The following is a 57,671-nucleotide window of genomic DNA, read 5'->3' as shown; positions in this document are numbered from 1 at the left end:
ACCCAATCTAATTTTCCATTCATCACTCCTATTTTTAGCGATTATATTTACTAGCATTTATAAAAAAATTACAAAATAAAGAATATTAAAACGGAATATTTATCTTCTCATTCATTTGCTAAATACAATAAACCTGCACAATAAAAAGCTCTGGAGCATTTTTATAAAAAATTCATGCTTCAGAGCTTTTGTATATTTTTAATTATTTCTTCGTTATGCGCCTTCCGTACCATAGTCTTCAATGGTTAGCTTAACATTATATTTAATTGGCGCCTTACTAAACACTTTATCCCAATCCTTTTCAACTTTCTTCCATACTTTTGGATACTCGATTTTCAAACTAGTATTAAAGCCAGCAACATCAGTTTTATATTCCTTTTGAATTTTTTGTAATGTATGCTTCACTAATCGCTTCACTTCTTGCTCCGCAGATTGCTCCGTCCTTTTGAGAAATGTATTTTTAAAAGCTTCCTCTGATTCAGACCAGTTTTCGGATAGCCGTCCCACAGACTGCACATTGACATCGAAAGAGATTTTATCCCCTTTAACATGGGGCGTAATTTTACTTTCCATAGATTTCACTTCATACATAACTAATTTTTTCGTCTTTTTATCATAACTTTTCACTAAGCCACTTTTCCCTTTTGCAGTGATCCACATTAAGCCTTCTAATTCATTCTCGTTCAAAAAGCCACGGAGTTTTTTTGTACTTCCTTTCATAACAGCAGCACCTACATATTTCACTTCTCCATTTATAGAAATCACATTTGGTAAAAGAAAACTCGCCCCAGATTTCACCTTTCCTGGTAGTTTTGCAAGTGGCATCGGCGGTAAAATTCGTGAGGATCTATATTGGTTATCCTCGATATCAATCAAGCGAAATGCTGGAATTTCCCCAAGTTCTTTTGATTTTAACACATCACTAGCTAGCCCTTTACTAACCATAATAAAGCAACTAGGTCTCATCTCATTATCACGAACATAGATGTCTAATAACTGCGTTAACTTATAGGTTCGGGCAATACTTTCACTAACAACTATTACTTTCGTATGATGAAAAATGATAGGCCTTTGCCTTCTTAATGCAACTTCACGTATTGATTGATGAAGAGAATCTCCTGTTTCTGCAACATTCATATAAGCTTTTTGTTGCGATACTCCACCTTTTCCTCCGTCTGATGATGATTGTGCTTTAACAAATTGATAGGTGGTTGTTATCAAATTCTTCTTTTTATATCCGCCGCCCTTTTCTTCAATTTCTTTCTCAATCTTTGTTTCTTTTTCTTTATCTATTGCTATACCTACAGCGAAACCTAACTCCTCAATTTCATGACTACTCCAGCATCCTGTAAGTAATAAGAGAAAAACTATTGACGTTATTCTTATAATAATTTTTCTACCTTTAACATTTTGGTTCATGCTTTTTTTTCCTCCCCTTCGAAATCATTAGGAGAAGAATCGGAAGAATACCAAATAATATTATCGCAGCGTTGCTAATCAAATTTCCAAATTCAAATACCTCATTTATGTTTTTCGGAATTGCGGCAACGATATATATTACTGGGAGTAATCCATACAAAAAGGAATGAATATTTTTATTAAAGAGCTGTGATAACCCTAAAGCAGCTGCATAATAACAAATCGTATATGTTGCAAAGATTTGCATAACCCATATCACTAATAGCAAAGATTCGAACCGTTCAAAAATTAAACCTTGAATTTCAAAACTTCTCATAAGATCAATTGTAGGCCATGTTCTCATCAATACCCCATCGATAGAAAACGCACCAATAACCATTACAACTGTAATGACATAAAAAAATAAAGGAATCATAGTGCCAATTATTACAACCCTTACAGCTTGAGATGGCTTCTTCATAAATGCTAATAGTAACAACATAATTTCCGCTCCCGAATATGCCATAGTTGTTGTTTTTAGGCCTTTTAGTGCAGGAGTAATCCCTAGCCCTAATACAGGACGAAGATTATCGAGTTCAAATATTCCTACACTCATAAAAGATGTCACTAAAAAAATGAAAACTGTAATTGGAAAAATCATTTCAAATAAACGTGCTATCGCATTTATTCCGCCTAAATTTAAATATAGACTTATCCACATAAATGGCATAACAATAGCCCAGTCAGGCGTACCTTCTAGTAGAAAGAAACTTGTTATACATTCCAACGTTCTAAGTTCAAATGACGAAAGTGTAAAAAAGTAACTGATAATCATTAAACTAATTAACACCCCAAGCCATTTCCCTACAAGTTCTTGGCTATATTGATAAAATGTTTTTTCAGGAAATTGTTGACTTAACTTCACGATAATTATGCCTGCAACCATCGCAATTAATCCTCCTAAAATAACAGTTATCCAAACATCAGGTGTATTCACTTTCTCAGCTGCGGTTCTAGGTAAAGTGAGAATTCCGATAGCAAGTATATAATTGATAAGAATAACAGCTGCTTGTGAAGTAGGAATTTTATCCTTTGAGTTCGTAATCATTCCTCTTCACTTCCTTTCCGTACATAGTCTTTTAAATTCAACATTTTCGGACGTCGCTTCATCATCTGAATTGGCATACGAACCATAAAATCCTTCCAATCAGTAAATTGATACAAGACAGCCGGGCTAGCATACGGTACACCAAAACTTTTAAGCCTTGCAATATGACTGCATATAAATAGGAAAAATAGAATAACTCCATATAATCCGAATATGGCAGCGAAAAACATCGCTACAAAGCGAAGAATACGTAATGGAATTGCTGTACTATAATGCGAAAGTGCAAAAGAAGAAATAGCTGTGGCCGCCACAACTATTACCATGATCGGACTCACAATTCCAGCTTCTACAGAAGCCTGTCCAATAATTAATCCCCCTACAATTCCCATCGCTGAACCAATAGGCTTAGGTAGTCGTAGCCCTGCTTCCCGTAAAATTTCAATCGCAATTTCCATAAATAATCCTTCTATAATTGCAGGAAACGGGACGCCTTCTCGCCCTCCTATAATTGAAATGGCTAACTTAGTCGGAATCAATCCAGGATGAAACGATATAAATGAAATGTACAGAGCCGGGGCAAAAAGAGCAATAAAAGCTGTTCCAAAGCGCAATAAACGAATCAATGTCCCTGGTATCCAGCGCTCATAATAATCTTCAGGTGATTGCATCATCATACTAAATGTAACCGGAACAATTAACGCAAAAGGTGTTCCATCCAATAGAATTGCAACCCTTCCCTCCATTAGTGCAGCGATTACTTTATCAGGGCGTTCCGTACTCTGTACTTGCGGAAAAGGACTTAGATAATTATCTTCAATAAGTTGTTCTACATAACCTGACTCTGGCACATTATCAATATTAATTTTCTGAATTCTCTTCTTAACTTCTTCTACTAATTCCGAATCAGCAATCTCTTTCATAAAGGCAACGACCAATTCTTTTTTTGCTCGTTCTCCCACATGAAACTTTATTAAAGATAATCCTTCGTTTTCACCATGTAACCGTAACAAAGCAGTATTATCCGACAAAACTTCTGTGAAACCTACCCGTGGACCTCTGACCGTCCCCTCTGATATCGGCTCTTCAACATTGCGTGTTTTCCCTTTTTTTGTATTAAGTATTAATACATCTGATAGTCCATCAATAAATAACGCCGTTGAACCCATTAACACCTTTGACATCATTTTTTGCACAGATTGCACTTCTTCCACTCCACTAATAGGAAGAACTCGGTTTTTAATAAACTCTTTTTAAACACTATCTTTCATATTAGACGATTCATCTTTATACTCATCAGGAAACTTACACATTAATGATTTCATAATGTGCATATCAATAAGATCCTTATCTGATAATCCTTCTACAAAAACAAGAACTGCGCGGATGCTAGTCCCGCCGATATTAAACTCTCGACAATAAACGTCCGAATTATCAAGAGCCTCTTTTTTTATAACCTCTAAATCTAAATTGAAATTACCTGTAAAATAGGATTCAGGAACTTTAGTGGGCTCATCTTCATATGTATTACTTTGATCTTTTCTTTGATTAACCATTGAATCTTGAGCTTTCACCTTCATCACTCTTTCTCCAAAAAAGCTTCTTATACCATTCTTCTTTACATATCAATATTTGTTTTCACTTGAATGTAGTTCGTTATATTATTCTTTTTCTAATGTGCGAATCCAACTAAAAAATCTTGAAATTATATATGGAATGAATAGTACGATAAAGGCTTGTATAAAAACTTTCCACTCAGGTACATACAAAACAATCATGTCCCACATTTTAATCATCCTATAACGATAAATAATTTTAGAAATTCCTCACTCAATTGGAATTTCTTACGAATTATTATGTCTGATAAGAAAAATTTTAATGCACTTAAAACCTCATTTTACATTTCATCTATATTTTTCATTGTATATTCAAAATGATCATTCTATATCAGACTAATAAAAAAGAAGGTGGCCTAAAAATCAGTTTTACTGACTTTATCGGCAACCTTCTTTTATAAAGTATCTTCTTTTTGTAATTGCTTTTCTTCTTTCCAAAGCTTTCCTGGCCAAAAAGCGAAGCGTCCTAAAACGACTGTAATCGCAGGTACAAGCAGTGGTCTTACAATAAATGTATCTAGCAATACACCGATTGCTGTCACAATACCGAATTGAACTAAAACTTGAATTGGCAATGTACCTAATACTGCAAATGTTCCTGCTAAAATTAAACCTGCGGATGTAATTACACTACCTGTTTGTATAACACCATTTTTAACTGATTCTAAATGATTTTGTTTCTTTTTATTCTTCCATATTTCAGAAACCATAAAGATATTATAATCCTCTCCTAAAGCAACTAAAAATACGAATGCATATAACGGTATCGCACCTTGTATCGCGGGAGCTCCCATACCGAAATGCAGTAAAATCCAGCCTGCTCCTAATGCAGAGAAGAAAGATAAAACGACAGTTACAATTAAGTAAATCATCGCAACGATTGAACGTAAATACACGAGTAAAAGTAAAGCGATGATACTAATCATAACCGGAATAATAACCGCTTCATCCCGTTCAGTAATTTGCTTTGTATCATATAAGGAAGCTGTTTCTCCGCCAATCCATAAATGATTCTCAGCTTTACTAATTCCTTCATCTTTTAATACCTTTTCTACACTATTTTTCAATTTAGGGATTTGATCTAATGCTTCAATGGAGTAAGGGTTTTCCACTAAAGAAACTTCATACATTTGCAATTGATTATTTTCTTTTCCCTTCATTGGCTCTTTCACTTTATTAACAAAAGATAATTTCTCTATTTCTTGTTTAATAGGTAAATCTTTTCCCTTTGAATCTACTACAATCTTTACTGGCGCTAATTCTCCAGCTGAAAAATGATCCGTAATTAATGTAAATCCTTCGCGTGATGGCATATCTTTCGGGAATGATTCTAATAAGTCGTACGTGTATTGAATACGCGGTACAAATGAAGCCAAGCCTCCTAATAAAAATACGGTTAGCATAATAATTGTCCACGGTTTACGTACAACAATATCCCCAAGTTTTTTACTAAAGAACCCTTTAGTATTTTTTACTTTTACTACTTTCTTTTTCTTTCTTGCAAACTCTTCATTCATTTCAGCTGTTCTCGGTATGAACGGGAAAAATGCAACTCTACCGAAAATTAATAATAATGCTGGAAGAATCGTTAAAGCAGCGATTCCCATAATGAAAACAGCCACACTAAATGGAACTGCGAATCGATGAAAAGCTCCATAATGAGCAAGTAATAACGTTCCTAACCCTAGTACTACAGTAAGTGCACTCATTATAATTGCTCCACCTGATGCTTTTATCGCAAGTTGCAATGCTTTATACTTACTTTCTTCTTCTAGCAAGTACTCTTTATATCTTGAAATAAGAAATAAACAATAGTCCGTTCCTGCTCCAAACAGTAAGACAGTCATAATCGATATAGCCTGTGCATCTACTTTAATCCATCCATTGTCTGCTAAAAAGCCCAGTGTCGGACTGATAATTCCGTATGCAAAACCAACAACGAGTAAAGGTAAAATTGCTAAAATTGGTGAACGGTACAGTAAAATTAATAAAACCAATACTAGTAGTACAGTAGCAACTAATAATTTCACATCAGCTTGACTAAATAAACTTACCGCATCCGTTTGAATACCTACAGGTCCAGATAATCGAACATGTAAACCAGAGTCGGTAATTTTTTGTTTGAACGGATCTTCATCCACTTTACTATTCACTATTTTTCGTAACTCTTCTAAATTACCTTTTAATATATCCGTTCCAGCAGATTTATTAAAAAATATTGGTGTAACAAATGATGTGCCATCTGTTGATGCACTTTTTGATAATACTTGCTCTGGAATTGTATCAAATGGTGGTAATGTTGATTGTTCTTTTAAAGGACTGGCCTTTAATTCTTTATAAACATCTTGTATGAGTTTATAATCCTTTAACTGTAATCCACCATCTCGATGCCATACTACTAACAACGGATTTCCTGCATTATTAGGAAATTCTTTTTTCATAAGTGCTTCAGCTTGCTGTGACATAGCTGTTTCAGGTAAATTTTTCGGATTCGGTTCTTTCGTACTGTTTACTTGTGGTAACGTAAATGAAAGTACTAATGTAATAAGAATCCATACCGATAAAGTTATCCATTGCGTATTCTTCCCTGCTACAAGCCTCCCTAACATATGTAACGGGTGCTTTTTCATAAAACCCCACCTTCCTTTTTTCCTCCAATATTAATTATATATACTGGTCGGTTAATTAATCAAGAATGATTAAAAAATTATGTTATAATTATCTCAATAATAAATGTCAGGAGCGAATGTATTTGGATCAAAAACAACGTCCTCTCGGAAGACCTCGTCAAAATAAAAATACAAAGTCTACAAAAGAAATCATTTTAGAAGTTGCAACTAGGTTATTTCTCACTCAAAATTATCAAGTTGTTTCAATGGATGAGGTCGCGAAAGAATGTGGAGTTACAAAAGCAACTGTCTACTATTACTATTCAACAAAAGCTGATCTATTTACCGCTACTATGATTCAAATGATGGTGCGCATAAGAGAAAATATGGATCAAATACTCTCTACGAATAAAACTTTGGAAGAAAGATTATTGAACTTTGCTACAGTATACTTACACGCAACGATGGATATTGATATGAATAATTTTATGAAAGATGCAAAACTTTCTTTATCTGAAGAGCAATTAAAGGAATTAAAAAATGCCGAGGATAACATGTATGAAGTGTTGGAAAAAGCGCTAGATAACGCAATTCTCCTTGGAGAAATTCCTAAAGGAAATCCTAAATTTGCTGCCCATGCTTTCGTCGCTTTATTATCAATCGGGAATTTTAAAGATGAGAATCACAATCCTACTCTTGCAAATATAGATGAATTAGCAAAAGAAATCGTTTCGTTTTATTGGAATGGATTAAGTCATCAAAATTAAATTGATTATATTTAATAAAGAGCACATTTGAAATTCCTTCAAACATGCTCTTTATTAATTTAAGGGTTTTATTTATATACTAGCAATTAAATTATACTTTAGCACCGATTAACAAAAAATTCTTATCTATAGCTCTTGAATTTGTGCATTTATATTCCCCTTACTTAATCCACCATGGTAACAAACTACAGAATCAATTTCTAGATTTAAATACTTCTTCAAAGAATTTTGCGCTTCTTTTATATCCAAAGTAGTTGGGGCATGAATTCCCCCTAAAATTCCGTTTACACTATACATTGAATCCCCAGCGATAAGAGTTTTACTTTGTCTCAAATATAAACTAATATGACCAGGAGTGTGCCCTGGGGTATGAATAATAAGAATACCACCGCAATATGGAAGTTCTTGGCCTTCAACCAAAGTATCATCCACTTTTCCTTTTGGTGGATTCTCTATATTTCCATCTTTCAATAAAGGTAAATCCCCTTCAATATATGGCTTATCTAGCTCGTGAGCATAGACTTTTATATTACTTCCACAGTTTTGTAATAGTTCAGGAAGACTACCTATATGATCTATATCTTGATGCGTTAAAATCACGCCTTTTAGTTTATCAAACGATACTCCAACCTTACCCATTTCTACTCGTATATCTTCAATTTGTCCAGGAAATCCAGTATCTATTAAAATTGCCATTTCATCATCCCATAAAAGAATTGGATGAATTATATACCCGTGAAATTCAAGATGTAGCATCTCTACCCCTTTAGCAATCTCCATAACATTATTCTCCTTTATAATGAAATTTTTGAAATCTAAAAATTGGCCTGATAAACAAGTAATTCTAAATTACAAAGCCTCGCTATCGTTTAATATGTTTCGTCATACCAATCGAAAATTCCTCAAATCCAATTGATTCATAGTAATATTTTAAATCTTCAACACACATAAGTTGTGGAATAACTCGTTTTTGTTCACAGTGCCGGATTAATTGTTCCACTATTTCCTTTCCAATGCCTTTGGACTGATATTCCGGTAATACACACACTCCGCAAATAATGCCAGTAATTACACCATCTGATATAACGCGTCCCATCCCTACTAACTTTTGGTCATCAAAAACATATATTGCATACCAACTTTGTTTACACATTTGCTCTAACTCGTTAACCGATAATTCAAGAGAATTCCATCCTAAAGATTCATACATAGTTAATAATTCATTGAAATCTTTAGGGGGTTCAATCGTGTAATTTAAAATAGTTTTCATGTAAATACTCCCTATCATCCTTTTTGTTTTATTCCAAAAAATTTTGACCGTCGTTAAACTGACTAGAACAATACTTCAATAAGAAAAAATGAAACTCCTTCTCTTTAAAAACATAAGGAACTTAATAAGATTGGTACCATATATATTTCTCTATTTAATATTTGTTTAATATATCAACTAATGGTTAGTATAAAATATATACATTTCAACCATCACCAAATACTGAATCTAAATTACAATTATAAGAAAAAGAAGGTATCTCATCTTTATGAGATACCTTCTTTTATATCAATCCATCATTATATTATCAACCAAAAATCATACAGCTACATACGATAAGAACAAACAAAACTAATAAACTATTTGAGAAATAACCCATAGAATACTACCCCTTTATTTCATTATGTAAAAGATTTTACCATAAAATTATTAATAGTATAATGACTGAAAAAGACATTGGCTTCATTAGTTTTTTATGTATAAAGTAATATTTTATAATCTTTCTACTCACCGCTCATAAAAAACTTTAACTTTTCCTCTACTGCATCTCTCACGATTTAAATAACATTGATATTAGTAAATAAACAATTACTAATATCAATGTTATTATTTGATTTTAAGTGAAAATAGTAATAAAATAATTACTAAATTGATAAAGGACACGAAAAATAATGACTAATAAAGAATTAATAAACGAATACATGAATTTATTATTAAATATGTCAGGTACTTTTAAATTATTATCAGAGAAATCCACTGAATTTACACATTTAGAGCAACACATAGTTGAGTATATTGCCCAGCAAAAAGTCGCTGTAAATTTAAAAATGATTGCTAGTTATTTAAACATACCTAAACAACAATTAAGTGTAACCGTTCGTAATTTAGAGCAAAACGGATACATTGTAAAAAAACAAGATACAGTAGATAAACGAGCTGTTTTAATTTCCTTAACAGATAAAGCTGAAAAAGTACATTATGAAAGATGGAAACAAATTTATAATAATTTCACTAGTAATCTTGAAAAACTCAGTGAAGAAGATCAACGTGATTTAACTTACGGACTGTATAAAACAAATAAAATGCTATCAAAAATGCTAAATAACGACTAATCATATATATATGATATTTTTTTATTATTAAATGGAGGACGTTTCATGGTTAAAGAAATAGATTTACAATCAGTTCAAGGTACTATGCTTATTCCACTATGGGGACGAGCATATGGTAGTGAGAAAAACAAGGATATTTTAGATGATACGGAAGCTATTCGGATTATTAAAGAATGCGACTTTGATTTCTCTAAAATAGCAGATACATTTGGCGAATATGGATGTATCACTTATATTACCCGTGCAAGAAAAATAGACGATACTATTAAACAATTTATTAGAAAACATCCGAATGCTACTATAGTAAATATCGGTTCTGGACTAGACACTACTTTTTCAAGAATTGATAACGGTACTATACAGTGGTATAACCTTGATTTGCCTGATGCGATCGCTTTCCGCAAAACATTAATTGAAGATACACCACGAAATATAAGCATTGCCAAATCATATTTTGACACTTCTTGGTTCAACGATATAAAATATAATCCAAAAGACGGTATTCTTTTTATATCAGCAGGTGTGTTTTATTACTTTAAAGAAGAAGAACTGAAGGAGATATTTGTCGCTATGGCAAAACGTTTTCCTGGAGGAGAGTTATATTTTGATGCCGAATCAAAGTTCGCACTGACACTTTCGAATGCTACTGTAAAAAAATCTGGTAATAACGGCGCTATGATGTATTTTTACGTAAATAATCCAAAGACAATAGAAAAGTGGTCTTCTAACATAAAAATATTAAGCTGCTCCCCTTTCTTTAAACGTATACCTACAAATAAAGATTGGGATGGAAGTACACGAATTATGATGTGGATTGTAAATTTAATAAAGATGTTGAAGTTCGTTCATATACGGTTTGAAAAATGATAAATCTATAGCTTATATATTAATCATATACAAAAGAAGACCTCGATTTTATTAAATTCATATAATAATCTATAGGATAGTTAGTCCATTATGAGGGCTAATTATCCTTTTTATTTACATAATGAATGAAATAAGTAAACAATAAATATTTAGTTTAATCAGTATAATAAAGATATATAACTTGAAACGTTCGATTGGTTTTGGGAGGAGGACATAGCCTCGGTGCGAAGGCAACACTCCGCTTTCGAGGACATGCTTCAGTTATAGTTTGTCACTATTTGGATTATAAATCAGTTCTTTTATCTTTATCTGGATTCTCGCCCAAACTAATGACCTCTTCTCCTTTTCAATAGTTTCGAGTTAGGTCCGGGATTTCTAAAGGTCGCGTACGTTCCAAACAATCTCACCGCGCTCGTCCCACGTACTGTGATGCCTCTCAAATCCTATCTTTTCTAACACCCGGAAGGACGCAACATTCCACGCGCCGACAGTCGACCAAAGTCTGTGGCGCCCCGTAGCAATCGCAGCGTCCAGCACAACAGATGCTGCCTCAGTCGCATATCCTTTGCCATGAGCACTGCGGAACAACTCGTATGCGATCTCCGGCTCTTCCAGTGTGGAACGACCGATAATCAAGCCACAGTATCCGATGAAATCACCTTCGTCTCGTCGGCGAATAGTGAGAAGGGAAATGCCATTTTCGCCTGCTCTCTTACGCATCTCTATAAGCATGCTACGAACGGCGTCAAGGGTTGGCATATCCACATCACGTTCTCCAATTAATTTTCTCATCCAGACTGAATCGGATTCCTCCCACATACTCAGATCAAGTCGTTCAGTTTTCAGCTGGAACTCCATAGCTTTAAATAAAGCTGTCATAGTGGAAACCTCCTAGTTATGTCACTGCACTCATAATAGCTTCGCACCTCATCAGGTTGGAAACCCGGCTATTTTCCAACTCTCACGAGAATTTATAGCAACAGTGTACAAAAAATTAGTGTTATTTTATGCATAGGTAATTACCCTACAAAATAGACCTTTTTATCAAACTTTTTTCAAAACTAACTATAATATAAAGGAAAAAACATATTATACATATCAAATAGGTCCTTGCCTTTACTTTTATTGATTTCAACAACTATAAACTAAATTTAATTCGGACGAGGTCTTTTTTACTTATCTTTCAACTAAGCTAATTGCTAACTCACGTTTGTATCGAATAGATGTGAAACCTTCGCCTACAGGTAGCCCATAAGCTGGTCTTTCATCTTGGTATTTAAAACCAACTGCTTCATAAAATGGAATTCCCATATCATTATCTTTTGCAACTGAAACCCATTGTTCTTTTGCACCTCGTTCAATTTGATCATTTGCAATTATAGAAAGTAATTCTGTACCAATGCCTTCTCTTTTTCTATTTGGGTTTAAATATATTACAAATAACTCTGCTGTCTCTTTGCCAGTGAAACCACCTCCACCAGCACCGAGTATTTCTCCATTATCACTTGCAACAAACCAGCCATTCCACTCTTGGCTAATATTTAATATTTCATTTCTCACCCTGTCTTCATTGTAAAATTCCTTAATCGTACTTTCTATGTATTGCTGGGGCAACAAACCTGGATATGTATTTCTATAACCATCTGAACACACTTTAATAATCCCTTGTATATCTTCTACTCTTGCTTTTCTGTATTCAATCATATTGCTTCCTCCCGTTCTTAAATAAACAATTCACACCTTATATAATTCAATATTCAAGCAATTAATCCTATCCGTGTGTTTATACTATATTTCTAAAAACCCTATAATCGTTTCACATACATTATCTGTTTCTTCGACATCTGGAAAATGTGCACTATTTTCAAATATAACAATATCAGATATTTCTAAATATCGTTCACCATCTTTTAACATATAATTAATCACTTTGCGTCTCTCCCTTATGTATAATACCCTTACTATTAGACTTTCATTTTTAACTAACTACTAAATGTATTTTATTCCACCACAAATCGAGATCACATTCACTTATATTTTTTCTTTACATACTTAACTCTCTCCTTTAAATTGATATTAATTTTTTTACAGGTGAATAATCGCTACATTTCCCCATATAAATTCCAAACAAATATTACAACAAAAGCTGTACCCTTATACAAAAAAGGTACAGCTTTTTAACAACATACACTAAGAGGTTTATTATCCTAACTAAATCACTTTCACATAACTTCAATAATACATTTGTTAACATGCATTTCAAATTCTTTCGATACATTGAATTCATTTTATTGTTTAATTTTTATAATCAAATAAAACGTTTTTAACTACGCTACATTAACACCTTTATTCTTCAAAACAAACTTTCCAAATAAGAAACGTACAAGAGGTCCCATTATTATTAATTGAAGTGGGTACGCCATAATGAAATTTTTAATGAAAATCGAGAAATAAATTGAAGCGAATGAGTCACCATGTAACCCATTATGTAAATACATCATAGCCATTCCGTAAAATGACATAAAGAATACCATTCCGATTACCATTGTTGTTGCCATCGCAATAATCATGTTTACTTTTTTTGATTTATCAAATGGTAATGCAAATACAATCTTTTTCGCACACGGTCCTACGATACATATTTCAATTAATAGCGCAATAATAAATCCAATTATTAGTTCTAATGCGATCTCCTTAATATGAATTGGCCCTCCTGCTCCATTCATTAATAAATTGTAAAACGTCATAACGATAACCATCCCGAGGCACATCATCATACCAAATTGGAGGTTTTCCTTTCTTGTTGTTGGCAATTTTCATCATCCCTTCTCTTTGAGTCTTTGTCATTATATCGATATTGGAAACTCCTTCGTAAGTGAACATTTTGTGAACATTTTTAAAACGTTTACGTGCATTTCTTCCACTCTTCACTCCAATCCTCCCACTTTATAACTTTTTACTTACAAAGGTTTTATATATTTTGATGTTGAATTATTAAATTTAATATTGAATTATATGATAATTACTACTAGGAGGATAACCATGAATAAAGCAGAACTTTACGCATATCACATCGTTACAAGGAAAACAATGAGTATCGGACAAATCATTCACTTTGACAAAAATCAAACTAATACCCTCTATCACTTCTTTTTGAAAGAGAACAATTAAATTCTAATGATGAAGACTCCATTCAAATTTTAAAAAGGCATTATATCAATAAGGAATTACATATAAATAATGAAAATGCTAAAGTAGTTCTGAATTATATAGATCAAACAATTAGAGCGGTTAGAGAAACGATTGTAGAAATGGTTAGACTGCAAGAATTTCCTGAATATCCCTCAAGGTTGTCTTGCTTATATGCTTCCAAAAGCTATGAGGATGCTTTGAAATGGAAAGCACTATTTGATTCTTATAATCGAGAAGTTTTGCAGATTGTTAAACTACGAGTAATCGGAAGTTCTTTTGAAGGTGATGGAAACCTTTTGCCGAAAGAAGATGGTATTCCTTTCGCTCAAAAAATGGAACAAGCTAGAGAGTATTGGAAAGGAAACGTTAGAAATGAACTTCCTGAGTTACTGATTAATGGGAGAATTGAAGTGGTGGAAATTATTGATGATTTTTCATCAATTAAAATTTAATTCCTGGTTAAATTTTAAAGAATGGAGATTAAAATGATGAAAAAAGTGTACTTCAATCATGATGGTGGTGTAGATGATTTAATATCACTATTTTTACTACTCCAGATGGAAAATATAGAACTTACAGGTGTTTCAGTTATTCCTGCAGATTGTTATTTAGAACCAGCAATGTCTGCCAGTCGTAAAATTATAGATCGCTTCGGCAAAAATAATATTGAGGTAGCAGCGTCCAACTCTCGTGGAAAAAACCCATTTCCAAAAGAATGGCGGATGCATGCATTTTATGTAGATGCTTTACCAATTTTAAATGAGTTTGGGAAAGTTGTTACACCTGCATCAAAAAAACCTGCACATCATCATATAATAGAGACTCTTCTACAAACTGATGGAAAAACAACTTTATTATTTACAGGGCCCCTGACTGACCTTGCTCGTGCACTATATGAATCTCCAATAATCGAAGATAAAATTGAACGTCTCGTTTGGATGGGCGGTACATTTCGTACTGCAGGCAATGTACATGAGCCAGAACATGACGGAACAGCCGAGTGGAATTCATTTTGGGATCCCGAAGCAGTAGCTCGTGTTTGGAATGCTAATATAATCATTGATTTAGTAACTCTAGAAAGTACAAACCAGGTTCCGCTAACTATAGACATACGTGAACAGTGGGCAAAAGAGCGTAAGTATATTGGTGTTGATTTCCTTGGTCAATGCTATGCAATGGTTCCCCCTCTCGTTCACTTCTCAACGAACTCTACTTACTATTTGTGGGATGTATTAACTGCTGCGTTTGTTGGGAAAGCTGATCTTGCAAAAACAAAAACGATTGCTAGTATCGTTCATACATACGGACCCAGCCAAGGACGTACAGTGGAAACTGCTAACGGAAGACCAGTAAATGTCATTTATGATGTAAAACGTGATGCATTCTTTGAATATATTACTGAATTAGCTAAAAAAGCTGCTAATCACAACCAGTGTTGAAAGCCGTGTAAACCCAGATGATGAGCCAGCAAAAAGATTTAGAAATTGGTTGGGGCTGGATATTTAATTATTAAAAAGAGTATTGAATTAACTTTCAATACTCTTTTTGTACAGTTTAATTATATTCAAATCAGAATAAGCCTCAATCTGGTTTGAGTTAGGTTTTACAGATTAACCATTTCATAACCATTTACAAAGTACGTTATTGTTTCTAGCTCATCTTCATTTAATTCTCTATCTAGTTCTTGTTTATATGCTGCCTTTATCTTCTCTTCATCGCCTTTATGAGTTTCCGTATAAGTTCCTACTGTTTTTAATAAACGAATCTCTCGCAAAAATTCATTTCGATCTATAGCTTCCCCATGTGAAAGAATATAGGTCTCGGCATCAAATTTCTCTAATTCTTGTATCAGTTTAAACGTTCGTTTCGTTGTATAGTTCCGCTTTGCAGAAAAGATATCTGCATATATACAGTCTCCTAAAAACAAAATCTTTTCTTCTTTAATATAAATAACAACAGAGTCATGTGAATGGTCTCCGCCCACATGCTTTAACACACATGTCACATCACCAAGGTCTAATTCAAGTTGTTTCTGAAAGGTTAAGGACGGCGGAAGAATTTGAATATTTCTTGGTTTTTCACTGAACTCTTTTTTTATACAGTCCGCACAAAATTCAATTTCTGTACCTTCTTTCACTCGTGCGTCCAATGCCTCATCCGACCACTCATAAGAAACAAGTGTGTTCATCTCTTTTTTTGTTTCAAAATGTGCGATAGACAATGCATTTTGTAATACAGGCAATCCAAAAATATGATCCCAGTGCCAATGCGTTAATGCTACAAAATCAGGATTTGAGATATTTTGCTCTTTTAGCATTTCTAAAAACAATTGTGTATGTGCTTCTGAATTACCTGCATCTATCATCAAAGTCTTTTCTTTTCCAACTACCATTCCTAAGATAGGTCTATCAGTCTCGGAAACAGGTGTCATGTACCAAAATGCGTTTCCTATTTTTTTAATTTGCTGCATAACTATTGCCTCCATTTTATGAGTATGTAACAATTTCCAGCCGAGAAAATTCTTTATTTTGTATTTTGATTACTATTAAATAACAATGTCAGAAATAAAATCATTCTACATTTTTTATTATCTAGTGAAATACAAATACTAATTTTGACAAGGGAATCCTTTCTCAACATTTGTTACTTTTAATCTATTTTACGCTACGAATTTACATTTAAATTATATTACAATTTGTATAAATGAGATACATTTTACAATATCGAAGGAGTGTTGAACCTGGAATGCAAAGGAACCAATCATTCCCTATTTCGGTAATGTGTTAACAGGTAAAAAGTTGATCAATGAATTTAATAAGGAGGGCTACCATGTTATCAATTGAATAAAAGCAGCAACTATACAGTTGCTGCTTCCAACATTTCTTTTTGTATTTCAACACGTTTGATTTGGTGAGGGTCTTTAGAAAGAATTTTAAATACATATCCTTCGCTATTTACTGTTTGCCCTTCTTGGATATCATAATTCTGCATCAGAATCCAACCACCAATCGTGTCAACATCACTATCATTCATATGTAATCCTAGTAAATCATTTAATTCGCTAATTAATACTTTACCTTCTACGACAACATGACCTTCATTCATTTGCTGGATGGGCGGACGCTCATCTTCATCGTATTCATCACGTATTTCTCCTACAATCTCTTCCAGTATATCCTCAATGGTTACAATACCAGCCGTACCGCCGTATTCATCATATAACACAGCCAACGGAATACGTTTCTTTTGCATTTGTAGTAAAAGATTATGTATTGGTATGGTCTCAATTACTTCAATTACTGGACGCGTATACGATTGAATAGAATTGAATTCTTTTATTTCCTTATTCATATAACGAATAAAGAAGTCTTTCACATTCACCATGCCAATGATTTCATCTTTATCTTCCCCAAATACTGGGTAACGTGTATACTTTTCATCACGGATTATTTTCATATGGTCTGCTAAAGAATTATCTACATGTAACCCTATAATTTCTGTACGGGGGACCATGATTTCTTTCGCAATACGATTATCAAATTCAAAAATATTATTTACATATTTGTATTCAGCTTGATTAATTTCTCCACGTTCATAACTTTCAGAAAGAATCAATCGTAATTCTTCTTCTGTATGTGCTACATCATGCTCTGATGCAGGTTTTAAGCCGAACATTCCTGTTATCATCCTTGCAGAGCCATTTAACAAGCGAATAAACGGATACATGATTTTGTAGAACCAGATAAGCGGAGCCGAAAGTAATAAAGTAACCTTCTCAGCCTTTTGAATCGCGAATGTTTTTGGTGCTAATTCACCAACTACAACATGTAAGTACGTCATAATAGTAAAAGCAATTCCTAAAGATAATACACCTGCAATGGAAGGATTGATGTTCCACTTATCAAATAAAGGATGTAAAAGTCTCTCAATCGTTGGTTCACCTAGTGCCCCGAGTCCCATTGCTGTAACTGTAATCCCTAATTGACAAGCTGACAAATACTCATCCAAGTTTGATGTCACTTTCTTAGCTGCCAGCGCACCTTTCTTTCCTTCTAATACAAATTGATCAATCTTTGATCCTCTTACTTTTACAATAGCAAACTCAATTGCTACGAAAAATGCAGTACATGCGATTAAAACCACTACCATGATTAAATTAAATATGTCCAACTAATTCCCTTAGCTTCCTTGAAACTAAAGGATTCACCTCCTGCTATATTTTCTCTTTCCAGACCTACTTCATACACATTTTGAGATTGTATAAAATCTACATTCTCAAAATGATGAGGGGTACTCTGAGAAAATCGAGGTCATTTAGCCACCTATCCGAGTCAACATCTGAGTCCAATACATTTCCACCGCCTTGATTAAATTATCTATATGTTAGCATGAGAAATAAATCCCAGTCAACGTTTACATTTTGTATACCCTGAAATTCAAACAAAAAGCTTCTCTTTCCTGTGACATAAAACCGCTTAATGTGTGCATCAAACACTATAACATTTCCTTCGCTTCCACTAACTATATTATTTTTTTGTTCATTATTTACATTCCTTCTCACATTAAAAATAAAGCGAAGAAACATTTATCAATCTTTTTTAAAAATATTTTGACACACATATTAGTAATAACTAATACGATTGTTCAACTCAAATGATTTAGATGTGAAAGCGAAGTTCATACATGGCTTTACCGATAAAATAATGTTACAAATGCTTCAATGTATCATAGGTGGGGAAAAACAGTTTCTTATTTAAATGTCATCCTCTTCTTGTTTTTCAAAATCACTCCATGTCCACTTGGTCCAATCATTATTTACTTTCCCTACAGTTATCAAATTCACATTATTTAATTCAATCGCTTTAGCTAAACTTTGAAAGAATATGCTCTCACTCGGTTTTTGATCATCACTTATATCAGGATGTTCCCATTCTTCTGTTTGATAAAATAGATTTGGTTTAAATTCTGCATTGGTTTCATCTAATATGTCCGAGGGATTTACCCAGAATTTCTCCTTATATTTAGAAGTTAAAAAACGAATAAGTTTGGTAGGATGAAATGAATCTGTTTCAATTCCTAAACGCTTATACTCTTCTACAGTTGGTGTTAAAGTGATACGTTCTCCTTTCAAAAGTAACTCCATACGAAAAGGATCTACAAGGAAATGATCTTCATCATCGTACCAATATTCTTCATTTACAAGCGTTAAGATTTCATCGAAACATGAAAAGAATCCTTGCTGTCTCATGCTATTACTATACACATAGAAGTTATTCGATATCTCAAGGTTTGCATCAACGCCCACAACCTCAAATACAATGAGCCACTTGTCTTCCTCTCGAAAAACAGATATTCTGGATTGTGCTAAGTCAAAATTATAGTTATCAAGTACTGGAAAATCAAACTCCTCCGCGTACCTATCTAGTGTTTCAAGTGTTTTTTCTGCTTTCATAACATTACTCTCCATAAAGTTAGTATAGTAAATTTTTATTACATTCGTTTTTCTTTATTTAACTCATAAACATTATCTAAATACCAGGACATTTTTTTATGGCCCTCTAAACTGGCAACCATCCAGTTTTGTTTATTTATTTATTTGTATATTATATAAAACTCTAATGGCTCAGTAAACAACATTTGATTATGACCTTACCGTTCATTTTCTTTATACACAGTCCCCACCATAGCACTCCACTGCAGCTCCTCTTATTCTTCCTTACAATTAAAACAAAGACACATAGTCTATTGTTAATGTGAAATACAGTTTGATCATTTTTTCTAATAACTTACTATATAACAATCCTCCTGCAACTCATTCCCCTCCCAATCATTGTATATCTGTAACAATTCAAACCCATTCGCTACAAGTAATCTTTCTAATTCTTGCGGATACGTATACCGAAGATCTATTGTTGTTTTCAGTTCCTCTACTAGCGTATCCGCCTCATAAAACCTTCTTGTTGTTATGTAGTGCTGTATTTGTTGAATTGAATCATAATTCATCTCAGTATATAAATCACATCTTCTTCCCTTTTCATCTGTAATAGTTGTCCAATATTCTTCTGTAGATGGTTGTATTAATTCTTCCTTTGACGGAAAACGTGTATCAAATATGAATATACCATTAAATGAATTTACAGTTTTTTCTCTATAATTGGTCATAATAATTTGGACTAATCTCCCTCCCCCATTAGTAAGCTGAAAACAAGGGGATAGAATTGGAGTGTGATGATATGGAACGTTTATGGATTCCTATAATCGTTACGTTTTTTTCGTTCGGTGGATTACTATTGGGAGGTGCTGTTGGAGTAGCAACACGCCAACTAATTGAAGAAAAGATGCATCGCTTATACGCATTATGTGGTGGGGTTTTACTTGGGCTTTTATCACTTGAAATTATTCCTGAAACATTTTCAAGCTATGACATAATAGGTCCTATACTTGGGATAGCTATCGGTATTTTAATTATGAGCTTATTAGATAACTATTGTCATCATCCAATGATACATAAAAAGGATCAACAAGCATGGCAAACCTTCCTTTTTCTTTCTTTTGCTATATTCATTCATAATATGCCGAGTGGGTTTGCGTTAGGTACAGCTTTTATAAATCATAATGACTCTGCCATTCCTTTCTTACTTGCGATTGTCATTCACCATATTCCAGAAGGGTTAGCTTTAATTATTCCATTTCTTTTTACAAAACATAAATATATTTCATTTTTATTAACAACTTTATTACTTTCTCTTATCCTAGGTACCGGTACTGTTTTTGGCATTATGATGGACGGGAAAGCGCTCCATTTACAAGGACTTATTATGGGAAGCGCAATTGGTTCTCTTGGCTATGTCACAATTCACGAAATGCTTTGGAAAGCAAAAAAACAGCTATCTCTCCTTCCGTTTCTATCGTGGTCTATTAGTGGATTTTTATTAATAGTAGCCTTCACTCTTTTCACTGGACATCATTAAAACAAATAAGTTATATCATTTGTATATTTTCCCTTTTTCTCCAAAACATAATAGTATCTACCTATTATAAGGAGGAACGATTATGTTTGGAAAAACAGCCGGTGAAGCATTAGTGGATCTTTTAATTGACTGGGGTGTAGAACACATATATGGTATGCCTGGAGATTCCATCAATTCTATAATTGAAGCTTTAAGGAAAAAACAAGATAAAATTAAATTTATTCAAGTTCGCCATGAAGAAGCTGGCGCATTAGCAGCGGCAGCATATGCGAAATTAACAGGAAAACTTGGTGTTTGTATGGCTATTGCAGGACCTGGAGCGATTCATTTATTAAATGGTTTATACGATGCAAAACTCGATCAAGCTCCTGTACTAGCAATTTCAGGACAAGTAGAAAGCGATTTACTCGGAACAGATTTTTTCCAAGAAGTAAACTTAGAAAGAATGTTTGATGATGTTGCGGTTTATAACCAACGAATAATGTCAGCTGAACAGTTACCTGCTGTAGTGAATCAAGCGATTCGAATGGCATATACAAAAAAAGGTGTCTCTGTTCTTACAATTCCAGATGATGTTCCAAAATTTGAAGTAAAAAATGGTGCGCGCATTACAAACTCTTCCTTTACATTACCAGAAATATTTCCGCAAGAAGAAGATTTAGCTGTAGCGAAACTCGCACTTAATGAAGCGAAAAAACCTGTTATTTTAGCCGGGAAAGGAGCTAAACATGCGAGAGAGTCTTTACTTGCATTTGCAGAACATATCGGTGCACCAATCGTACTTACATTACCAGCTAAAGGGATTGTTCCTGATGAACACCCTCTTTGTATCGGTGGATTAGGATTAATTGGGACGAAACCTTCTTATGAAGCAATGAAACATGCCGATACTTTAATTATGGTGGGCACTTCTTATCCATTCACTGGTTTCTTACCCGAAAAAGCAAAAACACTTCATATTGATACAGACCCCGCACAAATCGGGAAACGTTATACGACAGATATCGGCTTAGCTGGTGACGCTGATAAAACATTAAAATGGTTAATTGAAAATGTAGAAAAACACGAGGACCATTCCTCCTTAGAGCATCATCAAGAAATGATGAAAAAGTGGGAAGAAAAATTACACAATCAAGAAGAAGATTCTTCTACTCCAATTAAACCACAGCGAGTTATACATGCACTGCAACAAGTAGCAGAAGATGACGCAATTCTTTCGGTCGATGTTGGAAATGTAACAGTATGGACAGCAAGGCACTTCCGCATGACAAACCAGCAATTTATCATTTCTAGTTGGCTTGCAACACTTGGCTGCGGTTTACCTGGTGCACTCGCTGGACAAATTGCTTTCCCGGATAAACAAGTGTTTGCAGTTTGTGGTGACGGCGGATTCGGAATGACAATGAATGACTTCGTAACAGCTGTTAAATATAAACTGCCAATCGTTGTCGTTGTATTAAACAATAATAAAATTGCTATGATTAAATTTGAACAAGAAGTTATGGGAAATATTGAATTTGGTACAGACTTAACGAATCCTGATTTCGCAAAATATGCTGAGGCGTGCGGTGGTATTGGATACCGTGTAGAACAGTTAGATGACTTACTTCCCGCCTTTGAAAATGCAGTAAAACAAAGTAAACCATGCATTATTGATGTAGTTGTAGATGTAAATGAAGCACCAATGCCAGCAAAAATCACATTTGGTCAAGCAGCCGGTTATACGAAACATATGATAAAAGAATTATTTGAAGAAGGTAAGATTGATTTACCACCACTTTAAAGAAAAAAAGATAGCTGAAAACAATTTGTCTTCAGCTATCTTTCTTTCTTTATTTTTGTACCTCTCTATGAAATGAAAAATCATTCACGGTAGGCTGTATTTGTTTCTCTACTTTCACTTCTTCCTTCTTCCGATTCGCTCTTCTAACATTCCCTAGCTTAATCGCATCTTGCATACTATTACTAACTAGATTTCCCGCTAAAATTGTCATGCTATAAAAAGCAATTGGTATAAGTACAATCCATGTATGTGTGGTTAAATGACGGAAGTTTTGACCAATTAGGCCAGTCCATTCTTTTGTTACACTATCTGCTTCTGTACCAAAAATTATTGTTCCGCCAAAAAATAATTCTAACAAACCAAGATGCAAGAGGATTAATAAAGTACTTACAAATTGCTGGGCTACTAATAAAAGAAATGATGGTAACATATGCGGCCATACATGGCGTTTCAACCTCTGCCACTTACTTCCGCCGAGCACAGTGGCCGCCAACATAAATTCTTCATTCTTAATACGTTTTACTTCTTGCGCCACATACAACATAACAGTCGGTACAGCAAGGCACGCAAGAACTATAATTTGAAACGCAACCCGTAAATGAAACGGAGCAGCCTCCTCTCCACTTTCGAACGTTAAAACTGAATTTAACATAAAATAGGAAATCATAATCATTGGTACAATACTAAACGGATCAAAAAAAGATGAGATAACTGGAAATGAGCGTTTACTGTACATACCAAGTAATAAACCAATAGCTCCTCCAATTACTACACGTAAAACTGCGATAACGATACTTGCACCAACTGTCCATTTCGCTCCTTCTATTATTAACTGGAACAGGTCACGGCCTTTCTCATCAGTTCCGAACCAAAATTTACTCGACGGTGAAAACGGAGCAGCCTCTAATTCTCCTTTTTCGTTATACATCATCGTTAGTTCACGAATATTCCCATCGAAAAACAGCGTATTTCCAATACTAACAATCATTAGTACACTCAAAAAAGTAACACCTAGCCAAAATCTCACATCTCTTTTTACAACTTGCCACATGTTACACACGCCCCTTTATAACATTTTGTAAAAGCGTATGTAATAAACGAAATAGTATAAAAAGCGGTACGTATAATAAAACTAAACTCACTGTAAATATTTCTAATTTTAAATTTTCTTTTATGAAAACGAACATACCGTACGTATTAAACAGCCATTCAATAATATATAAGTTTGATAACATAAATAAAATATTCGTTTTTGCATAATAGACTGTTGTTAACAAGACATTTCTTGAAATATGGTGCGTCAAAATATGTCTTAAACTTAGCCCTTTACTCTTAGCAAATATACTATAATCTTTCTCTAATTCTTCTCTGAAACGTAATAGTAGTAACTTAATAAATAATAATGTTGTAGGTAAAGTAAGACATATTATTGGTAACAGGCGAGCCCTTTCTTCTCCAAGTCCTGCAAATTTCACTGGCATAAAACCTGTCTTTTGAAAGATTATTACTACTAGAAGTTGAGATAATAAAATTAATAAAATGTCCGGAATACTTTCAAGTGCGACGAAAATCCCATTCCACATACGTTGCTTTGATTGAGAGCGCTGTAATACCCACACAACGATAAGATACGCAATGAGTAAAGATAGTATAAATGCCGAAATAAATACAAACATTGTTTCTACATAATGAATCCATATTTGTGGAAATAACTTTCTTGAATTCCGAAATCCATACGTAATTTCACCTGGTTGAAGTAACTTCTCTCCAAGAAACACAACTGTGTTCCAAAAACCGATTAGATCAATTTGTAATCCCTTAAATAAACGCGGTAGTGCCCCTAAAAATAGAATACAAATAAGTGCCGCAAATAATTGTAAACATGTAACCCCACACCACTTACCAATTCGAATAAACATAACTATTACCCCTTCTGTTTAAATGAATATTCAGAAATTAAAACTATGTATAGTACCTATACCTTTTAATAAAATAACTCCTCTCTCGACAAAACATATCGATTCTCGTCATTTCTCTGAAGTTGTATTATATCTTTCGACTATTATCCAACATTTTCCTTCTCGCTCGATTATATACTATAAAAAAGCACTTATTTTTAAAATAAGTGCTTTTTTATTTAATTTCATTTTACGAATGTATCACACAACCACTCATAAAACTTTTCCTTCTCTTCAAATTGAGGGTAATGTGCTGAGTTTTCAAAAGCTATAAATTCTTTTTGATTCGCCTCAATTCTATCAAAATACTGTTTTGCTGCATGAAATGAAGTATTATAGTCATATTTACCCATAAGAAAATAAAGCGGTAGATTCAGCTTAGTTACTTTAGTAGATAATGGATTCTTTAAATCTTTTTCTAATAAGACAGTTTGAGAATGTGATAATCCAACGTTATAACGAATTACGTCTAACAAGTTATATTCATTACTAAATAGCATCCTCATGTTATCACCATCTGGATTTTCAATGAGTCTTGATGTTCCACCATATTTCGCAACATAATTTCGCGGAGTGTATGTATCACCATTTTTAATTTTTTCGGTTAACCCTTTTAAATAGGAAACCTCATCTGTATTCCCCGCATTTTGTGCCTGTTCAATAACATAGTTTAAGCTATCCATTTCACTTTCTACTGTATCGCTCATCTGTCCAATGCCAATATATGCTTCATATTTTTCAGGAGCTTTGTTGGCAGCCTGTATTCCAATATATGTACCATAAGAATGGCCTATTAAAATTACTTTTTCTTTGCCTAGACGTTTTGAAACGTAATCCGTCATAGCTAATAAATCCTCCACGAGTAGATCTGATGAAAGGTTAGAATAGTCTTCAAAGAAATGATACGATTTTCCACTTGCTCTTTGATCGTAATTGACAACCGTGAATTTCTCTTCCAATAAGTCTTGGTATTTTTGAGCATATGGTATTTCCGAAGAACCTGGTCCACCATGAACAAAGATAATAACTGGATTACTCTTATCTTTGCCTCGTATCATAATTTCATGACCAGTTCCATTTATCTCTACTTGTTCTAATGTACTTATACTGTTTTTGACCTTTATTTGTGAGGTCCATGTAGGAAATACCAACGCTATGATTAGTAATAGTATAGTAATGACTCCGATAAGTTTTATTAATTTTTTTATCTTCCTCATACAACGTTTCCTTTCCTGTAAATTTATAAAAATATCAATTCCATCTAAATTTGTTTGTACATTATGAGTCTCCCATACACTTCTTAACTTTCCACTACATAAACCCTTAACATTTCCTTAATTTTCTATATATTCATTGCAGAAAGACTTGAAAACATCTCGCATACACGTATTTATGTATCACAAGCACAGAAAAAAGCCCTTGTTTTCATAACAAGGGCTTTTTCGTTAAACTATTTCACCACTTCTTCTTTCGGCATTACCATACCTTTATAAAGTTGGACAGTAATCCAATAATAAATGAAATAAATTACTATGAAGATTCCTATTGGCATCCACACTTTTACAAATGGGTCAACTAATATGAAACTGAATAAGTTAAGCCCTACTAAAACGTGGGAGATTCCAATAATTGCTGGGAAGATAAATAAATATGAAATCTCTTTATATATACTTTTTGTTAACATACTACGTCTCACACCAATTTTTCGTAACATTTCATAACGGCGTACATCACGAGAAGCTCCTGTTAATATTTTGAACATAAGAGAACTCGCCATCATTGCTAAAAATGCAATTCCAAGGAAAAATCCCATAAACATTGTTCCGCTCATGAAACTGTTCACGAACTGATAAGTTGTCATTTTCGTATATAATTCTACTTTTGTACCTGTTGTTTTTTCAATTTGTTCTTTTTGCCTCTTATCAATTTCTGTCAATAACGGTTTATATTTTTTCATATCATCTACTTTTGCTAATGTTACAGTATGCTCTGTTCCTTGAATTCCTTTGTAATGCTCTTCATCTGCAATTCTTACCGGTTTTCCGTTAAACTGATTATGTGTAATTTGTATCTCTCTTACAACCGCATCTTCCCAATCTTTTGGCATACGAGGAAGCTTATTCGCTACTTCAGGAGCTTCCAAAGCAGAATAGACAGGTTCAGTTAAAGGTGTAGCCACACGTTTACGAGCAGGTTCTTTTAAAGTCTTTGTATCAAAATGATCTGAAATAAGTGGTGGTTTTTCAGTTAAGTCGTTACGTAAATAATAAACCGCTTCTCCATCTACTTTATACTTATACTTGCTTTCTTCAACAATTTCCATTTCTTTTAATGCCGCTTTATCTTGCTCATTTGGATTATGAATTACGACATCATATACACGTGAGAAGTCTGTCATAATGCCTACATTCTTTTGAAACGCCATACCTGCTGTCATTGCACCTGCACCTAATGCAATTAACATCGCTACAGTGCCTAGTACCCTCGATAAACTAGTTACTCGAAAACGTAACTGTGCATAAGTAAAACTATTTAATCCCGTTTCATTTCGTTTTTTATTTCCTTTAATTTTCATTACAAAAAGTGGGAGCAACGAGCTAAAAATGAAATACGTTCCTACTGTCGTAACAATTGTCGCTATTATAAATCCTAGTTCAGCAAACATTTTTATATTCACCATAAAATAATATCCTGTACTTACTAGCAATACACCTAGTACTGTCATAATAACAGTACGAGTCTTACTTTTCTTCACCTCATCTTGCGTTTCATCTTCACGTATTAACTCTAATTCTGTTTTACGTAATAATCGGAAACTATTCATTAAACCAGTAATGAAAAATAATATTAAGAAGAAAATAGATGTAACTAATATAGCTGGTGTGTACACAGATGCGTAATTACCTTTTGCTGAAATCTCCATTCCATTCATTAAAAAATTTCCTGCTACACTAGCAAGTACTATTCCTACTAAAATACCGATAATAATACTGACAATCCCCATACCAAAAGTCTCAATAAATAATAATTGCGCTACTTTTTTCTTTTTCGCTCCAAGCATCATGTACATACCGAGTTCTTTTCTTCTTAATGTAAGTAAAAAGAATTGGCATATATGATGTAAAAAACTGTAATGAAAGAAAGCAATATTGCACCAACCCAAAAGACGAGCCTAATACTACCAATGAGACTATTATCTTTTGTAAATTCACTATTCATCGCCATCGTTTGGAACATGTAAAAAATACTAATACTAATGACTAGACCAATAAGTAAAACCATATAATCCTTTAACATTTTTTTCATACTATGACGTGATAATTTGAATAACATAGTCTCGCCCCCCTTACTTCAACTCAGTTGCTGAGCCCATTTGGGCAAGCACACCTAAAATATCTTGATAGAAATTTTCTCGTGTTCCTTGTCGTTTTAACTCTTTATAAAGAAGTCCATCCTGTATAAATAAAATACGTTCACAATAGCTCGCACTAAATGCATCGTGTGTTACCATCAAAATACTTACATTGTGATTTTCATGTAAATCTTGCATCGCTTCTAATAAACTTTTTGCATTTTTACTATCAAGTGCTCCTGTCGGTTCATCTGCTAATACGATTGCCGGATTATGTACTAAAGCTCGTGCTGCCGCTGTTCTTTGTTTTTGTCCACCAGAAACAGCAGTCGGATATTTAGTTAAAATTTCAGTAATCCCTAATTTCGTCGCAACCCCATTTACTTTTCCAGTAATCTCACTTGATGGTACGCCTTGCAAGGAAAGTGGTAAAGCGATATTTTCATAAATTGATAAATTTTCTAGTAGATTAAAATCTTGAAAAATAAATCCTAATTTTTGAGAACGAAAATCTGATAATGCATTCCCTTTCATAGAAGTAATATTTGTGCCAGCTATTGTTACACTACCACCTGTCGCTTGATCAAGTGTACTGATCACATTTAGTAATGTCGTTTTACCAGATCCAGATGGACCCATAATCCCTACAAACTCTCCTTCTTTAATACTTAATGAAACACCCCTTAATGCTTTTGACTGATTCTCATTTCTTTTCCCATACGTTTTTTCTACTCTTTCTACAGTAACTACATTTGTTGACATCTCTTTCACTCCATCCCTTTTGTATAGTATAAATTTCCCATATATTTCTTATATCTTTCTCATAAAAATTCTTAAGAATTTTTAAATTTTCCAAATGCAGATTGAGATACATAAGAAATACAAACGATTTCTCTGCTTAATATTCTCACTTTTCTAAAATCCTTTCATTCGATTTCCCTTACATTTACCTTACATTTTTGTAAGGTTAAAAAAACAAACCACTTCATAAGAGCATTTCTTTGGAATGAGAAATGCTTTTTATTGTTATCAAAATTCAAAAGATATTTCAATAACAATAATAATTAAATAAAAAACAATACATTTTTATTTCAAAACGATAAACAACATGATAAAATCATGTTGTTATTCAGGCTGTGGAGAAAGCCTTCTCCACAGCCTATTTTTGTGTCTGAACCTCTTTTTATGTGTCAACACTGATAAAAAAGAGGAAAAGGAGAGATTTCTTATGATGGGTGCTTTAAAAAATCATCGCGACGAGCGTGTATCTGTTTCTGTAGAAGAATTGGTTCCACAAGATCATTTCCTTCGTGCGATTGAAGCGACAATTAGTTTTGATTTTATTGAGGAGAAGTTACGCCCTTATTATTGTGAAAACAATGGCCGTCCGTCAATCCATCCTATCGTTTTATTTAAGATGATGTTTATTGGATATTTTTATGGTATTCGTTCTGAGCGTCAATTGGAAAAGGAGATTAAAACGAACATTGCCTACCGTTGGTTTTTAGGGTTCTCTCTATCAGATACAATTCCAGATCATTCTACAATCAGTTGGAATCGCCGTACTCGTTTCGTTCATACAAATATTTTCGAAGAAATTTTTGATGAGATTGTGAGACAAGCGACGGAGCGCCGTATGGTAGGAGGACGTGCGTTGATGACAGATTCCACACACATTAAGGCCAATGCCAATAAAAATAAATTTGTACATAAATATAAAAAAGAAAAGGCAAAGTTCTATATAGATGAACTAGAAGCTGCGGTAATCGAAGATCGTGAGGCGCACGGAAAAAAGAATTAAAACCTAGAAAGGAAAGTGATACCCCTACTAAAAAACTCGGATAAGTACAACGGATCCAGATAGTGGATTTTTAATGAGAGATGGAAAACCGAACGGTTTTCATTTTTTAGATCATCGTACGACTGATGCGAAGTACAATATTATTACAGATACCTATATAACGGCTGGAAATATGGCAGATTCCGAGCCGTATTTAGCACGTCTACAAGCTCAAGTTGATAAATTCGGGTTTGAAGTGGAAGCTGTAGCTCTTGATGCAGGCTATTTTACAGGATATATCTGTAAGAAGTTATCAGAAAGAAATATATTTATGGTGATGGGGTATCGCCGATTTGGAAAGAGAAATAAAGAAGTACCGAAAAGCCAATTTAAATATGTAGAAGAAATGAATGCATTTGCTTGTCCGATGGGATGTATTTTAGAATATGCGACAACGGATCGCGAAGGATATCGTCAATATAAATCGAATCCAGAAGACTGCGCTGTTTGTCCGCTACGTGAGGTATGCTTTTCAAAGAAACAAAAACAAAAAGTTATCACCCATCATATATGGGAGAAATATAAAGATATCGCTAGAAAAAACAAACTAACAGCTACAGGGAAAAAGTTGTATAAAGTACGATGTTCAACTATAGAGCGAAGCTTTGCGGATGCAAAAGAACTACATGGCTATCGATATGCTCGGTTTCGAGGGCTGAAATCTGTCCAAATGCAGGCTTACCTCACCGCCGCTTGTCAAAACATGAAAAAAATAGCCCTCCATCTAACCAAAAAGGGGTTGGTGGAGGGCTATTTTTCTAAATTCTACTATTTTTTGTTGTTTTCTTTCGCTAAAATCAAAAAAGATTCCAGAGTGTTGGGAACCCTAAAGGGTTTCCCAACACTCTGATAAACAACATGATAAAATCATGTTGTTATTACATAAGTGAGGTGCTTTTTATGAAACAAGTTACGACACTCTTTTTAAAGCTAGCTATTACTTTTATAGGATTCCCAGTTCTTGCATTGTGCATATTTTTGGTGCCTAAGATTGGGAATTTTGCTGGAGAATTGTATCCAGATATTGCTTATATGAAATCTCTCGTTTTAATTGATATGTACGCGGCAGTGATACCTTTTTACTTTGCTCTGTATCAAGCTTTTAAACTTTTAAGCTATATTGATAAGAACCAAGCGTTCTCGGAATTATCGGTAAAGGCTTTAAAGAATATAAAATACTGTGCCATCACGATCAGTACCTTGTACTTGCTAGGTATGCCACTCTACTATCTCATGGCAAAAAAAATTGATCCTCCAAGTTTCATACCAATCGGATTGACCATCATTTTCGCCTCTATGGTGATCGCCGTTTTTGCTGCTGTTCTCCAAAGGCTTTTACAAGAAGCTATTAATATAAAATCAGAAAATGATTTAACGGTCTGAGGTGGAGAATATGGCAATTATTATTAATATTGATGTGATGTTAGCAAAACGAAAAATGAGCGTAACGGAGCTTTCGGAGAGGGTTGGGATTACGATGGCGAATCTTTCCATTCTGAAAAATGGGAAAGCAAAAGCGGTTCGTTTTTCAACATTGGAAGCGATATGTAAGACTTTAGATTGTCAACCAGGTGATATTTTGGAGTACAAAAGCGACGAATACACTCAATAAAAACAAATAACAACTTTCTTCAACCAATGGGATTAGATTGTGAAATTAAGATGAAGGGATAGCAATTAAGCTATCCCTTCTCTGCGTTTATTATTGTTATTTAATATATCTTTAATTACTTTAACTTCAGTATTACATATTAATGGTGTGTTTTATTATCAATCTCTATTTCCTATTTTTAATTTCCTCTTTCATACTTTTCACAAACGCATCTAGTTCAACAACTTCTGACTTCTCTTCACCATATTTCCGTACATTTACAGCTTCGCTTTCCATTTCCTTATCCCCAATAACAAGAACATACGGAACTTTTTGCATTTGCGCTTCTCTAATTTTATATCCTAACTTTTCATCTCGTATATCTCGTTCGACACGAATTCCGGCTTGTGCTAATTTATCTGCAATCCTATTTACATATTGTTCATGCACTGCATTTGAAACTGGAATTACTTTCACTTGAACTGGTGCCACCCACGCTGGGAACGCGCCTCCAAAGTGCTCAATTAATATTGCTAAAAAACGGTCTAAAGATCCTAAAACTGCTCGGTGAATGACAACTGGTCTTCTTTTTTCATTATTTTCATCTATATAATTTAAATCAAATTTTTCTGGCATTTGGAAATCAAGTTGGACTGTTCCGCACTGATGACTTCTATTTAAAGCATCTTTAATATGGAAATCAATTTTCGGACCGTAGAATGCACCGTCACCTTCGTTTAATCTATATTTATAATTTAATGACTGTAATACATTTTCTAATGCCCATTCTGCTTGCTCCCATAATTTATCATCACCCATTGAATCTTCTGGACGAGTAGAAAGCTCTACTTCATACTCGAAACCAAAAGTTTTATACACATAGTCAATTTGCGCCAACACTGATTTGATTTCATCTTCAATTTGTTCTGGTGTTACAAATAAATGAGCATCATCTTGGCAGAAAGTACGAACTCTTAATAATCCGTTTAAAGCGCCACTAAATTCATGTCGATGCACTTGACCGAACTCACACATACGAATCGGTAACTCACGATAAGAATGTAATTTATTTTTAAACATAAGCATATGGCCTGGGCAATTCATCGGTTTTAACGCAAAACTTTTATGATCTACTTCTGAGAAATACATATTGTCTTTGTAATGTCCCCAGTGTCCTGACTTCTCCCATAATTCTTGATTCATCATAAATGGAGTACGCACTTCTTGATAATTGTACTCATTTTGAATTTCTCTTAAAAATGCTTCTAATTCATTGCGAATAATCTGTCCTTTTGGCAAGTAAAAGGGCATTCCCGGAGCCTCTTCCGAAAACATAAACAATTCAAGTTCACTACCTAATTTCCGATGATTTCTCTTTGCGGCCTCCTCAACAAAATGTAAATACTCTTCTAATTTTTGTTGAGAAGAGAAAGCAACACCATATATACGCTGAAGCACTTGATTGTTACTATCGCCTCGCCAATATGCACCAGAAACATGAGTTAATTGAAATGCTTTCAAATAACCAGTAGATGGCAAATGTGGTCCTCTACATAAATCTACAAATTCACCTTGTTTATACAGTGTTACACTTTCCCCATTAGGAATTGCTTCTAAAAGCTCTAATTTCAAACTATCATTCATTTCTTGAAACAATTCTTTTGCTTCTTCTCGAGAAACCTCAACTCGCTCTATCTTTACATTTTGATTTATAATATTTTTCATTTCTTTTTCTATTTCCGGTAAATCTTCTACGTTTACACTACTTTGAAGATCCACGTCATAATAGAATCCATTTTCAATGACTGGCCCTACACCAAGGTTTACATCACCATAAATTCTTTTTACAGCTTGCGCTAATATATGTGCCGCAGAGTGTCTTGCAATTTTTATCCCTTCATCTGAATCCATAGTAATGATTTCAACTTTCGCACTTTCTTCAATGTTTCGTCGTAAATCAAAAGACTGATCATTAACTTTTCCTGCGACTGCTTTCTTTTTCAAGCTACTACTAATTGCCCCAGCAATTTCTTCTAAAGTAATGCCTTTCACAAATTCTTTAACGCTACCATCTGGAAATTTAATTTCGATCATCTGTTCTTTCATTTTTCATCTCTCCATTTCATAATAAAAAGCACACTCATCCCTAAAATAGGGACGAGTGTGCTTTTACCCGTGGTTCCACCCAGATTCCCATCGCAAATATACAATGGCTTCTTTTACGGTAACGTCGTTTACACGGCACTAGATACTTGATTTCCCCAGTGCAGCTCTAAGGTGGTAAGTTATTTTACTGCGTTAGGAAGTTCTCAGCTTTTCTTCCTTCTCTGTATAACCGTTTAAAATAACTCGTGTCCTTTTCTTCGCTTATTATGAAATAAAATATAAAAAAGCATATTCATCCCTAGTAAATAGGGACGAATATGCTTATATTCGTGGTTCCACCCAGATTCCCATCACAAAAAACATAATGGCTTCTTTTGCGGGTAACGTCGCTTACACGGCACTAGATACTTGATTTCCCCAGTGCAGCTCTAAGGTGGTAAGTTATTTTACTGCGTTAGGAAGTTCTCAGCTTTCCTTCCTTCTCTGTATAACCGTTTAAAATAACTCGTGTCCTTTTCTTTGCTTTTGTAACAATTACATTTATTGTTATTTAATATATCCTATTCATTTTATTTTTACAAGTGTTAAAAATATATTTTTTATTCAAAAAAAAGAAACCAAAAACATTTTTTGGCCTCCCCTTCTCTTTTTTACCAATCTTGTGGTTCGTAATTTAAGTCTGAAAATAGGCGTTTTTTCTCTTTTTTCGATAAATCTCTCCACTGTCCGACTGGTAAATTATTCAACTCAATATTCATAATTCTCGTACGTTTTAACGTGTATACTTGATAACCCAAAGCTTCACACATACGGCGAATTTGACGATTTAGCCCCTGTGTTAAAATAATTTGGAACTCATATTTTGATAACTGTGTTACTTCACAAGGAAGTGTTTTTGTATCTAAAATTTTAACACCTGCTGCCATTTTCTCTAAAAACTCCGGTGTAATCGGCTTATCTACTGAAACGATATATTCTTTCTCATGTTTGTTTTCAGCACGTAAAATCTCATTAACGATATCGCCATCATTCGTTAACAAAATTAAACCATCTGAGTCTTTATCGAGACGTCCGATGTGATTAATTCGTAAAGGATGATTCACTAAATCGATAATATTACCTTTTACGGCTTTTTCACTTGTACATGTAATACCTACTGGTTTATTTAAAGCGATATACACATGGTCTCGAGCAATACGAAGTTGCTCTCCATTTACTCGTACGTCATCACCTGGATTTACTTGGTCACCAATTTTTGCAACCTTACCGTTAATAATTACTTTTCTCTCGTTAATTAACTTATCTGCTCCACGTCGAGACGCTTTTCCAGCTTCACTAATAAATTTATTGATACGCAAGTTAGGCACATCCTTTTCATAAAAAATTTCAAGCTCACACTGCTTCTACCGTACAATACAAAAGGGTAAGCCTCCTATTATAACTTAAATATATTAACATGAAAGGGTATATGACGTCTTCACTTAATTACATGTTTACACGAAAATAATTGGTCCTCTTTTCCTTTTCACCTCAAACTGTTTAGCAGTCAATAGATTAACCCTTGAATATAACGTCATTTATTTACTTTTTTCATAGATAATATACCGATATAAGTTTGATTAATCATGCCTAAATAATTCACAATATGTGAAAAATAAAAAAGAACCCTTTTAAAAATAATCAAAATGGATCCTTCTTCAACTAAACGAATACTAGTTTTTATACAAAAGTGTTCAATAATTATAATCTTTGATAGAAAACATCGTTCAACAAACAAAATAATCTCGAACTCCCCTAATTTTTTACGCTTCACTATTTTCTTCACATACTCCAAAAAGTAGCCCTTGATTATCTATACAATAAGCAAAGTAACCCATATTAGGAATAGCAGTTTTAGGTACAACTACTTGTCCACCATTTTCAATAACTTTATTTATGTACTCATCAACTGAAGGTACTTCAATCGAATTAGTTGTCCTAGTAGCACCATCAGGTGATTTCATTAATCCACCATCGATACCAGGTCTATCACTCTCACCTGTAATTATGAACCAATAGTCATGTGGCCCAGGCATTTTTTCAAACTTCCATCCAAAACTATTTGTATAAAATTGAATAGCTTCTTCAGGGTTTGGGACTTGCAATTCAAATCTTAAAACTCTACTCATTTAAATATCTCCCCTCTTATTCTTGTACAAAGTAATTATACAAGAACTAATGTTCTGCATCAAATTTTTCGAAACTAGCTACTTTAATAAGTTCTAACTTTATTTAGAAGCGGCAACAGACCATTCTTCCTTCCGAATAACTCTCTTCCCATTTATATTTTCAACATACTCATTTACATTTGCTAACTGATATAACTCTGGGAAAATTTCTTTCATATAGAGTTCATGTGCTATTTCATCTTGCCAATACGTTAATACTATGTAACGATTTTCAGTCTTTAAAGACTTCCCAACAACTCCACCTAACATTCCTTTTGCATTTTCCATTCCTTTATTCCAAATTGTTTCTTGCGTATGTAAAAAATCCTTTTCTTTTCCTTCTTTCACATCGCAAATTGCAACTCTTACAAATGACCCTTGTGCAGTTACGTCTTTCAAAGGAGTTTCTGTTATATCATACAACGTTTGAAACATTTCAATATTACAGGAAGTATATGTGCCTTCTTGATTACTATTTAAAAAAATTGTATCATGAGCATCATTCATGAATGATTGATATGCATTTCTATCCTTCCATAAAGTATACACACACGCTTCAGCTTCATTCCACCCACCAAATTGTCCATAGAATCCGTCTAAATACTGTAAATCACGCCATTTTTCTTGCGCATCAGAAAACAATTCCCTTTTCTCTTCTTCCACCTTGCAAAATATTGTTTTTAATAGCATTTCTAATCCCCCTTATGATACGGTTCATTTCCCACTTGCAATACTTTCTATTTTTCCACCAACGCAAACATTAATTTTACTCTCAATCACCTCTGCTTCTATATGTATTAGAGAATGGCGATTTATCTCATCCCCTTGTCCAACATGCATATTTATCTTTTCCGTTCCAAGATAACGATATTTTATAAGATACGCCGCTAAACATCCATTTGAGCTTCCTGTTGCCACATCCTCTGTGATTCCATAATAATCTGCAAAATCACGGACATTAAGATCATTGATTTCCCAACTAGAAAATTCTTAATTTTCCATAAATAACGCAAGTTGATTACCTTAATACTTGCCTTGCGAGAATACATCCACAATGTAAAAATCCCAATATCTCTCCGCTCTTCTATTCTTCAATACAATCTGTTTACATAATGAAATTATAGTTTATTAAATTTGTATATTTTTCAAAGAATCCTCTGCTTTTTCTATCAACCAATCACCAAACGTATCTAAAAATGATAAGATTTCTTCTATATCTTTTATCGGTTCAATTACATATTGTAGTGCTTTCCTCATATTTTTTTCTTGTTCGGGAAAATGCTTACTAAATAACTCATATGCTGGATATAAGTCCCTGGAATACAGCCCTTCTCTATCAATTGTTAATGCTAGACCTGCCCTGACTACAATCTTCATGATCCAACGACAACAATCCTCTATATCATCTACGTCCTTATTATGAATTAACTCTTCGTGTGTTTGTTCAATTTGTTTCCGCAAATGAATGAGATGTTCATACACTATCTCCTGACTTACTTTATATTTAGGTAAATATAATTTTACGTCTTCACCTAATATACATACACTATGTGTCTGAATCATAAATCCTATAAAAGAAAAATCCTCTGAGTTTATTACTTCTTTTTCACTATAAAAACTTAACTCCACTCCTGATATACAATTAAACTGCTGTGTAATTTGGACTTCTAGCTCCTTTCTCCAGCTTAAGTCAATTACTTGAGGATTCTTTCGAACTAATATAATCATATCTACATCTGCAACCCCTTCTATCCCAATCCCTCTTGGAATAGAACCCCTTATATAAACACTGTGCAAATCATCCCGCAAAAATTGACAACAAGTATCCTTTATTTCTTGTATTACCTCCAAAAACACAGGCTGAATTTTATTAAAATGTGCATCGCTTATAATAAATCCTTCATCATCCACAGGACAAAAACGCCCTATTTTTTTTATTCTTGGCAATTTATCAACTCATTTCCCTATAAAATATTGGTTTATTCCACACATACAACAATTATAATTCAAATAATTCAGAATTGAAAATTTAAAAGTAAGACATAAAGAATCCTACATTGTTACGTCCTATCTCTTTTATCACCATTCATTTTTCGAATATATAATAAGTAATCTCTCCTGAAATCATAAAATAGAAGATAAATTAGGAATATCAAAAAAATAAGTTTATTTACTATTTCAAAATAAAAAATGATTGCATTTCACTAATTCTATATCTATAATGTTTTTATTGATTCTATACAGAATCAATGCGTTTAAGTTTTTAATTTTATAATTCGGATGAACCATTCAGGAGAAGGTCTATTGATCTACCGACGGGGCAAAAAGTTGCTGAACCAACTTTGAAACTCTCAGGTCTTGTTTACAAGTAGAACTGCATGGGGACGAATCTCTGGAGAGACTCCCTCTCGCTTAATATAGCGCGGAGGAAAACGAGCACCGAAGGAGCAAATCCGCTAATCTAGCGGATAATCTCTCAGGTAAAAGGACAGAGACAAGCGAAAGAAAATGCCGATTTGTATCGGTTTATTTTTCTATCCCTTGTTTCTCCAGAGACCATTTCATTTCCTTGAAGTGGTTTTTATTTTTTCTAAAAAAGGAGAATACAGATGGAGACAGTAAGTAAAGTATTAGAACAAATTAATCAGTATGTGTGGGGGTTACCAACTTTGTTGCTACTCGTTGGAACTGGTATCATCCTCACAGTGCGCTTAAAAGGTTTACAATTTAGTAAACTAATATACGCTCACAAACTAGCTTTTAAAAAATCAGAGGATACATCATCTTCTGGAGATATTAGTCACTTCCAAGCACTGATGACAGCTATGGCTGCAACGATTGGTATGGGAAATATAGCAGGTGTCGCAACTGCTGTGACAATCGGTGGACCCGGCGCAATCTTTTGGATGTGGATTACTGCTTTATTTGGAATGGCAACAAAGTATGCCGAAGCAATCCTTGCGGTGAAATACCGTGTTAGTAATGAAAATGGTGAATACTCCGGTGGACCAATGTATTATTTAGAACGTGGTTTAGGGAAAAAATGGCTGGCTGTTTTATTCGCTATATTCGGCACAGCTGCTTCTTTCGGTATCGGTAATATGGTTCAATCTAATTCAGTTGCAGAGGCAATGCGAATCAATTTTTCTTTCCCTCCTGCATTAACTGGTATACTCATGTCATTCTTAATCGCTATCGTTATTTTGGGCGGTGTAAAAAAGATTGGTAGAGTTACTGGATATATCGTTCCTATTAAAGCATTCTTTTATATAATCGCTGGCCTTATTATTATTTTCTATCACTTTGATCAAATTCCAGAAGCATTTTCACTTATTTTTTCTGGTGCATTTCAAGGTACTGCAGCTGCTGGTGGTTTTATCGGAGCAACAGTTGCATCTGCAATTCAAATAGGAATGGCACGTGGTGTATTTGCTAACGAGGCTGGTTTAGGAAGTGCTCCTATTGCTGCGGCTGCTGCCAAAACAGATTCACCTGCAAAACAAGCTTTAGTTTCTATGACTGGTACTTTTCTAGATACATTTATTGTATGTACAATTACGGGGCTAGTATTAATTACTACAGGCGCATGGAAATCAGGTAAAACTGGTGTTGAAGCTACAACATTAGCATTCCAATCCGTATTCGGTACTGCTGGTAGTATGATTCTCGGTATCGCCATTATATTATTCGCCTACTCTACTATTTTAGGTTGGTCGTATTACGGAGAGAAGTGTGTAGCTTATTTATTCGGACAAGGTGCTGTACGATATTATAAAGCAATCTTTATCGTTATGATTGCAATAGGTGCTAATTTAAAGCTAGGTGTCGTATGGACATTTGCCGATATTGCAAATGGACTTATGGCGATTCCAAACTTAATTGGTCTAATCGGATTAAGTGGTATTGTTGTCGCTGAAACGAATCGCTTTTTACAAGCAGAGAAATTGAAAGAAAGCAATAAAAAACAGGCAAGTTAATCACTAAAAAAGGAATGGCTCATTTATAATAAGCCATTCCTTTTTTCTCTATTTCAATTCCTTTCCCTCCTGAACCATATGTAAATAAAGTACAAAATCCATCATTGTAGATGAATAACCAAGTTGACGGATCATTGCTGTTATATTCCCTCTATGATATGTACCATGATTTACAACGTGTTGCACTAACTCTAAAATGGAAGTGTCTAATGCACCTGCATATGGGTTCTCAATAACAAATACAGTATTTACGTCTTGTATTGTACTTAAAAATTCTTTATATTGATTTGCCATGTTTTCAAACATTTTTTCTAATTCATGTAACGATTTAGTTTCGATTTGTTTTCGTAATTTTTCTCGGTCTTGTATTACTTCACTCATACTTTTACCATGCAATATGTGTAACCACACTTGATCTGTAATATAAATATGTACAAAAGTATCCTTAATTGATGGGAATACACTCTGTATCTGTTCATTAAAAATTGTCTCATAGTTTGGTAACTCTTTTAGTCGGTTGAATAATCGTGTATTAGCCCAAGCATGGTAATCAAACTGTTTTAACATGTAATCTTTCAATCTAAATCTCCTCCTTATTGTATGAAACGAATGTTTTGCTTCTTCATTTCCGATTCTCTATCAGCTTTTACAATCCCTTTTTCTTTAACTTCATGTTTATTTATAGTTTTATATTTTACATATGTATAAAATTCCGTTTTAAATGGAAACGATGTAATTTGAATTGTTTCTTCATCCACCCATTCAGCTTGAATAGGCTTCTCCCCCTTACTATTAAACATTTCTGTTCCTTCAAAACCCTCTTTAAATAAATCAATTTCATCTTTCTTTTTCACACCAGGTTTATTCATACATACATATAAAGAAAGTTCATCACAAAACTTTAATAATCTATAATGTTTATCAAACATCGCATATTGTTCTTTTGTTAACGTTTTCAAAATTCTTTTTTGTCGTTCCAATTCATGTTTATAAAAAGACATCATCTCTTCATCTTCCTCATTTAGTGAAAATGATAAAAAGTGCTTACTACAAAGTAGCGCCCCGTATGGATTTGACTCTTCAATTGCATTCAAACCAATCGTATAAAAAACAAAACGTAATGAACTTGGACAATCCATAAATGTATATGGAATATTTTTAGTATCATTCAAAATTGGTACTTTATCAAGCTCTATCCATCCTCTATCATGCTCATATATAGCATCAATTGTCTCTTTTAAGTATATTTTATCTTCAAAAAAATCTTCTATTATATGTCTTGCAATTTCACCAGCTAAAAAACCATGATCATGTTGACGAATTAATATACTTTCTTTCTCATTCTTTTCACGAAAAATCATCCGTATATTCCCCCTCATCCTCATATTACAGCTTGTTGTATGCATCAATTCTTAATTAATCCCTAATTATTAGCAGGGATTCAGTTTCTTTCAACGAAATTAACATAAATATACAGCATTCTTTCTAATCACAAAGTTAGCTTTATCTTTACTAACCATTATACTAAAACATTCATTCTAAAAAAATTTTTATGAGGTGAAAACATGAACAAAACAGAATTAGTTAAAAATGTAGCACAATCAGCTGATATTTCTCAAAAGGATGCTTCTGCAGCTGTACAATCCGTATTTGACACAATTGCTAATGCATTACAATCTGGCGATAAAGTGCAACTAATCGGCTTTGGAACTTTTGAAGTGCGTGAAAGATCTGCTCGTACAGGGCGTAATCCGCAAACTGGAGAAGAAATTCAGATTGCTGCTGGTAAAGTTCCAGCATTTAAAGCAGGAAAAGAATTAAAAGAAGCTGTAAAATAAACAAGAAACCAGCCATTTTATAGGCTGGTTTCTTGTTTATTGTTTATTGTTTATTGTTTATTTAAGCAGTTCCTTTATATTCTCTGCATGATACACTTCACAAATATAAAATACACATTTGCAGTTACTTACAATTTGATATTTTCTAGTTGGATAAACATTCGCCATAACAGAACATCCATCAAACAATTCGATAATATTTCCAGATGGCTGATATCCTTCATATAATACGTTTCTTCTTACTTCCATCTTTTCTATAAGGTTTTCAACAGGAATATTTCCACTCTCTAATTCACTCTTTATTGTATCCGGTAAAAACGAAGTGTCCGCAAAAATTAGATTTTCAGATAATACCTTACCTTTATAACTAACATTGGATACGCGGTAAAGAAATGTTCCATTATTATCAAAGAAATTCTTTGCTTCTTTCGGAATGTATTGTCTATCAAGCGCTTCCTGTTCAAGTACATCAAACTGAACTGTATCTTTTACAAGTTTTTCTAAAGCTAGAATAGATGACGTATTTTTAGAAAACAACATATCTTTAATTGCCTGTACATTATAAGTTAATTCAGTTTTTCTATTTTCCGCTACTAACATGAGGAACACCTCTTCTATAAGAAATTTTATTAAAAATTAACGATGATTTAATAGCAATCCCGCGTCTAACTGCGTAATTTCAGTTACTTCTTTACTAAATATTGCAATGGAAGCCATATAATCTAAACTAGGTCTTACATCTTCCATCATTGTATTTTCTGCTAACTCTTGTCTATCTTTAAAAATCAACAATTTTGGAGGGGCATTTGGAGCTGATACTGTAATTTCTACTGGTGGAATCAATAGTCCTTCACCTGTCGCTTTCAGCACTGCTTCTTTTCGAGTCCAATATGTTAAAAACCCTTCTAGTCGCTGCTCATCAGGTAATTTCATAACTTGTGCTATTTCAATGTCTGTTAATACGCCCTCTGCCATTTTCATAACATCTATATTTGGATTCATTTGCTCAACATCAACACCCACAGGTGCAGATTTAGTAAATGCCACAACAACCCACTCACCCGAATGTGAGACTGATATTTGCGGCATCCCTTCTGGTAACTGTGGTCTGCCATGCTGTAATTTACATACTGGGCACATTCGATCAATTGGCACTTGAACTGGCGACATAGAAAGTACCTTTCCAAGTACTAATCTACTAATTACACAACCTATTATAAAACGCGCACGGTCTGCCGAATGATGATATGAATTTGCTTTCTCTCGCTCTACATCATTTAGCAAATTGTAATGCCATGATTGTAAATCTGAAATTCTTGCCCACCATATTTGACAACTATTCTCATTAAGGGTTGGTACAGAATCTACAACTTTACTCTCTATCATGTAAACTCTCTCCTTTTAAATGCCAATATTACTTTATTTTAAAAGAGTATTAGCATGCTGCAACTCATTCATTTACAACTTCTTTCTCTTTTTGTAATACAGATAACGGCTTTTTATTCTTCTTTGACATTACCTCTTTATCGGAAATACGTAAAGAAAATAGTAATGCTATGAGTAAAAATATTGCTGATCCAATTAATGCTGCTTGATATGGTAAAAAATCTGACTGTGCATTATTCTGTACGTTATTACTTCCAAAACCAGATAGTATACTAGCTAAAACAGCAACTCCTATTGCAGATCCTAATCGGTTTTGCACATTGAATATAGTAGTTGCTCTCCCCATAGAAGGTGGTGCAATATTGTTAAAAGCAGAAAATTGAACCGCACCGACAGATTGACCTAAGAAAATACCAATGCCAAACAATAGTGCCCGAATTTGCCATGGATTCGTATCATGATTTACAAAACTTAATAAAATAAAGATAACCGCCGTACTTACTAATCCAATAGAGATTACCTTTCGAGCTCCTAATTTCTTATATGACCATGGTACAATCTGCGAAGAAATCATTAATCCAATCGCCTCTGGGAATGTAGTAAGACCCGATTCCAGCGCGGAAACTCCTATTACATTTTGATACATAAGCGGAAAAATAAATAACATTCCTAGTAAACCAGCTGATGAAAACAACGAAATAAGACTCATTTTTCTAAAGACCGGTTCTTTTAATAAGTGTAAATCTAACATCGGTTGCTTTACTTTAAGTTCTACAATAATAAACAATGTAAGTAATACAATCCCAGCTATCCCAATACTAATTATTTCTGGGGAAACCCAACCTTTTGACGGGCCTTGACTGAGTGCATAGATGAGCATCGCAAAACCTGGTGCTGAAAGAACAAAACCGAGAGAATCAAAACGACCAGCCGATTTTTCAATATGCTCTGCTAAAAATAGAAGTCCAAATAGCAACGCAATGATACCAAACGGCAGATTAATATAAAATGCCCAGCGCCAAGACATTTGATCTACAAAGAAACCACCAATAATTGGTCCGATCGCTGGTGCTACAGCAATTGGAAGTACAATAAATCGAGAAATTTTTGGTCTTTCCTCTGGTGAAAATGTTCGGAATAACATCGCCATCCCGACTGGTGTTAAAAGTCCGCCACCAGCACCTTGAATGATACGAAAAATGTTTAATGAAGTAATATCATTAGCAATTCCACATAGTGCAGATGCAATTGTAAAAACGAAAAGGGCAGTTAAAAATACTTTTTTCGTACCAAAGCGATCTCCTAACCAACCAGAAATCGGAAGGAAAATAGCTAAGCTAACTAAATACCCAACATTTACAGTCCCCATTGCAGATGGGGGCACTTGCAGTTCTTTGCTTATCGTTTGCAGTGCTACATTCACAATCGTTGCATCCATCGCAGCCATAAACATCGCTGTTATATAAACGATGCTTACAACTACTTTTGGATTTATTTTTACTTTCATTATTGTTTTCCTACTAATATTTTTTCGCTAATTTGATTTTTTTTCGGCTCTAAATCATTCCAGTTAACTTCAACGTATTCTAAGCAAACTTGTCTGCTAGCTTCTTCATGTACGACATTCCATCCAATTGGTACATCGAGAAAGGCAGGCCAGAGAGAATACTGGCCCTCCTCATTCATTAATACTTTATATGTGTAATTATCATTTTCAAATGGATTCGTCATACTTTACTTACCCCTTTCTTATTCTGCAAATATTTCGCTAGCACTTGTCCAATTTCTGTAAGTGGACCTGGCTGACATAAATCTTTATGTCTACAATCAATGTCATGCTGCACGATTTCCCCGTCTAAATAATTTAGCCACGTATTTGGAGAAATAGGATCAAACCAGTCTGGTATAACAGTAGATCTAAAGAATAAAATATCCCCGTTATAAACTTTTGGCACGTATTTCCCTAACAACCCTACTGAATTTACATATGTTTCTTTCAAGTTTAAAATAGTCTCTTCCTCAAGACTTGCTAATGCACTTCCATCTTTGCGAAGTATTGCAACCGCACTTTCCATAGTAAGTGGTTTACCATCCATGTTATCTGGATCATATCCACCTAAAGCAAGTAATGCGATTAACGCTTCTTCTTCAGTAGGTGCTTCCGTATTCGGTAAGAAGTGACCAGGATACGAATCCAGCATAACGAGTAATTCTACTTCTTCCCCTTCATTTTGAAGTTGCGCCGCCATTGCATGAACAACATTTCCTCCAAGCGACCATCCGAGTAAACGATATGGTCCGTGAGGCTGTATTCCACGAACGTGTTTTAAATAATCCGCCGCCATCTCCTCTAAGCTTTTTGGAAGTTCTTCATTTTCAGCGATACCACGTGCTTGTACACCATAGATTGGATAATCTGTTCCTAAAGATTTCATAAGTCCTGCATAGCACCAACTTAATCCACCTGCTGGATGTACACAAAATAATGGTAATTGATCTCCGCTTGCTCGTAATGGAAGCAACACATCAAGTGCACTTTGACCATTCCCCATTTCAAGTCTTTCAGCAAGCCCTGCAACAGTAGGTGCTGCAAATAAAGTTCCGATATTTAGTTCAACTCCAAGTGCCTCTTTAATGCGACTCATCAGCTGCACTGCAAGAAGTGAATGACCACCAAGATCAAAGAATCCATCATCAATTCCAATTTGAGACACACTTAAAACTTCTGTAAACAAGTCACATAACATTTCTTCTTGCGGTGTTCTCGGTCCGCGGCTAGAAGATGATGCAATAAATTCTGGAGCTGGCAATGCCTTTCTATCTAATTTACCGTTTGGAGTTAAAGGTAACTCATTTACTACTACAAAAGCGTACGGAACCATGTAATCTGGTAAACTACCTCCTGCATGCTGACGCATTTCATTCATATCAATCGTTTCATTATTTGATGCGACGATATAAGAAACTAGTCGTTTATCCCCTGGTTGATCTTCCCGTACAATAACTGCTACTTGTTCAACTTTAGGATGTTTCATTATTACCGCTTCTATTTCCCCTAATTCAATTCGGAATCCACGAATTTTAATTTGATGATCTGCACGTCCTATATAATCTAACGTCCCATCTTGACGCCAGCGCGCTAGGTCCCCTGTACGATACATTCTTGTACCTGGCTTCCCAAATGGATCTGCGATAAAACGTTCAGCAGTTAATCCTGCTCTTCCTAAATATCCACGAGCCAGTCCTGCACCTGCAACATACATTTCTCCAACTACTCCAGGTGGCATCGGTTGTAAATAGTTATCTAATACGTATACTTTAAGATCCGGTATACTGCACCCGATTAAACTATTTGCTCGTAAAGAGACGATGCTCTCATCTAATTCAATATAACTAACATGTACCGTCGTCTCCGTTATACCGTACATATTAATAAGCTTCGGTGAGTTATGAGGATGACGACTATACCAATCTTCTAATCGACTTAGTTCAAGTGCTTCTCCTCCAAAAACAACATATCGTAAAGATAATTTTTGACCAATCTCTTCATTTTCACGATCGGCTTGCATCAATTGATAGAACGCTGATGGAGTTTGGTTTAAAACAGTCACCTTTACCTTAACAAGCAGTTGTAAAAATTCTTTCGGCGAGCGACTTACAGTATGTGGTACTACAACTAAACGCCCTCCATATAATAAAGGTCCCCAAATTTCCCAAACCGAGAAATCAAAAGCGTATGAATGGAACATCGTCCACACATCGTCTGCGTCAAATTGGAACCAATGATCAGTTGCTCCTAAAAGTCTTACTACATTTTGATGAGGTATCATAACCCCTTTCGGTCTACCTGTTGAGCCTGACGTATAAATAACGTAAGCAATATGTGAAGGAGATAACGGCTTCATGCGCTCCATTTCATCTATATTGTCTTCACTATATTTCTCAATTTCTTCTATTACGTTCACATCATCAACTAAAACCTTTAGTGCCTCATCACATTCAATTTCCACATCTGAATTTGTTAAAACACATGATGGTTTCGCATCGTGTAGCATAAATGAGATACGATCTGACGGATAATCCGGATCTAACGGAAGGTATCCCGCACCAGCTTTAAGAACAGCAAGTAAGCTTACAACCATATTTAAAGATCTCGGCATCGCTAAAGCAACAAGTTGATCAGGACCGATTCCTTTCGCTATTAACAAACGAGCTATTTTATTCGCTTTTCTATTTAACTCTTCATAAGTTAGCTTTTCATCTTCAAAGACGACAGCAATAGAATTTTGATTTACATGAGCCTGCTTTTCAAATAATTGTGGCAATGTCATTTCAGGTACAATTTGAAAACCACCATTCCACTTTTCTAAAACTGTATTTCGCTCTGCTAAAGTTAATATTTCTAATCTACCAATTGATTGATCCGGATGTTTCTCTGCATCATCTAATAATAGAATGAATCGTTCTATTAGTTTTTGAACCGTTTCACGTTTATATAAATCGGTACTAAACTCTAACAATCCGTGTAAGCCGTTTGGAGTACCATCAACTCCGGTACTCTCGCTAATTTCAAATGTTAAATCAAATTTTGCAGAACCAACACTTTGAATTTCAAGGCTCGCTTCTAAATCCGGTACATTAAACGTTGCTTCTGGCGTATTTTGGAAAGCTAACATAACTTGAAACAGCGGATGACTATTTCGAGTTCGTACTGGGTTTAACACTTCAACAAGTCGTTCAAATGGAACATCTTGATTTTCATAAGCTGCAAGGTTTACCTGTTTCACTCTATTTAATAATTCTTTAAAACTTGGATCTCCTGATGTATTTGTGCGTAACACTAATGTATTTACAAATAAACCAACTATATCCGTGAGTACATCGTCGTTTCTTCCAGCAATCGGACTACCTAATGGTATATCAGTTCCAGCACCTAATCTTGTAAATAAGGCACTTAGTCCTGCTTGCAACACCATAAACAAACTAACTCCATTTTTACGAGCGAGCTCCACTAACCTACTATGCATACCTTCATCTAAATGAAAATGAATTGTTTCCCCGCGATAACTAGTTTCAATTGGGCGCTGGTAATCTGTAGGTAACTCCATTTGATCTGGTAAACCTTTTAACTCTTCTTTCCAAAAATCTAATTGTGTTGAAATAATACTGTCTGGTTTTGTTTCATCACCTAATAGCTGTTGTTGCCATAGTGAATAATCTGCGTATTGAACTGGAAGGGTTTCTAGTTGAACACTATCACCTTGACATCGTGCTTTATAAGCCGCTGTAAAGTCTCTCGTTAACGGTTGTAATGACCATCCATCTCCTACAATATGATGCAAAAGAATTAGTAAAACATGTTCGTTTTCACTCACTTTAAAAAGTTGCAAACGAACTGCTGGCTCAACATCAAGGTTAAAGCTATATTTTACCGCCTCTGAAAGTACACTTTCTAATTCATCTTTACATGTTTTTGTTATAATCATTTCTAGATTTAAGTCTTCCATATTTAAAATTTCCTGATATGAACTACCTAATACATTAGGGAAAATTGTTCTAAGTGTTTCATGTTTCTTCACTACATCATAAAAGGCACCTTGCAGTGCTTCCTCATTCAATTTTCCAGACATACGAATGACTAACGGAATATTATAAGTAGGACTTGGACCTTCTAAACAATTTAAGAACCATAACCTGCGCTGTGCAAATGAAAGTGGAACTTCATTTGGCCTACTTACTTTCTTAATAGCTGGTCTTGCGCTTTTTGCATGATCCAATTGTTTCGCTAATTCAGCAACAGTTGGTAATTCAAATAGCTTTCCGATTCCTAATTCTACACTTAACGTTTCACGAATTCTTGCCATTAAACGAGATGCAAGAAGCGAATGGCCACCCATTTCAAAGAAATTATCATCTATACTAATTCGTGAAACACCAAGTACCTCAGCAAATAAATCACATAATATTTCTTCTTTCGGATTTCTAGCAACTCTCTCATTGTTCATTCCATTAAAATCAGGAGCAGGTAATTTCTTTCTATCAATCTTACCATTTGGCGTTAATGGTAATTCTTCTAGCACAACAAATGCCGATGGTACCATATAATTCGCTAAACTTTCTGAAACATAAGAACGAATTTCTGAAAGATTAATTGGTTCCTTCTCTTCGGCAACGATATACGCAATGATTCGTTTATCATTTGGGCGATCTTCTCGTACCATTACTACCGCTTGTTGAATATTTTCATGTCGTTGTAATACCGTTTCAATTTCAGCTAATTCAATTCGGAAACCGCGAATTTTAATTTGATGATCTGCGCGACTAATGTACTCTAACACACCATCGTTACGCCATTTCACAAGATCACCTGTGCGATACATACGTGCTCCAGCTTTCCCATAAGGATTTGCAACAAACCGTTCAGCTGTTAACTCAGGTTTTCCTAAATATCCGTTCGCAAGCCCTTCCCCTGCAATATATAATTCACCTATAACTCCAGGTGGAACTGGTTGTAACCCTGCATCCAATACATATACTTCTGTATTCCAAATTGGCTTTCCAATAGGAGGTATACCACTTTCACTTTCATCAATGTTCATGTAAGTAGACCAAATTGTCGTTTCAGTTGGTCCATATAAGTTACTTATACAGCAACCTAATTCTTTTAATTTATTTGCTAAATGTGCTGGTAGAGCTTCACCACCAACGAGTACGTTTAGCTCTTGTAGCCGCTCTGGATATTCAGTTATTAACGCCTGCCAGAGCGTCGGTGTAGCTTGCATAATTGTCACTCTTTCTTCTTGTAAAAGTGTCGTTAATGCAGAAGGCTCTTGGATTACTTCTTTTTGAGCAATTGTTATACTTGCACCACTAATAAGAGGTAAATATATTTCTAGAGCAGAAATATCAAACGCAAACGTTGTAACCGCTAATAAATGATCGTTTTCATTTAATGAAAACGTATGTTGCATAGCCAATAAGAAGTTACTTAAACCTTTCATAGAAACAATTACACCTTTTGGATTTCCTGTTGATCCTGAAGTGTAAATTGTATACGCTGGATTTAAAAGTGATTCATTATTTTTAAATGATATATTCATATGAGAATATGTTTTTAACGCTATTTTCGTTTCTTCGCTATCTAATATGATTTTTTTAATATCATTTTCTATAACTAAAGTAGATGAAACAGATGAATGTGTTATGATACAAACCGGATTTGCATCATTTACTATATAATTAATTCGCTCGGCTGGGTATTCTGGATCTATCGGTAAATATGCTGCACCTGCCTTTAGAACTGCTAACATACTAACTACCATTTCTATTGATCTTGGAAATACTAAGGCTACAAATTGATTTGCTTGTATTCCTTCTTCTACTAAATAGTTTGCAAGTTCATTTGCTCGTTCATTTAGCTCTTTATACGTAAGTTTTATCCCGTTACAAGTAACTGCTATATTATTTGGATTTTTTTGTACTTGTTTTTCAAATAATATAGGTAGATTAATTAGCTCTTCAGCTCTCTTAGTTTCATTCCATTCCAATAAAACTTTATGATTTTCTTCAGGAAGAGTAATGTTTATTTTTCCAATCGGCTCGTCTTTGTGATCATTATTTATCACTAATTCTAATAGATTCATAAATCTTTCTTTATGCAATGCTAGTTCCGCGCCGTTATATACTTCCGGATTCGCATCAAAATGAATCATTAGCTCATTTTCATCGAAGCGCTTATATACATTTATCGATAAATCATCGACAGGTCCTGCTGATAAATTATGTGTAATGCCACGATTTCCAGCAAAATTAAGCCCATAATCAAAAGGCATAACATTCACTAACGGCCCAAACAACCTTTGATTTTCACCTAGTAGCTTTAAGTCTCTTCTTAACTCCTCATGACGGTATTTATGATGACGACGTACGTCTCGAATTTCTTTAGAAACTTGCTGTATTAATTCCGCAAGAGTTATATTTGGAGTTACAGTGAGACGAAGTGGAACTAAATTCATTACCATGCTTGGTGTATGAATAGATACAGAACCAAGACGCCCCATCATCGGTAAACCTAAAACAATATCATTTGCACCTGTTACTTTATGCATATAAATACTTGTTACAGCTACAACAAATTCGGGCCAACTCGTTAACGAAATATTAATATCTTCTAGTAAAGTTTTCGTACTAGCATTTGATAAATAAGCAGTTTCTCGTAAAAATCCATTTGATGTTCTCGGCGCTCGTTCTGCTAAACTTATAACTTCCGGTTCATCTGCAAACTTTTCTAACCAAAAAGTACGATCTTCCTGAAATTGTTTAGATTCACGATACTCATTATCTTCTTGTACAATTTTTGCAAGAGAACCAAATGGCTTTTCATTCTTATTTGTTTCTTCTATAAGTGATGTATACTCATTCGCTACCTTTTGGCTAAGAAGTGAAAATCCATAGCCATCCATCACAATGTGATGGATGCGCTGATACCAAAAGAAACGATTATTTTCAACTTGAATAAGTGCTTCAGTAAATAATTTATCTTCTTTTAAATCTATCGGTACAGATAAATCATTTTTCATCCATTCCTTAGCAGCTTCTTCAGGATTTTTTTCTTTACGAACGTCAATAACATGCATATGAAACTTTGACGATTCCTCAATAACTTGCCATGGGCCAATTTCATCCTCTTCGAAACGAACATGAAGTGCTTCTGCTTCTGTTATAACTTTACATACAGCTAACTCGAAAATTTCTTGATTAATATTTCCGTTTATTTCTATATATTCCCCAGTATTATAAATCGGATTAAGCGGATTTAATTGTTGCGCAAACCACATACCAGACTGCGCAGATGATAACGAATGACGAATCTTTTGACTATTAGGCATTCTTTACTACCCCTTTATTATGTAGTCTATTTGTTACAGCACTTGTGCTGCTTGTGAAGATAGTAAACGGTACCAATCATCAACAGTTGGACGTTCTGCTAAATCTGCAAAAGTGATTTCTTTCCCTTCGCGGCGCCACTTCTCTACTAAACTCATAATTCTGACCGAATCAAGTCCTCTATTTAATAAATCTTCATCCACTTCAATACTCTCTACTGGCTCACGGAGTAGTTGTGCAACTAGTTCATGCACTTTCTGTAAAGTGATTCCTTCACTCTCATCACCCTTTAAACTTTGTAAATCTTTTAATAGTAAGTTTGTTGACGTCGTTACTGCACATCTATTAGATGCATACTCCAATGCTTGTTTATGATGCTCTAGTGAAAAATCAGCAACTGCATCTGCTACAAAAAATGGCTGGATACCATCCATAAAAGCTTCACAAGCTGTTAAAAGGCAGCCAATATGCGCATAAATACCGCAAATAATAAGTTGATCTCTTCCCTGTTCATTTAAAATTTCTAATAGATTCGTCTTTTTAAATGCACTATATCTCCATTTTGTTAGGAATATATCATCCTCATCTGGAGTAAGTTCATCCACAATTTTCTTTTTTTCTGGTCCAGCAGGAATACCGTCACCCCAAAAATCTTGTAATAACCCTCGTTGTTCTAACGTTTGTCCACCAGGTTGCGCTGTATAAACAACTGGTATACCAAGTTCCTTGCATCTTTCTCTTATCACCTTAATATTTGAAATTAGTTCTACTTTTGGCGATTCTTTATCGCTATATGCATCAAGAAAATATTCTTGCATGTCATGGATTAGAAGAACCGCACGTTTCGGATTTGGCGTCCAATTCACTTTATTTTTTGGTAGTTCTGATTCAATTGGCATTTTATATACTGAAATAGATGGGATAGCCATCTAATCACTTCCTTCCGATTTTTATTATTGTTTTACTGTAATAAGTTTTTCAGCAATGACTTTACGTAATTCTTTTTTGCTTACTTTTCCAACACCTGTTTGTGGGAATGATTCAATAAATTCAATTCGATCTGGAATCTTATAAGCTGCTATACCACGTTCTCTTAAGAACATTTTTAATTCGTTTGCAGTTAGGACTTGTCCACGAGCGATAACAAAAGCGCAAGTGCGTTCTCCTAAATAATCGTCAGGCATAGATACAATTGCTACATCATGTACTGCATCATGTGCTAATAGATGATTTTCAACCTCTTCCGCAGCAACCTTCTCACCGCCACGATTAATTTGATCTTTATCTCTTCCTTCTACAATGATGTAACCTTGTTCATTTACTTTTACAAGATCACCTGTACGATAAAATCCATCCTTTGTAAATGATCGTGCATTATGCTCTTCCGCTTTATAATAACCACGAATTGTATATGGCCCTCTTGTTAATAAACTTCCTACTTCACCGGGTTTTACATCGTTATCATTTTCATCAACAACCCTTACTTCATCGAATGTAGACATCGGTCTACCTTGCGTATGAATAATGATTTCTTCAGGATCATTTAATCTTGTATAATTTACTAACCCTTCTGCCATACCGAACACTTGCTGTAACGTACATCCAAATGTAGGGCGAATACGCTTCGCAACTTCGGCACTAAATTTCGCACCTCCTACTTGAATAACTTGCAGGCTCGATAAATCGTCGTTACGGGAAGATGCTGCATCAAGCCAAATCATTGCTAATGGTGGAACGAGCGCTGTAATCGTAACTTTTTCTTTTTCTATAAGAGCAAATGCCTCATCTGGACTACCTCCAGTTGCCAATACTACTTTTCCACCCGCATAGAAAGTTCCAAATGTCCCTGGAGAACTCATCGGGTAATTGTGTGCTACTGGAAGAACTGCCATATAGACACTTTCTGCATTTAAATTACAAATGTCAGCGCTAACACGTAAACTATAAATATAGTCATCATGTGTTCTAGGAATTAATTTAGAAAGTCCTGTCGTCCCTCCTGATAATTGGAGAAACGCAACATCACTTGGCTGAACTTCTGGTAACGGAATCGGATCCATATAAAGATCAGTTATGTTCACGAATTCTTCTTCTTCCCCCACTACGATTACATGTTGTAAAGCGGGAACTTTCTCTTTCACTTCTCTTGCTAGTTTTCGGTAATCAAAGCCGAGAGCCTTATCTGAAATAATGTAAGCACTCGCCTCACCAAACTCGCAAAAATAACTAATTTCACTACTGCGATGAGAAGGTAGTGCAAAAACAGGAAGCGCTCCAATGCGAAATAGCGCAAAGCATATTTCGAAAAACTCTATAATATTAGGTAACTGGATTACAACTCGGTCCTCTTTCTTTATTCCTAAATTCAGTAAACCTGAAGCTAAGCGATCTACCTTTTTATCAAGTTCACTATACGTTATATGCGTATTACTACTTACAACCGCAATTTGATCCCCATATTTTTCAGCACGTTCTTTTAACATCGAACCAAATGTTTCTCCAAGCCAACACCCTTCTTCTCGATAGCGATTGGCAAATTCTTTTGGCCATTCCGTATAACCTATTAACATTCTTTCTTCCCCCTATTTTTCATTCAGCGCATTATCTCTTAACCCTAAAGCCTTCAACATTGTTTGGAACTTAGCTGATGTTTCTGCTAACTCATCTTCTGGCTTTGATTCAGCAACAACTCCAGCACCTGCATATAAGCGAAGTGTATTCTCTTGCACTTCAGCACAACGAATTGTAACAATCCATTCGCCATCTCCATTTAAATCGCTCCACCCTAACATTCCTGTAAAGAATTCACGGTCAAATGGCTCAATTTTTTGAATAGCCTCTCTCGCTTCTTCCATTGGAGTTCCACAAACTGCTGGCGTAGGATGAAGAGCAATTGCTAATTGTAAAGAAGACGTATTTGGGTCCTTTAGTTCACCTTTCACTTCCGTAGACAAATGCCACATTGCTTCACTATGAATAACTGAGGGTTTTTCTGGAACATGTAATATATGACAGTAAGGGCGAAGCGCAGCGGCAACCGCTTCAACTACTACCGCATGTTCATGTAAATCTTTTGGAGAAGAAAGTAATTCTTCTGCTCTTCTTTTATCTTCTACTGGATCCTCACTTCGTGGTCTTGAGCCAGCCAACGGATTAGAAATTACTTGCATACCATGACGTGAAACAAGTAATTCAGGACTTGCTCCAATTAACGTCTTACTGTACTCTTTTTCATCTTTCGGCAAATTAACAGCAAATGTGTAGCCGTGCTTATTATGTTCCGCTAATTCACGAAGTAGTTTTTGTTGATCAATTTTCTCGGAAGACTTAACATCCAATGATCTGGATAGAACGATTTTTCTTAAATCTCCGTCCTGAATTTTTGCTATTCCTTGCTTCACACCATCCATATAAACTTCAGGAGCTGGAACCGGTGTCATTTCAAATGTCAGTTTCTCATTTCGTTTTATCTCATTTGTTGTCTCTAACTGTAAACGCTCAGTAATTCTACTATGTTCTGGTACGATAAGTTGAACTTCTTTTCTACGATCAAAAGGCAAAGCACCAACAACGATAGGATTCGGATTTCCGGCTTGTTTTGCATTACTTAATACCGCTTGTACAAGTTCTGGAAAACTTTCAATTTCATGATGTTTTACTGTAGTAAACTCTCCTTCTGTCAATATCGTTCGAGTTGGTGAAGCGAAAAAGAACGAAGATTCAGTTTTATAATCTTCTAATAATTTTTCTGACAGTTCCTTTACGGCTATAAGTTCATTCATAGTATTAAAACCTCCTGAATTTTTTATTAAACTCCTAATGTAGCTCCGCCATCGACACATAAATTGTGCATTGTAATATGACTCGCTTTATCAGAAGCTAAAAACAATACTGCTTCAGCAATTTCTGAAGGTTGTGCAATTTTTTGTAACGGAATACCGAGTCTATATGTATTTTGAGAACCAGCAATTATATTTTCAGCTCCATTCTCATCAGCCCATAGTAATCTTTGCATTTCAGTTTCAGTAGAACCAGGAGAAACTAAGTTGCAGCGAATATTGTATGCTGCAAGCTCTAATCCTAAACACTTCATAAACATTGTCGTTGCAGCTTTTGATGCAGCGTACGCAGCCATTTCCATTCTCGGAGTATTTGCCGCATTTGAACCAACTGTAACAATTGCCCCTGACCTTCTTTGCATCATATGTTTACTTACTGCTCGAGACATATAGAAAACTCCTGTAGAATTTACAGAGAAGGTTTTATTCCAATCTTCATCACTTAAAGAGTGAATTGGTCCCATACGTAATACCCCTGCAACATTTATTAATATATCTATTGGTGCTATATCATTTTCAATACCGTTTACCATATCTTCAACAGCGGTACTATCACTCACATCTAAATGAAATGTTTTCATACGTGTTTCATTTAATTCATTTTCATTTAAGAGTACGTTTAACCCCTCTTCATTTTGATCAACCGCAATAACTGTAGCTCCTCTTTCTAAAAACATTTTGGCAACAACACTGCCTATACCTTGAGCTGCACCTGTTACTACAACCGTTTTTCCATCAAATTCCCCTAAGTTCATTTCCTCTATCCTTTCATTTGAAAATTGATCTAATTAAACAAATAGTGATAATGATAACGATTATCACTATCACTGTAAAAAATAATACACTTACTAAACTAATTGGTCAAGTGTACTTTTCATCAAAATATTATTCATTGATAATGTTTTTCATTTAATATTCTTACATCGAAATGATAATCTTTCTCAATGAACTTGTCAACCTATTTTTATTTTTCAGATAAAATATTTTAGTACTTCTCAATACAATTACATCTAAAAGCATGAATAAGTACTTACATTAAAAAATTTAATTCGTACTCCTCTTTTTAAAATTGAAGAGGATAAACTGTAGATACCTTCATTTACAAAGCCTTACCAAAAACTCAAGTATATATTTTCTCAACATTTTTCTGAAAATATCAAGAAAGTATATCTTGCAATTACCGATGCATGTCGTGTTTATAATTTAAGATTTAATAAGTATTTCGAATATAATATATCAATTTATGATATTCCAATATAATCCAAACGGATACTTTACTCATTTTTTTGCCTCTAGAAAATTCCACATGTTGTAATTCATAAAAAAGCACCCTATTAAATAGGGTGCTTTTTAGTAAACATAGTGTTAAAGAAGATTTATATACTTACGCTACACTGCGATACTCTTCTTCTTTTTCTTTTTTCTGCTTAGGCACTTGGATTAAAAGTGCGATAATAAATGATACGACACATAATACGCCGATCACCATGAAAGTTGGTTTGAATCCACCTAGAACTGCACCGATAAAGGAACCAGCGAGCGCTCCAAATCCAAATCCTTGATACACAATTCCGTAGTTCTTACTATGGTTTTTCATACCGTAGAAATCACCAACGATAGCTGGGAAAATAGTGATATTTCCACCAAAGCAAAACGCTACACTTGCTACACATACGAAGTAGATACCATAATTTAAATCTACGAAACTTAAAACCAAGACTGAAGCTGCCATAACAACAAATGTACCAGTAACGATTTTTAAACGGCCGATTTTATCTGATAACGGTCCTAAAATAATACGACCTAATGTATTGAAGATTGCAACCATAGCCACCGCATTAGCTGCTGTCGCTGCGCTAAGCCCTACAAGTTGAACACCAATGTCTTTTACCATACCAATTAAGTATAAGCCACTCATACATGATGTAAATAACATAATAAATAATAAGTATACTTGTTTTGTGCCTAACATTTCTTTCGTTGTATATTCCTGAGTTTTTG

At 34.5% G+C, this 57,671-nt stretch carries 45 protein-coding genes, 7 pseudogenes, 1 riboswitch and 2 other annotated features (2 of these 55 only partly in view); of the genes and pseudogenes, 13 read left to right on the top strand and 39 right to left on the bottom strand.

Features of this window, described 5'->3' with window-relative positions; translation table 11 throughout:
* The 5 genes and pseudogenes from JFU23_RS27380 to JFU23_RS27360 form a co-directional block, all read right to left on the bottom strand.
* Positions 1-14 (bottom strand): annotated as a pseudogene (locus tag JFU23_RS27380) (GNAT family N-acetyltransferase); its annotated part reaches 85 nt to the left of the window's first position; the annotation flags it as partial.
* Positions 15-213: 199 nt separating this feature from the next.
* Entirely contained in the window at positions 214-1,419 is a 1,206-nt protein-coding gene (locus tag JFU23_RS27375; RefSeq protein ID WP_201033177.1) for a Ger(x)C family spore germination protein, read from the bottom strand.
* Complete coding sequence (locus JFU23_RS27370) at positions 1,403-2,506, bottom strand: spore germination protein (RefSeq protein WP_201033176.1); 1,104 nt, start codon at positions 2,504-2,506, stop codon at positions 1,403-1,405. The genes JFU23_RS27375 and JFU23_RS27370 overlap by 17 nt, the downstream gene beginning before the upstream one ends.
* Positions 2,503-4,083: pseudogene (locus JFU23_RS27365) on the bottom strand (spore germination protein). The gene JFU23_RS27370 and the pseudogene JFU23_RS27365 overlap by 4 nt, the downstream one beginning before the upstream one ends.
* A gap of 431 nt (positions 4,084-4,514) precedes the next feature.
* Entirely contained in the window at positions 4,515-6,749 is a 2,235-nt protein-coding gene (locus tag JFU23_RS27360) for an MMPL family transporter (protein WP_201033175.1), read from the bottom strand.
* A 122-nt stretch (positions 6,750-6,871) separates the two neighbouring features.
* Here JFU23_RS27360 and JFU23_RS27355 point away from each other — a divergent pair, with 122 nt between their 5' ends.
* A complete protein-coding gene (locus tag JFU23_RS27355; RefSeq protein WP_002085667.1) occupies positions 6,872-7,495 on the top strand; it encodes a TetR/AcrR family transcriptional regulator in 624 nt (207 codons plus the stop codon).
* Between the two features lie 126 nt (positions 7,496-7,621).
* Here JFU23_RS27355 and JFU23_RS27350 read toward each other — a convergent pair whose 3' ends face one another.
* Together JFU23_RS27350 and JFU23_RS27345 are read right to left on the bottom strand one after the other, a co-directional pair.
* Positions 7,622-8,275 (bottom strand): MBL fold metallo-hydrolase, encoded by a 654-nt coding sequence (locus JFU23_RS27350; RefSeq protein WP_201033174.1) that lies wholly within the window; start codon positions 8,273-8,275, stop codon positions 7,622-7,624.
* An 82-nt stretch (positions 8,276-8,357) separates the two neighbouring features.
* Positions 8,358-8,765, bottom strand: coding sequence for a GNAT family N-acetyltransferase (locus JFU23_RS27345; protein WP_201033173.1), 408 nt, complete (start codon positions 8,763-8,765; stop codon positions 8,358-8,360).
* 671 nt (positions 8,766-9,436) lie between these two features.
* Between JFU23_RS27345 and JFU23_RS27340 the strand changes: the two genes are divergently transcribed.
* Both JFU23_RS27340 and JFU23_RS27335 read left to right on the top strand, forming a co-directional pair.
* Positions 9,437-9,877, top strand: coding sequence for a MarR family winged helix-turn-helix transcriptional regulator (locus tag JFU23_RS27340; RefSeq protein ID WP_002127325.1), 441 nt, complete (start codon positions 9,437-9,439; stop codon positions 9,875-9,877).
* A 45-nt stretch (positions 9,878-9,922) separates the two neighbouring features.
* Positions 9,923-10,744, top strand: coding sequence for a class I SAM-dependent methyltransferase (locus tag JFU23_RS27335; RefSeq protein WP_201033172.1), 822 nt, complete (start codon positions 9,923-9,925; stop codon positions 10,742-10,744).
* Positions 10,745-11,119: 375 nt separating this feature from the next.
* Here JFU23_RS27335 and JFU23_RS27330 read toward each other — a convergent pair whose 3' ends face one another.
* The 5 genes from JFU23_RS27330 to JFU23_RS31100 form a co-directional block, all read right to left on the bottom strand.
* A complete protein-coding gene (locus tag JFU23_RS27330; RefSeq protein WP_201033171.1) occupies positions 11,120-11,623 on the bottom strand; it encodes a GNAT family N-acetyltransferase in 504 nt (167 codons plus the stop codon).
* A gap of 297 nt (positions 11,624-11,920) precedes the next feature.
* A complete protein-coding gene (locus tag JFU23_RS27325; protein WP_201033170.1) occupies positions 11,921-12,448 on the bottom strand; it encodes a GNAT family N-acetyltransferase in 528 nt (175 codons plus the stop codon).
* 84 nt (positions 12,449-12,532) lie between these two features.
* Positions 12,533-12,673 (bottom strand): proline iminopeptidase, encoded by a 141-nt coding sequence (locus JFU23_RS27320; RefSeq protein WP_201033169.1) that lies wholly within the window; start codon positions 12,671-12,673, stop codon positions 12,533-12,535.
* Positions 12,674-13,071: 398 nt separating this feature from the next.
* Entirely contained in the window at positions 13,072-13,521 is a 450-nt protein-coding gene (locus tag JFU23_RS27315; RefSeq protein WP_002031882.1) for a DUF2798 domain-containing protein, read from the bottom strand.
* Positions 13,439-13,675, bottom strand: a complete 237-nt coding sequence (locus tag JFU23_RS31100) for a hypothetical protein (RefSeq protein ID WP_232301881.1) — start codon at positions 13,673-13,675, stop codon at positions 13,439-13,441. Before JFU23_RS31100 ends, JFU23_RS27315 begins: the two co-directional genes overlap by 83 nt.
* A gap of 111 nt (positions 13,676-13,786) precedes the next feature.
* Between JFU23_RS31100 and JFU23_RS27310 the strand changes: the two are divergent.
* Both JFU23_RS27310 and JFU23_RS27305 read left to right on the top strand, forming a co-directional pair.
* A pseudogene (locus JFU23_RS27310) lies at positions 13,787-14,388 on the top strand (DUF2441 domain-containing protein).
* A 33-nt stretch (positions 14,389-14,421) separates the two neighbouring features.
* Positions 14,422-15,375 (top strand): nucleoside hydrolase, encoded by a 954-nt coding sequence (locus JFU23_RS27305; protein ID WP_002141712.1) that lies wholly within the window; start codon positions 14,422-14,424, stop codon positions 15,373-15,375.
* 164 nt (positions 15,376-15,539) lie between these two features.
* On the opposite strand, the gene JFU23_RS27300 is transcribed toward JFU23_RS27305, so the two are convergent.
* Both JFU23_RS27300 and JFU23_RS27295 read right to left on the bottom strand, forming a co-directional pair.
* Positions 15,540-16,406, bottom strand: coding sequence for an MBL fold metallo-hydrolase (locus tag JFU23_RS27300; protein ID WP_137077157.1), 867 nt, complete (start codon positions 16,404-16,406; stop codon positions 15,540-15,542).
* A 386-nt stretch (positions 16,407-16,792) separates the two neighbouring features.
* Complete coding sequence (locus JFU23_RS27295) at positions 16,793-18,106, bottom strand: hemolysin family protein (RefSeq protein ID WP_088292232.1); 1,314 nt, start codon at positions 18,104-18,106, stop codon at positions 16,793-16,795.
* Between the two features lie 470 nt (positions 18,107-18,576).
* Between JFU23_RS27295 and JFU23_RS31260 the strand changes: the two are divergent.
* Positions 18,577-18,678 (top strand): annotated as a pseudogene (locus JFU23_RS31260) (ArsR/SmtB family transcription factor); the annotation flags it as partial.
* 11 nt (positions 18,679-18,689) lie between these two features.
* On the opposite strand, the gene JFU23_RS30675 reads toward JFU23_RS31260, so the two are convergent.
* The gene (locus JFU23_RS30675) at positions 18,690-19,388 is read right to left on the bottom strand and encodes a DUF7003 family protein (protein ID WP_242483538.1); all 699 of its coding nucleotides are present in this window, start codon (positions 19,386-19,388) and stop codon (positions 18,690-18,692) included.
* A 326-nt stretch (positions 19,389-19,714) separates the two neighbouring features.
* Positions 19,715-20,062, bottom strand: a pseudogene (locus JFU23_RS27285) (SAM-dependent methyltransferase); the annotation flags it as partial.
* A 107-nt stretch (positions 20,063-20,169) separates the two neighbouring features.
* On the opposite strand from JFU23_RS27285, the gene JFU23_RS27280 reads away from it, so the two are divergent.
* Positions 20,170-20,907, top strand: a complete 738-nt coding sequence (locus JFU23_RS27280) for a ZIP family metal transporter (protein ID WP_098168223.1) — start codon at positions 20,170-20,172, stop codon at positions 20,905-20,907.
* Between the two features lie 82 nt (positions 20,908-20,989).
* Positions 20,990-22,690, top strand: a complete 1,701-nt coding sequence (locus tag JFU23_RS27275; protein WP_201033168.1) for a pyruvate oxidase — start codon at positions 20,990-20,992, stop codon at positions 22,688-22,690.
* Positions 22,691-22,739: 49 nt separating this feature from the next.
* Here the strand turns inward: JFU23_RS27275 and JFU23_RS27270 are convergent, their stop codons facing one another.
* From JFU23_RS27270 to JFU23_RS27250, 5 genes and pseudogenes are all read right to left on the bottom strand, one after another.
* On the bottom strand, positions 22,740-23,741 hold the full coding sequence (locus JFU23_RS27270; RefSeq protein WP_002127307.1) for an ABC transporter permease: 1,002 nt from the start codon (positions 23,739-23,741) through the stop codon (positions 22,740-22,742).
* A gap of 1 nt (position 23,742) precedes the next feature.
* Entirely contained in the window at positions 23,743-24,609 is an 867-nt protein-coding gene (locus tag JFU23_RS27265; RefSeq protein ID WP_201033167.1) for an ABC transporter permease subunit, read from the bottom strand.
* A 224-nt stretch (positions 24,610-24,833) separates the two neighbouring features.
* Positions 24,834-25,865 carry an alpha/beta fold hydrolase gene (locus JFU23_RS27260; protein ID WP_002168430.1) on the bottom strand — a complete coding sequence of 344 codons (1,032 nt, stop codon included), beginning with the start codon at positions 25,863-25,865 and terminating at the stop codon, positions 24,834-24,836.
* Between the two features lie 233 nt (positions 25,866-26,098).
* Positions 26,099-27,981, bottom strand: a pseudogene (locus JFU23_RS27255) (ABC transporter permease).
* A 13-nt stretch (positions 27,982-27,994) separates the two neighbouring features.
* Positions 27,995-28,762 carry an ABC transporter ATP-binding protein gene (locus JFU23_RS27250; protein WP_201033166.1) on the bottom strand — a complete coding sequence of 256 codons (768 nt, stop codon included), beginning with the start codon at positions 28,760-28,762 and terminating at the stop codon, positions 27,995-27,997.
* 466 nt (positions 28,763-29,228) lie between these two features.
* On the opposite strand from JFU23_RS27250, the pseudogene JFU23_RS27245 reads away from it, so the two are divergent.
* The 3 genes and pseudogenes from JFU23_RS27245 (at position 29,229) to JFU23_RS27235 (ending at position 31,452) form a co-directional block, all read left to right on the top strand.
* A pseudogene (locus JFU23_RS27245) lies at positions 29,229-30,690 on the top strand (IS1182 family transposase).
* A gap of 50 nt (positions 30,691-30,740) precedes the next feature.
* The gene (locus JFU23_RS27240; protein ID WP_016102056.1) at positions 30,741-31,223 is read left to right on the top strand and encodes a DUF2975 domain-containing protein; all 483 of its coding nucleotides are present in this window, start codon (positions 30,741-30,743) and stop codon (positions 31,221-31,223) included.
* 10 nt (positions 31,224-31,233) lie between these two features.
* Complete coding sequence (locus JFU23_RS27235) at positions 31,234-31,452, top strand: helix-turn-helix domain-containing protein (RefSeq protein ID WP_002168434.1); 219 nt, start codon at positions 31,234-31,236, stop codon at positions 31,450-31,452.
* A 165-nt stretch (positions 31,453-31,617) separates the two neighbouring features.
* On the opposite strand, the gene thrS is transcribed toward JFU23_RS27235, so the two are convergent.
* From thrS to JFU23_RS27205, 6 genes are all read right to left on the bottom strand, one after another.
* Complete coding sequence (thrS, locus tag JFU23_RS27230; protein WP_201033165.1) at positions 31,618-33,537, bottom strand: threonine--tRNA ligase; 1,920 nt, start codon at positions 33,535-33,537, stop codon at positions 31,618-31,620.
* A gap of 44 nt (positions 33,538-33,581) precedes the next feature.
* Positions 33,582-33,804: a binding site (T-box leader), on the bottom strand.
* Positions 33,805-33,841: 37 nt separating this feature from the next.
* Positions 33,842-34,066: a binding site (T-box leader), on the bottom strand.
* Between the two features lie 121 nt (positions 34,067-34,187).
* Positions 34,188-34,895, bottom strand: coding sequence for a pseudouridine synthase (locus JFU23_RS27225; RefSeq protein ID WP_002085707.1), 708 nt, complete (start codon positions 34,893-34,895; stop codon positions 34,188-34,190).
* A gap of 444 nt (positions 34,896-35,339) precedes the next feature.
* On the bottom strand, positions 35,340-35,705 hold the full coding sequence (locus JFU23_RS27220) for a VOC family protein (RefSeq protein ID WP_002031902.1): 366 nt from the start codon (positions 35,703-35,705) through the stop codon (positions 35,340-35,342).
* 99 nt (positions 35,706-35,804) lie between these two features.
* Positions 35,805-36,434 (bottom strand): DUF4937 domain-containing protein, encoded by a 630-nt coding sequence (locus tag JFU23_RS27215; protein WP_098168164.1) that lies wholly within the window; start codon positions 36,432-36,434, stop codon positions 35,805-35,807.
* Between the two features lie 24 nt (positions 36,435-36,458).
* On the bottom strand, positions 36,459-36,716 hold the full coding sequence (locus JFU23_RS27210; RefSeq protein ID WP_080448095.1) for a PhzF family phenazine biosynthesis protein: 258 nt from the start codon (positions 36,714-36,716) through the stop codon (positions 36,459-36,461).
* Between the two features lie 156 nt (positions 36,717-36,872).
* Positions 36,873-37,691: a nucleotidyltransferase gene (locus tag JFU23_RS27205; protein WP_201033164.1), complete on the bottom strand. Its 819-nt coding sequence runs from the start codon at positions 37,689-37,691 to the stop codon at positions 36,873-36,875.
* A 435-nt stretch (positions 37,692-38,126) separates the two neighbouring features.
* A riboswitch (glycine riboswitch) is annotated at positions 38,127-38,246 on the top strand.
* A gap of 107 nt (positions 38,247-38,353) precedes the next feature.
* Between JFU23_RS27205 and JFU23_RS27200 the strand changes: the two genes are divergently transcribed.
* Positions 38,354-39,721, top strand: coding sequence for an alanine/glycine:cation symporter family protein (locus JFU23_RS27200; protein ID WP_002065299.1), 1,368 nt, complete (start codon positions 38,354-38,356; stop codon positions 39,719-39,721).
* A 48-nt stretch (positions 39,722-39,769) separates the two neighbouring features.
* On the opposite strand, the gene JFU23_RS27195 is transcribed toward JFU23_RS27200, so the two are convergent.
* Together JFU23_RS27195 and JFU23_RS27190 are read right to left on the bottom strand one after the other, a co-directional pair.
* Positions 39,770-40,300, bottom strand: coding sequence for a DinB family protein (locus tag JFU23_RS27195; protein WP_193664643.1), 531 nt, complete (start codon positions 40,298-40,300; stop codon positions 39,770-39,772).
* A 14-nt stretch (positions 40,301-40,314) separates the two neighbouring features.
* On the bottom strand, positions 40,315-41,082 hold the full coding sequence (locus JFU23_RS27190; protein ID WP_201033163.1) for a DUF3891 family protein: 768 nt from the start codon (positions 41,080-41,082) through the stop codon (positions 40,315-40,317).
* A 204-nt stretch (positions 41,083-41,286) separates the two neighbouring features.
* Between JFU23_RS27190 and JFU23_RS27185 the strand changes: the two genes are divergently transcribed.
* Positions 41,287-41,559, top strand: coding sequence for an HU family DNA-binding protein (locus tag JFU23_RS27185; protein ID WP_002012780.1), 273 nt, complete (start codon positions 41,287-41,289; stop codon positions 41,557-41,559).
* A gap of 57 nt (positions 41,560-41,616) precedes the next feature.
* Here JFU23_RS27185 and JFU23_RS27180 read toward each other — a convergent pair whose 3' ends face one another.
* The 10 genes from JFU23_RS27180 to JFU23_RS27135 all read right to left on the bottom strand — a co-directional run.
* Positions 41,617-42,159, bottom strand: coding sequence for a hypothetical protein (locus tag JFU23_RS27180; RefSeq protein ID WP_016094085.1), 543 nt, complete (start codon positions 42,157-42,159; stop codon positions 41,617-41,619).
* Between the two features lie 36 nt (positions 42,160-42,195).
* Entirely contained in the window at positions 42,196-42,945 is a 750-nt protein-coding gene (gene sfp / locus JFU23_RS27175) for a 4'-phosphopantetheinyl transferase Sfp (RefSeq protein ID WP_201033162.1), read from the bottom strand.
* A gap of 64 nt (positions 42,946-43,009) precedes the next feature.
* Positions 43,010-44,452 carry an MDR family MFS transporter gene (locus JFU23_RS27170; protein ID WP_002127292.1) on the bottom strand — a complete coding sequence of 481 codons (1,443 nt, stop codon included), beginning with the start codon at positions 44,450-44,452 and terminating at the stop codon, positions 43,010-43,012.
* Positions 44,452-44,676 (bottom strand): MbtH family protein, encoded by a 225-nt coding sequence (locus tag JFU23_RS27165; RefSeq protein ID WP_000184075.1) that lies wholly within the window; start codon positions 44,674-44,676, stop codon positions 44,452-44,454. Before JFU23_RS27165 ends, JFU23_RS27170 begins: the two co-directional genes overlap by 1 nt.
* Positions 44,673-51,833 carry an amino acid adenylation domain-containing protein gene (locus JFU23_RS27160; protein WP_201033161.1) on the bottom strand — a complete coding sequence of 2,387 codons (7,161 nt, stop codon included), beginning with the start codon at positions 51,831-51,833 and terminating at the stop codon, positions 44,673-44,675. The genes JFU23_RS27165 and JFU23_RS27160 overlap by 4 nt, the downstream gene beginning before the upstream one ends.
* Before the next feature lie 33 nt (positions 51,834-51,866).
* Positions 51,867-52,760: an isochorismatase family protein gene (locus JFU23_RS27155; RefSeq protein WP_201033160.1), complete on the bottom strand. Its 894-nt coding sequence runs from the start codon at positions 52,758-52,760 to the stop codon at positions 51,867-51,869.
* Positions 52,761-52,784: 24 nt separating this feature from the next.
* Positions 52,785-54,401 carry a (2,3-dihydroxybenzoyl)adenylate synthase gene (locus tag JFU23_RS27150; protein ID WP_002192926.1) on the bottom strand — a complete coding sequence of 539 codons (1,617 nt, stop codon included), beginning with the start codon at positions 54,399-54,401 and terminating at the stop codon, positions 52,785-52,787.
* Positions 54,402-54,413: 12 nt separating this feature from the next.
* The gene (gene dhbC, locus JFU23_RS27145) at positions 54,414-55,613 is read right to left on the bottom strand and encodes an isochorismate synthase DhbC (RefSeq protein WP_201033159.1); all 1,200 of its coding nucleotides are present in this window, start codon (positions 55,611-55,613) and stop codon (positions 54,414-54,416) included.
* Positions 55,614-55,639: 26 nt separating this feature from the next.
* Positions 55,640-56,425 (bottom strand): 2,3-dihydro-2,3-dihydroxybenzoate dehydrogenase, encoded by a 786-nt coding sequence (dhbA, locus tag JFU23_RS27140; protein ID WP_201033158.1) that lies wholly within the window; start codon positions 56,423-56,425, stop codon positions 55,640-55,642.
* Positions 56,426-57,054: 629 nt separating this feature from the next.
* On the bottom strand, positions 57,055-57,671 hold the 3' portion of the coding sequence (locus JFU23_RS27135) for an L-lactate MFS transporter (RefSeq protein ID WP_201033157.1). 586 nt of this gene lie beyond the right edge of the window; 617 of the gene's 1,203 nt are visible here — the last part of the coding sequence; its start codon lies beyond the right edge, outside the window; its stop codon occupies positions 57,055-57,057.

Origin of the sequence: Bacillus sp. TH50 (assembly GCF_016650565.1) — a bacterium.
In the GTDB taxonomy this organism is placed as follows: Bacteria; Bacillota; Bacilli; order Bacillales; family Bacillaceae_G; genus Bacillus_A; species Bacillus_A mycoides.
The sequence above is the reverse complement of the archived record's forward strand: the minus strand, read 5'-3'. Positions and strand labels throughout refer to the sequence as shown.

Bases quoted from the DNA above. Each gene is read 5' to 3' on its own strand.
- JFU23_RS27375 (WP_201033177.1), bottom strand. From the start codon at position 1,419: ATGAACCAAAATGTTAAAGGTAGAAAAATTATTATAAGAATAACGTCA.
- JFU23_RS27370 (WP_201033176.1), bottom strand. From the start codon at position 2,506: ATGATTACGAACTCAAAGGATAAAATTCCTACTTCACAAGCAGCTGTT.
- JFU23_RS27360 (WP_201033175.1), bottom strand. From the start codon at position 6,749: ATGAAAAAGCACCCGTTACATATGTTAGGGAGGCTTGTAGCAGGGAAG.
- JFU23_RS27350 (WP_201033174.1), bottom strand. From the start codon at position 8,275: ATGGAGATTGCTAAAGGGGTAGAGATGCTACATCTTGAATTTCACGGG.
- JFU23_RS27345 (WP_201033173.1), bottom strand. From the start codon at position 8,765: ATGAAAACTATTTTAAATTACACGATTGAACCCCCTAAAGATTTCAAT.
- JFU23_RS27340 (WP_002127325.1), top strand. From the start codon at position 9,437: ATGACTAATAAAGAATTAATAAACGAATACATGAATTTATTATTAAAT.
- JFU23_RS27335 (WP_201033172.1), top strand. From the start codon at position 9,923: ATGGTTAAAGAAATAGATTTACAATCAGTTCAAGGTACTATGCTTATT.
- JFU23_RS27330 (WP_201033171.1), bottom strand. From the start codon at position 11,623: ATGACAGCTTTATTTAAAGCTATGGAGTTCCAGCTGAAAACTGAACGA.
- JFU23_RS27325 (WP_201033170.1), bottom strand. From the start codon at position 12,448: ATGATTGAATACAGAAAAGCAAGAGTAGAAGATATACAAGGGATTATT.
- JFU23_RS27315 (WP_002031882.1), bottom strand. From the start codon at position 13,521: ATGATGATGTGCCTCGGGATGGTTATCGTTATGACGTTTTACAATTTA.
- JFU23_RS27305 (WP_002141712.1), top strand. From the start codon at position 14,422: ATGATGAAAAAAGTGTACTTCAATCATGATGGTGGTGTAGATGATTTA.
- JFU23_RS27300 (WP_137077157.1), bottom strand. From the start codon at position 16,406: ATGCAGCAAATTAAAAAAATAGGAAACGCATTTTGGTACATGACACCT.
- JFU23_RS30675 (WP_242483538.1), bottom strand. From the start codon at position 19,388: ATGAAAGCAGAAAAAACACTTGAAACACTAGATAGGTACGCGGAGGAG.
- JFU23_RS27280 (WP_098168223.1), top strand. From the start codon at position 20,170: ATGGAACGTTTATGGATTCCTATAATCGTTACGTTTTTTTCGTTCGGT.
- JFU23_RS27275 (WP_201033168.1), top strand. From the start codon at position 20,990: ATGTTTGGAAAAACAGCCGGTGAAGCATTAGTGGATCTTTTAATTGAC.
- JFU23_RS27270 (WP_002127307.1), bottom strand. From the start codon at position 23,741: ATGTGGCAAGTTGTAAAAAGAGATGTGAGATTTTGGCTAGGTGTTACT.
- JFU23_RS27265 (WP_201033167.1), bottom strand. From the start codon at position 24,609: ATGTTTATTCGAATTGGTAAGTGGTGTGGGGTTACATGTTTACAATTA.
- JFU23_RS27260 (WP_002168430.1), bottom strand. From the start codon at position 25,865: ATGAGGAAGATAAAAAAATTAATAAAACTTATCGGAGTCATTACTATA.
- JFU23_RS27250 (WP_201033166.1), bottom strand. From the start codon at position 28,762: ATGTCAACAAATGTAGTTACTGTAGAAAGAGTAGAAAAAACGTATGGG.
- JFU23_RS27240 (WP_016102056.1), top strand. From the start codon at position 30,741: ATGAAACAAGTTACGACACTCTTTTTAAAGCTAGCTATTACTTTTATA.
- JFU23_RS27235 (WP_002168434.1), top strand. From the start codon at position 31,234: ATGGCAATTATTATTAATATTGATGTGATGTTAGCAAAACGAAAAATG.
- thrS (WP_201033165.1), bottom strand. From the start codon at position 33,537: ATGAAAGAACAGATGATCGAAATTAAATTTCCAGATGGTAGCGTTAAA.
- JFU23_RS27220 (WP_002031902.1), bottom strand. From the start codon at position 35,705: ATGAGTAGAGTTTTAAGATTTGAATTGCAAGTCCCAAACCCTGAAGAA.
- JFU23_RS27215 (WP_098168164.1), bottom strand. From the start codon at position 36,434: ATGCTATTAAAAACAATATTTTGCAAGGTGGAAGAAGAGAAAAGGGAA.
- JFU23_RS27200 (WP_002065299.1), top strand. From the start codon at position 38,354: ATGGAGACAGTAAGTAAAGTATTAGAACAAATTAATCAGTATGTGTGG.
- JFU23_RS27190 (WP_201033163.1), bottom strand. From the start codon at position 41,082: ATGATTTTTCGTGAAAAGAATGAGAAAGAAAGTATATTAATTCGTCAA.
- JFU23_RS27185 (WP_002012780.1), top strand. From the start codon at position 41,287: ATGAACAAAACAGAATTAGTTAAAAATGTAGCACAATCAGCTGATATT.
- JFU23_RS27180 (WP_016094085.1), bottom strand. From the start codon at position 42,159: ATGTTAGTAGCGGAAAATAGAAAAACTGAATTAACTTATAATGTACAG.
- sfp (WP_201033162.1), bottom strand. From the start codon at position 42,945: ATGATAGAGAGTAAAGTTGTAGATTCTGTACCAACCCTTAATGAGAAT.
- JFU23_RS27170 (WP_002127292.1), bottom strand. From the start codon at position 44,452: ATGAAAGTAAAAATAAATCCAAAAGTAGTTGTAAGCATCGTTTATATA.
- JFU23_RS27165 (WP_000184075.1), bottom strand. From the start codon at position 44,676: ATGACGAATCCATTTGAAAATGATAATTACACATATAAAGTATTAATG.
- JFU23_RS27160 (WP_201033161.1), bottom strand. From the start codon at position 51,833: ATGCCTAATAGTCAAAAGATTCGTCATTCGTTATCATCTGCGCAGTCT.
- JFU23_RS27155 (WP_201033160.1), bottom strand. From the start codon at position 52,760: ATGGCTATCCCATCTATTTCAGTATATAAAATGCCAATTGAATCAGAA.
- JFU23_RS27150 (WP_002192926.1), bottom strand. From the start codon at position 54,401: ATGTTAATAGGTTATACGGAATGGCCAAAAGAATTTGCCAATCGCTAT.
- dhbC (WP_201033159.1), bottom strand. From the start codon at position 55,613: ATGAATGAACTTATAGCCGTAAAGGAACTGTCAGAAAAATTATTAGAA.
- dhbA (WP_201033158.1), bottom strand. From the start codon at position 56,425: ATGAACTTAGGGGAATTTGATGGAAAAACGGTTGTAGTAACAGGTGCA.